This window comes from Ruminococcus flavefaciens (assembly GCF_900116855.1).
Classification (GTDB): Bacteria; Bacillota; Clostridia; order Oscillospirales; family Ruminococcaceae; genus Ruminococcus; species Ruminococcus flavefaciens_R.
Genome location: NZ_UETD01000009.1, coordinates 1 through 57,671, shown reverse-complemented (window position 1 = coordinate 57,671; position 57,671 = coordinate 1). Strand labels below are relative to the sequence as shown.

49 protein-coding genes and 1 other annotated feature (1 of these 50 running past the window's edge) are annotated in these 57,671 nt (G+C 47.4%); of the genes, 27 read left to right on the top strand and 22 right to left on the bottom strand.

Annotated features, from left to right (window positions below):
* On the top strand, nt 1-459 hold the final stretch of the coding sequence (locus DSZ37_RS10415; protein WP_109726848.1) for a valine--tRNA ligase. 2,163 nt of this gene lie to the left of the window's left edge; 459 of the gene's 2,622 nt are visible here — the last part of the coding sequence; its start codon lies off the left edge, out of view; the stop codon is at nt 457-459.
* A gap of 84 nt (nt 460-543) precedes the next feature.
* On the opposite strand, the gene DSZ37_RS10410 is transcribed toward DSZ37_RS10415, so the two are convergent.
* On the bottom strand, nt 544-2,145 hold the full coding sequence (locus DSZ37_RS10410) for a S1C family serine protease (RefSeq protein ID WP_109726847.1): 1,602 nt from the start codon (nt 2,143-2,145) through the stop codon (nt 544-546).
* A 266-nt stretch (nt 2,146-2,411) separates the two neighbouring features.
* On the opposite strand from DSZ37_RS10410, the gene DSZ37_RS10405 reads away from it, so the two are divergent.
* Entirely contained in the window at nt 2,412-3,686 is a 1,275-nt protein-coding gene (locus DSZ37_RS10405) for a hemolysin family protein (protein WP_109726846.1), read from the top strand.
* Nucleotides 3,687-3,953: 267 nt separating this feature from the next.
* On the opposite strand, the gene DSZ37_RS10400 is transcribed toward DSZ37_RS10405, so the two are convergent.
* From DSZ37_RS10400 to yfmF, 8 genes are all read right to left on the bottom strand, one after another.
* On the bottom strand, nt 3,954-5,270 hold the full coding sequence (locus DSZ37_RS10400; RefSeq protein ID WP_109726845.1) for a protein kinase domain-containing protein: 1,317 nt from the start codon (nt 5,268-5,270) through the stop codon (nt 3,954-3,956).
* A 59-nt stretch (nt 5,271-5,329) separates the two neighbouring features.
* Nucleotides 5,330-6,298 carry a GDSL-type esterase/lipase family protein gene (locus tag DSZ37_RS10395; protein WP_109726844.1) on the bottom strand — a complete coding sequence of 323 codons (969 nt, stop codon included), beginning with the start codon at nt 6,296-6,298 and terminating at the stop codon, nt 5,330-5,332.
* 12 nt (nt 6,299-6,310) lie between these two features.
* The gene (locus tag DSZ37_RS10390; RefSeq protein ID WP_242978614.1) at nt 6,311-7,876 is read right to left on the bottom strand and encodes an MBOAT family O-acyltransferase; all 1,566 of its coding nucleotides are present in this window, start codon (nt 7,874-7,876) and stop codon (nt 6,311-6,313) included.
* Between the two features lie 386 nt (nt 7,877-8,262).
* Complete coding sequence (locus tag DSZ37_RS10385) at nt 8,263-9,666, bottom strand: sodium-dependent transporter (RefSeq protein ID WP_109726843.1); 1,404 nt, start codon at nt 9,664-9,666, stop codon at nt 8,263-8,265.
* A 200-nt stretch (nt 9,667-9,866) separates the two neighbouring features.
* Nucleotides 9,867-10,724: a bifunctional methylenetetrahydrofolate dehydrogenase/methenyltetrahydrofolate cyclohydrolase FolD gene (gene folD / locus DSZ37_RS10380; protein WP_109726842.1), complete on the bottom strand. Its 858-nt coding sequence runs from the start codon at nt 10,722-10,724 to the stop codon at nt 9,867-9,869.
* Entirely contained in the window at nt 10,725-11,942 is a 1,218-nt protein-coding gene (lgt, locus tag DSZ37_RS10375) for a prolipoprotein diacylglyceryl transferase (RefSeq protein WP_109726841.1), read from the bottom strand. It lies immediately after the preceding gene.
* Between the two features lie 4 nt (nt 11,943-11,946).
* Nucleotides 11,947-13,224, bottom strand: a complete 1,278-nt coding sequence (gene yfmH / locus DSZ37_RS10370; protein WP_109726840.1) for an EF-P 5-aminopentanol modification-associated protein YfmH — start codon at nt 13,222-13,224, stop codon at nt 11,947-11,949.
* Entirely contained in the window at nt 13,224-14,489 is a 1,266-nt protein-coding gene (gene yfmF / locus DSZ37_RS10365) for an EF-P 5-aminopentanol modification-associated protein YfmF (protein WP_109726839.1), read from the bottom strand. The genes yfmH and yfmF overlap by 1 nt, the downstream gene beginning before the upstream one ends.
* A 447-nt stretch (nt 14,490-14,936) precedes the next feature.
* Here yfmF and DSZ37_RS10360 point away from each other — a divergent pair, with 447 nt between their 5' ends.
* The 3 genes from DSZ37_RS10360 to DSZ37_RS10350 all read left to right on the top strand — a co-directional run bounded on the left by DSZ37_RS10360 (nt 14,937) and on the right by DSZ37_RS10350 (nt 18,024).
* The gene (locus DSZ37_RS10360) at nt 14,937-15,917 is read left to right on the top strand and encodes an RING finger protein (protein ID WP_109726838.1); all 981 of its coding nucleotides are present in this window, start codon (nt 14,937-14,939) and stop codon (nt 15,915-15,917) included.
* A 135-nt stretch (nt 15,918-16,052) separates the two neighbouring features.
* Nucleotides 16,053-17,426, top strand: coding sequence for a GDSL-type esterase/lipase family protein (locus tag DSZ37_RS10355; protein WP_109726837.1), 1,374 nt, complete (start codon nt 16,053-16,055; stop codon nt 17,424-17,426).
* A 61-nt stretch (nt 17,427-17,487) separates the two neighbouring features.
* Nucleotides 17,488-18,024, top strand: coding sequence for a hypothetical protein (locus tag DSZ37_RS10350; RefSeq protein ID WP_109726836.1), 537 nt, complete (start codon nt 17,488-17,490; stop codon nt 18,022-18,024).
* 118 nt (nt 18,025-18,142) lie between these two features.
* Here DSZ37_RS10350 and DSZ37_RS10345 read toward each other — a convergent pair whose 3' ends face one another.
* The 4 genes from DSZ37_RS10345 to DSZ37_RS10330 form a co-directional block, all read right to left on the bottom strand.
* A complete protein-coding gene (locus DSZ37_RS10345; RefSeq protein WP_109726835.1) occupies nt 18,143-18,706 on the bottom strand; it encodes a type IV pilin protein in 564 nt (187 codons plus the stop codon).
* A gap of 140 nt (nt 18,707-18,846) precedes the next feature.
* A complete protein-coding gene (gene tyrS / locus DSZ37_RS10340) occupies nt 18,847-20,064 on the bottom strand; it encodes a tyrosine--tRNA ligase (RefSeq protein WP_109726834.1) in 1,218 nt (405 codons plus the stop codon).
* Between the two features lie 120 nt (nt 20,065-20,184).
* On the bottom strand, nt 20,185-20,646 hold the full coding sequence (locus DSZ37_RS10335; protein ID WP_109726833.1) for a hypothetical protein: 462 nt from the start codon (nt 20,644-20,646) through the stop codon (nt 20,185-20,187).
* Nucleotides 20,647-20,691: 45 nt separating this feature from the next.
* Nucleotides 20,692-20,901, bottom strand: a binding site (T-box leader).
* A gap of 52 nt (nt 20,902-20,953) precedes the next feature.
* The gene (locus DSZ37_RS10330) at nt 20,954-22,081 is read right to left on the bottom strand and encodes a GGDEF domain-containing protein (protein ID WP_109726832.1); all 1,128 of its coding nucleotides are present in this window, start codon (nt 22,079-22,081) and stop codon (nt 20,954-20,956) included.
* A gap of 224 nt (nt 22,082-22,305) precedes the next feature.
* Here DSZ37_RS10330 and DSZ37_RS10325 point away from each other — a divergent pair, with 224 nt between their 5' ends.
* Together DSZ37_RS10325 and DSZ37_RS10320 are read left to right on the top strand one after the other, a co-directional pair.
* Nucleotides 22,306-23,775 (top strand): DUF1846 domain-containing protein, encoded by a 1,470-nt coding sequence (locus tag DSZ37_RS10325; RefSeq protein ID WP_109726831.1) that lies wholly within the window; start codon nt 22,306-22,308, stop codon nt 23,773-23,775.
* A gap of 106 nt (nt 23,776-23,881) precedes the next feature.
* Nucleotides 23,882-24,547, top strand: coding sequence for a CPBP family intramembrane glutamic endopeptidase (locus DSZ37_RS10320; protein WP_109726830.1), 666 nt, complete (start codon nt 23,882-23,884; stop codon nt 24,545-24,547).
* A gap of 63 nt (nt 24,548-24,610) precedes the next feature.
* Here DSZ37_RS10320 and DSZ37_RS10315 read toward each other — a convergent pair whose 3' ends face one another.
* From DSZ37_RS10315 to DSZ37_RS10305, 3 genes are all read right to left on the bottom strand, one after another.
* Nucleotides 24,611-25,360, bottom strand: coding sequence for a phosphotransferase family protein (locus DSZ37_RS10315; RefSeq protein WP_109726829.1), 750 nt, complete (start codon nt 25,358-25,360; stop codon nt 24,611-24,613).
* 3 nt (nt 25,361-25,363) lie between these two features.
* Nucleotides 25,364-28,003 (bottom strand): bifunctional acetaldehyde-CoA/alcohol dehydrogenase, encoded by a 2,640-nt coding sequence (adhE, locus tag DSZ37_RS10310; protein ID WP_109726828.1) that lies wholly within the window; start codon nt 28,001-28,003, stop codon nt 25,364-25,366.
* A 263-nt stretch (nt 28,004-28,266) separates the two neighbouring features.
* Nucleotides 28,267-28,422: a rubredoxin gene (locus DSZ37_RS10305; RefSeq protein ID WP_028521051.1), complete on the bottom strand. Its 156-nt coding sequence runs from the start codon at nt 28,420-28,422 to the stop codon at nt 28,267-28,269.
* A gap of 298 nt (nt 28,423-28,720) precedes the next feature.
* Between DSZ37_RS10305 and uvrA the strand changes: the two genes are divergently transcribed.
* Nucleotides 28,721-31,543 carry an excinuclease ABC subunit UvrA gene (uvrA, locus tag DSZ37_RS10300; protein WP_242978613.1) on the top strand — a complete coding sequence of 941 codons (2,823 nt, stop codon included), beginning with the start codon at nt 28,721-28,723 and terminating at the stop codon, nt 31,541-31,543.
* Between the two features lie 45 nt (nt 31,544-31,588).
* Here uvrA and DSZ37_RS10295 read toward each other — a convergent pair whose 3' ends face one another.
* Nucleotides 31,589-32,131 (bottom strand): stage V sporulation T C-terminal domain-containing protein, encoded by a 543-nt coding sequence (locus DSZ37_RS10295; protein WP_109726827.1) that lies wholly within the window; start codon nt 32,129-32,131, stop codon nt 31,589-31,591.
* 201 nt (nt 32,132-32,332) lie between these two features.
* On the opposite strand from DSZ37_RS10295, the gene DSZ37_RS10290 reads away from it, so the two are divergent.
* Entirely contained in the window at nt 32,333-32,785 is a 453-nt protein-coding gene (locus DSZ37_RS10290) for a hypothetical protein (RefSeq protein WP_109726826.1), read from the top strand.
* Nucleotides 32,786-32,819: 34 nt separating this feature from the next.
* Here DSZ37_RS10290 and DSZ37_RS10285 read toward each other — a convergent pair whose 3' ends face one another.
* The 5 genes from DSZ37_RS10285 to DSZ37_RS10265 all read right to left on the bottom strand — a co-directional run bounded on the left by DSZ37_RS10285 (nt 32,820) and on the right by DSZ37_RS10265 (nt 39,006).
* The gene (locus tag DSZ37_RS10285) at nt 32,820-34,136 is read right to left on the bottom strand and encodes a sensor histidine kinase (protein ID WP_242978612.1); all 1,317 of its coding nucleotides are present in this window, start codon (nt 34,134-34,136) and stop codon (nt 32,820-32,822) included.
* Nucleotides 34,123-34,833 (bottom strand): LytR/AlgR family response regulator transcription factor, encoded by a 711-nt coding sequence (locus tag DSZ37_RS10280; protein ID WP_109726824.1) that lies wholly within the window; start codon nt 34,831-34,833, stop codon nt 34,123-34,125. The genes DSZ37_RS10285 and DSZ37_RS10280 overlap by 14 nt, the downstream gene beginning before the upstream one ends.
* Nucleotides 34,834-35,247: 414 nt before the next feature.
* Nucleotides 35,248-35,811: a dockerin type I domain-containing protein gene (locus DSZ37_RS10275; protein WP_109726823.1), complete on the bottom strand. Its 564-nt coding sequence runs from the start codon at nt 35,809-35,811 to the stop codon at nt 35,248-35,250.
* A 93-nt stretch (nt 35,812-35,904) separates the two neighbouring features.
* On the bottom strand, nt 35,905-37,716 hold the full coding sequence (locus tag DSZ37_RS10270) for a hypothetical protein (RefSeq protein ID WP_109726822.1): 1,812 nt from the start codon (nt 37,714-37,716) through the stop codon (nt 35,905-35,907).
* Nucleotides 37,717-37,875: 159 nt separating this feature from the next.
* On the bottom strand, nt 37,876-39,006 hold the full coding sequence (locus tag DSZ37_RS10265; RefSeq protein WP_109726821.1) for a nucleotidyltransferase domain-containing protein: 1,131 nt from the start codon (nt 39,004-39,006) through the stop codon (nt 37,876-37,878).
* A 440-nt stretch (nt 39,007-39,446) separates the two neighbouring features.
* Here DSZ37_RS10265 and DSZ37_RS10260 point away from each other — a divergent pair, with 440 nt between their 5' ends.
* The 18 genes from DSZ37_RS10260 to galE all read left to right on the top strand — a co-directional run bounded on the left by DSZ37_RS10260 (nt 39,447) and on the right by galE (nt 57,457).
* Entirely contained in the window at nt 39,447-40,733 is a 1,287-nt protein-coding gene (locus DSZ37_RS10260; RefSeq protein ID WP_181380298.1) for a DegT/DnrJ/EryC1/StrS family aminotransferase, read from the top strand.
* Nucleotides 40,733-41,362, top strand: a complete 630-nt coding sequence (locus DSZ37_RS10255) for a sugar transferase (protein ID WP_109726820.1) — start codon at nt 40,733-40,735, stop codon at nt 41,360-41,362. Before DSZ37_RS10260 ends, DSZ37_RS10255 begins: the two co-directional genes overlap by 1 nt.
* Entirely contained in the window at nt 41,359-42,321 is a 963-nt protein-coding gene (locus tag DSZ37_RS10250; protein WP_109726819.1) for an ATP-grasp domain-containing protein, read from the top strand. Before DSZ37_RS10255 ends, DSZ37_RS10250 begins: the two co-directional genes overlap by 4 nt.
* Nucleotides 42,322-42,336: 15 nt before the next feature.
* The gene (locus DSZ37_RS10245; RefSeq protein ID WP_109726818.1) at nt 42,337-43,233 is read left to right on the top strand and encodes a LicD family protein; all 897 of its coding nucleotides are present in this window, start codon (nt 42,337-42,339) and stop codon (nt 43,231-43,233) included.
* Complete coding sequence (locus DSZ37_RS10240) at nt 43,233-43,955, top strand: IspD/TarI family cytidylyltransferase (RefSeq protein ID WP_109726817.1); 723 nt, start codon at nt 43,233-43,235, stop codon at nt 43,953-43,955. The genes DSZ37_RS10245 and DSZ37_RS10240 overlap by 1 nt, the downstream gene beginning before the upstream one ends.
* Before the next feature lie 24 nt (nt 43,956-43,979).
* The gene (locus DSZ37_RS10235) at nt 43,980-45,206 is read left to right on the top strand and encodes a CDP-glycerol glycerophosphotransferase family protein (protein WP_109726816.1); all 1,227 of its coding nucleotides are present in this window, start codon (nt 43,980-43,982) and stop codon (nt 45,204-45,206) included.
* 2 nt (nt 45,207-45,208) lie between these two features.
* Nucleotides 45,209-46,075 (top strand): glycosyltransferase, encoded by an 867-nt coding sequence (locus tag DSZ37_RS10230; protein ID WP_109726815.1) that lies wholly within the window; start codon nt 45,209-45,211, stop codon nt 46,073-46,075.
* 4 nt (nt 46,076-46,079) lie between these two features.
* On the top strand, nt 46,080-47,228 hold the full coding sequence (locus tag DSZ37_RS10225) for an EpsG family protein (RefSeq protein ID WP_109726814.1): 1,149 nt from the start codon (nt 46,080-46,082) through the stop codon (nt 47,226-47,228).
* A 52-nt stretch (nt 47,229-47,280) separates the two neighbouring features.
* Entirely contained in the window at nt 47,281-48,327 is a 1,047-nt protein-coding gene (locus DSZ37_RS10220) for an acyltransferase family protein (RefSeq protein ID WP_109726813.1), read from the top strand.
* A gap of 27 nt (nt 48,328-48,354) precedes the next feature.
* Entirely contained in the window at nt 48,355-49,833 is a 1,479-nt protein-coding gene (locus tag DSZ37_RS10215) for a lipopolysaccharide biosynthesis protein (protein WP_164169491.1), read from the top strand.
* Between the two features lie 13 nt (nt 49,834-49,846).
* On the top strand, nt 49,847-50,899 hold the full coding sequence (locus DSZ37_RS10210; protein WP_109726811.1) for an NAD-dependent epimerase/dehydratase family protein: 1,053 nt from the start codon (nt 49,847-49,849) through the stop codon (nt 50,897-50,899).
* Nucleotides 50,900-50,901: 2 nt separating this feature from the next.
* On the top strand, nt 50,902-51,483 hold the full coding sequence (locus DSZ37_RS10205; RefSeq protein ID WP_109726810.1) for a guanylate kinase: 582 nt from the start codon (nt 50,902-50,904) through the stop codon (nt 51,481-51,483).
* A gap of 24 nt (nt 51,484-51,507) precedes the next feature.
* Entirely contained in the window at nt 51,508-52,395 is an 888-nt protein-coding gene (gene rfbA / locus DSZ37_RS10200) for a glucose-1-phosphate thymidylyltransferase RfbA (RefSeq protein ID WP_109726809.1), read from the top strand.
* A 12-nt stretch (nt 52,396-52,407) separates the two neighbouring features.
* Nucleotides 52,408-53,436: a dTDP-glucose 4,6-dehydratase gene (gene rfbB, locus DSZ37_RS10195; RefSeq protein WP_109726808.1), complete on the top strand. Its 1,029-nt coding sequence runs from the start codon at nt 52,408-52,410 to the stop codon at nt 53,434-53,436.
* Nucleotides 53,433-54,551 (top strand): acyltransferase, encoded by a 1,119-nt coding sequence (locus tag DSZ37_RS10190; protein WP_109726807.1) that lies wholly within the window; start codon nt 53,433-53,435, stop codon nt 54,549-54,551. Before rfbB ends, DSZ37_RS10190 begins: the two co-directional genes overlap by 4 nt.
* 4 nt (nt 54,552-54,555) lie before the next feature.
* On the top strand, nt 54,556-55,443 hold the full coding sequence (gene rfbD / locus DSZ37_RS10185) for a dTDP-4-dehydrorhamnose reductase (RefSeq protein ID WP_109726806.1): 888 nt from the start codon (nt 54,556-54,558) through the stop codon (nt 55,441-55,443).
* Between the two features lies 1 nt (nt 55,444).
* Nucleotides 55,445-56,053, top strand: coding sequence for a dTDP-4-dehydrorhamnose 3,5-epimerase (gene rfbC, locus DSZ37_RS10180; protein WP_109726805.1), 609 nt, complete (start codon nt 55,445-55,447; stop codon nt 56,051-56,053).
* Nucleotides 56,054-56,434: 381 nt separating this feature from the next.
* Complete coding sequence (galE, locus tag DSZ37_RS10175; RefSeq protein ID WP_109726804.1) at nt 56,435-57,457, top strand: UDP-glucose 4-epimerase GalE; 1,023 nt, start codon at nt 56,435-56,437, stop codon at nt 57,455-57,457.
* The last annotated feature ends 214 nt before the right edge of the window (nt 57,458-57,671 follow it).

The window sequence follows — 57,671 nt, the reverse complement described above, 5'->3', positions numbered from 1 at the left end:
AAGGACTTCGAGAAGATAATCTCCGCTATCAAGGCGGTCCGCAACGTCCGCACAGAGATGAACGTACCTCCGTCGGTAAAGGCAAAGCTCTTCATCGAGACTGCCGACAAGGCACTGTTTGATTCCTGCTCGCTGTTCTTCGAGAAGCTTGCTTCCGCTTCCGCAGTTGAGACAGGGGACAAGTTCGATATCCCCGATTCTGCAAATGCAGTAACAGATACCGCCCGTATCTTCATTCCTATGGACGAGCTCGTTGACAAGGAAAAGGAGATCGCACGTCTCGAAAAGGAAAAGGCAAAGGTACAGAAGGACATCGACTTCCTCAGCGGAAAGCTTAATAATCAGGGCTTTATCGCAAAGGCTCCCGCACAGCTCATAGAGGCTGAAAAGGCAAAGCTTGCAAAGGCAGAGGAGAAGATGGCAAAGATAGAGCAGTCTATCTCCGCATTCAGAAAGTAATTGCTTTCAATTGAGATAAAAACAATAAGCTCCCCATTTAGGGGAGCTTATCTTATATTAATATGAAGGAGAGAAATGAAAAACTTATTCAGCGTCGCTGGCTGCGTCATCAGCGGCATCGGGATCGAGGAAATCCGGAACAGGTATCTTCTCTGACTTGTTCTTCTTCTGAGACTTTTCTGTGGTCTCCTCTTCAGCCTCGTCGGCTTCCTCAGCGGGTTCCTCGGACTTTGCGCTCTTCTTTTTCTTAGCCTCGGTGTTCTCTTCCTCGGACTCCTCATCCTTTTCGTCTTCAGCCTTTTCAGCTTCCTCGTATTCCTGCTCGTCAAGAGTTACGGTAATGGTCTTTTCGCTGCCGTTTCTCATGATAGTCAGCTTGAACTCATCGCCTGCGGAGTGCTTGTTCTTCTTGGCAACAAGCTCTGCTGTGGTAGTTACCTTCTCGCCGTCAGCCTCAACGATGATATCGCCTTCTTTGAGACCTGCCTTTTCGGCAGCACTGTCATCGTTGACGCTCTTGACCATTACGCCCACAGGCAGATTGTACATCTCAGCAGCAGCCTCGGATATAGCCTGACAGCTGATGCCGAGCTGGGGCTTGCCTGTAACGTGGCCGTACTTCATGATATCGTCAATGATAGCAGCAGTCTCGTTGGAGGGGATAGCAAATCCGATACCCTCGATAGAAGCCTCCGATGAACCGTATGATGAAGACATCTTGGAGGAGTTGATACCGATTACCTGACCGTACTTGTTGATAAGGGGACCGCCCGAGTTGCCTGAGTTGATGGCGGCATCGGTCTGGATAAGGTTCATAGCCTTGTCGTTGATGGTGATGTCACGGTCAAGACCCGAAATCATACCGCCGGTTACAGTATTCATGAGCTCAAATCCGAGAGGGTTGCCGATAGCGATTACCGACTCACCCAGCTGGAGCTCGTCACTGTTGCCGAATTCAGCAGGTGTAAGACCTGTTTCATCTATTTTCAGGACAGCAAGATCAAGGTCTACATCATAGCCGATGACCTCTGCCTCGTATGTCTCATCGTCACCGAGGAGGACGTTTACTTCCGTGGCAAGGCCTGCACCGTACTCGCTGTCATAGATAACGTGAGCGTTTGTAACTATGTAGCCGTTCTCGCTGACGATAACACCTGTGCCTGTGCCCTTGTATATGTTTGTCTGGGGTTCTGATTCGCCGCCGTAGTCATAACCGCCGAAGCCTCCGAATCCGCCAAATCCAAAATTGAAGAAGTCATCGGGGATAGCTGTCTGGCTCTGCATTGTAACTTCAAATGAGGACTCAACACCTACAACAGAGGGAAGCACTTTCTTAACGATCTCCTCATTTGAAAGGGCTTTGCCGTCCGACTCAACGGGCTCGATGATGCTTACATTCTGAGCGATGATCGAGGAATCTGTTCCCTTTGTGTTCTTGAGGACTGTCTCCTCCTCTTCCTCTGTAACAGCAGCGCGGTTGAAGTTCTCACCTGCGAAGTAGCGGTATGTACCGATGGAGCCTGCCGAAACAACAGCCATTGCCATTACGACAGCGGCAGCCTTGAGACCTGTATGCTTCTTTGGCTTCTTGGGTGAGTTGCCTCCGTCAGTGCTGAAGCCCTGATAGTCGTTTCCGTTTCCCTCGGGGGTATTATTGTTATTGTATGTGTAATTGTACTCATTCATAATGATCACTTTTCCTTTCAGAATATCTCTCTGAGGTTCTCCCTCAGCCTGTGATTATATTATATTGGGGCTATGTGAAATAAGTTTGCGGTAATTGTATCGTTTTAAGGAAGCTTTTGTGTACTTTTTTTCACATTGGAGCCCCTTATGTGAAAACTATGTTAAACCTGCGATAATAATGCCTTGAAATAATGATATTCCCCCTCTTGCATTCTTCATTAATGTATGATATAATAAAAACATTATATATTAAGGAAAGGAATTATATGGACAGTTCAGACATATGGAAGATAGTTCTTGTAATAGCGATGATGGTGTTTTCAGCTGTTTTTTCGGGTACCGAGACAGCCTATTCCAGCGTAAACAAGCTCCGTCTGAAGAACTATGAGGCGCAGGGCAGCAAAAAGGCGAAAAAGGCGCTGAAGCTGGCTAACCGCTTCGACGAGGTGCTGACGGCAGTGCTTATCGGAAACAATATCGTGAATATCGCCACATCATCTGTAAGTACTATCATATTTATAAGTATAATGGGCAGCAAGGGCGCTGCGGTATCAACTATCGTTATCACGGTGCTGGTGCTGGTATTCTGCGAGGTGCTGCCTAAGTCCTACGCCAAAAAGAACGCGGAAAAGCTTGCGCTTGCCTTTGCGGGACCTCTTTCTGTACTGGTGACGGTGTTCAAGCCCTTTGTGTGGCTGCTGAACAAGCTCTCATCGGTGATATCCAAGGGCGATGAGGCTCCCAGCGTTACCGAGGACGAGTTGAAGTACATGATAGACGAGATAGAGGAGCAGGGCGTTATCGAGGAGCAGGAGAGCGAGCTGGTCAAGAGCGCTCTGGAGTTTGACGAGATAAACGTCAACGAGATACTCATTCCCCGTGTAAAGGTGGTGGGAGTGGAGCTGGGCTCAACTATCGACGAGATAAAGGAGCTTTTCAGCACAGAGATGTATTCAAGGCTTCCCGTCTACGAAAAGAGCCTTGACAATATCCGCGGTATCATCACCAATAAGGCGTTTTTTAAAATGCTTGTTGAGGGCGGAAGTGACATAACCTCCATCATTCAGGAGGTGCCCCACATAGCTGATACAAAGCTCATCAGCGAAGCAATGCGTGATATGCAGCGCTCAAAGGTGCATCTTGCGGTTGTCATAGACCAGTACGGCGGCACAAAGGGAATTGTCACCCTTGAAGACATAATCGAGGAGCTTGTAGGCGAGATCTACGACGAGGACGACGAGATTGAGACCAATATCATGATGATAGCACCCGATAAGTACGAAGTCGCAGGCGATATGAGCATAAGCGATATGCTGGAGATGCTTGACCTTGACGAGGACATGATAACCACGGATTATACTTCCGTAGGCGGCTGGGTCACCGATGTTATGGAGCATATCCCCGAGGCAGGAGAGACAGCCGAGAGCGGTATTTTCCGTATCACCGCAGCCGAGGTCAACGAGCAGACCGTAGAAAAGGTCATAATCGAGGTGCTTCCTACTGATGACGATGAGGAAGATGACGAGGACGACGACGAATAGTATAAATCATAATTTTGCGGAGCAAAATTATGATTTAAGCCGTTAGCCCATAGCCATTAGCCGTTAGCCTGATGTAGGGGCGGCGTTCCGCCGCCCGATAATAAAGCGGCGAAGCCGCTTCTTAATGGCTAAAAGCTAAAGGCTAAGGGCTTCGGAATTTAACACCGAAGGTGTTAAATTCCGATTTAGCTTATTAACCGAACAAACACAATGCCCCTGAGCGTTACAAAAGCGCTCAGGGGCAAATTTTTTAGTTTCGGGAGCTTGTTATTCTACCGTGCCCTCGCTTCTGCCGATAGTGAGCACGAATCCCTTATTAATGGGCATAATGCCGTTGGGGTCAACGGTCTTTACCGTATTGTCGGGAAGCTTTACGCTCCATGTGTCCTGAGTCAGATTTCGGAGAGCGTGCTTGCTGGGGTCCTTCTTGTTGCGGACCACCTCGCCGATGACCTTGTGGAAGTCACCTTCGGTGTCGCCCGTCATGCCCTCATAGAGCTTTGCACCGCCGAATGCAGGAAGCTCAAAGCGCTTGAACTTTATGCTCTCCGTGCAGGTCAGCTGACCGCCGCAGTACATACAGTTCACTGAATACTTGGGAGCGATAAAGGTCTCCTTGCCGCAGTGAGGGCAGGGGACAGTCTCGCTTCTCAGCTTCACGAATGCGTCCAGCCATGTGAGCTCGATAACGCGGTCGTAGGGCGGCTTTACGGAGCTCTTGCCGAAGGACTGTATAAACAGGTCGCGGATATAGTCGGGATATATCTTCCAGAAGCGGAGAGTGTTGGTGTTCAGTTGATTATTTGCGGCATTTCTATCGTCCTCGGGATCGAGAACAAAAACAGGGTCGCTGCCGTAGAACTTCTTCTCCAGTTCGGGAGTCATACATGGTGGAGTTGAATACTTGCCCTCGAGAGGGTGCTCGATAAAGAGCATACGGAACAGTATTACCGCCAGTGAGAAACGGTCTGATCGCTTGTCGGGAGCGCCGCCGAGAACTACCTCGGGCGCCATATAACGCTGCTTGCCTGCGATGCCGAAGTTGACTCCACGCTCTGAAACATTGTCATTGTCGCAGATGAGAACATCTCCGTTCTGAGGGTTTATAAAGAAGTTTCCGTTATTCAGGTCCTGATAGCTGTATCCGTCATTGTGGAGAGCGCGGAAGCCCTCGATGATATTGATAGCGGCATTGCATCTTGCTGTGATATTTGCGAAGCTTGCCTTCATGCGGCGAGTCTTGGGGTCCCAGAGGAGAAAGCGTGTCAGCTCCTCAAAGCCCTTGGGACGAAGTGGCATGATATAGCCGAAGCTGCCGTCTATCCAGTCGGAGAGCTCCTCAGGCCAGAGAAAGTTCTTGGTGGGAGCGCCCTTCTTGATGTTAGCCTTGAGATTTTCGTAGAATTCCTGTGGGTTCTTCATTTTGTCGATTGTGGACTTATGGTACCATTTCAGCGCCATTTCCTTTCCGCCGCATTCAACTCTGTAGACATTTCCCTGTCCGCCTCCGCCGAGGAATTCGAGTATAGTGAATGTGGAATTATAGACAGTCCTGCCCTTGTAGCCCGGTTTTAATTCTGCCATAAATGTACTCCTTTCATAGTCCCTATATGAGCACAGGCGGAAATTTCCGCCTGATACTGTCACTGATTTGAGAATTCTTCATTCTGCGGACGTCCCTGAGTTGCAGCCTCGGTCTCCGCAGGCTCTGATGTAAATGTTTCAGGTTCTGCTGCCTGAGCATTTTCAGCGGGTGCAGTCTCGGCAGGCTGTCCCTGAGAAACCGTGTTAGCGCAGAGCCATTCGCACCATGTTGTGTAATACTTACCCAGAACGTGGATACCGTCGTTGGTGTAGTCCGGGGTAAGCGCGCCTGTTTCGTCGTCGAAAACGCTGTTGATGTCGATATAGAAGATATGTACTCCGTCTGCCATGTCACGCATATGGGCGTTGAGCATATCTATCCTCTCGTTTGAGATGAGGGAGGTCTGTGCAGCGGTGGTCACATGGAGGTTAGCCTCGATATAAACGATAGCATTTGGCTGTACCTCGCGGATGCCGTCGATGAGCTTTCTGTAAGCAGAAGCGGTATACTCGATATCGTTGCCGACCTCGTTGATGCCCAGCATAACGTATATCTTTCCGTACTGCTTGGCGTTGAGGGCACCCCATACGGTGCTGCCGCCGATGGTGGTCTCGTTTATCTTGTAAGCCGAAAGACCGATATCGCAGTAGTAATCTGCGTTCTTGAGTGTACCGTAGTCTCTGAGACCTACTGTACGGGAGTCGCCGATAAACAGGGCGTCGTCAAAGTATTCGGGACCGCTCTGTGCGAAGTTTCCATTTGAGGACTCAGGAGCGGAGGTGGCTGCCTCTGTTGCGTCGGCAGGAGCAGTCTCACCCTCGGAAGTGGGCTGAGTCTCACCGGCTGCTTCGGTAGAATCGGGCTTGTCCGTATCAGCTGTCTGAGTGTTGACAACAGGAGCCTTTACAGCAGCCTTTTGCTGCTTGATATCGCTGTTTTTCCATATCTGTTTGAATATTATCGGTGAAGCGACACAGCAGGTAAGCAGCAGTATCAACGTATATATGCCTTTTTGAAAATTATTCACGCTTTTCTCTCCTTAGAATCTGAAATACATGAAGGGGTCGTCCATTCCTCTGTACATACAGTAAACGGAAGCCCAGAATACCAGCAGAAGCACAGCTGCGGTCAGGATGGAGTTTTTCATCTTTTTGTAGATCGCTTCGGGTATCCTTGTGGAGAAGATCAGTCCTGCCACAAAGTACTTCCAGTACTTGTGCCAGTAATGAACGTAGTCATTGTCCATTACATATGCTGCCTTTTTGTGCAGGAATGGGATAAGAGTTCTGAAGTATACTCCCAGTTCGTGGAAGTCGGTAACTGCAAAGAGGAGCCATGTCAGCGGGATTATTAATATCATATAGGCGTGACCGACTATCTTGTGCTTGTTGAAGAACTTGCCTGTCCAGTACTTTTCCGACATGATTATGGCGAACAGCACCAGTCCCCAGAGGACGAAGTTCCAGCTTGCGCCGTGCCAGAGACCTGTGAACAGCCATACCACAAGGGTATTGAAGAACAGTCTCTGCGGACCCTTTCTGTTGCCGCCCAGAGGGATATACACATAGTCCTTGAACCATGTACCCAGTGTCATATGCCAGCGTCGCCAGAATTCTGTCATGGTGACTGACATATAGGGGTGATCGAAGTTCCTCGGGAGGTCAAATCCCATTATCTTGCCGAGGCCGATCGCCATAAGGGAGTAGCCGCAGAAGTCGAAGTAGAGCTGGAAGGAATAAGCGATTATGCCAAGCCATGCCAGCGGAGACGATATGCTGTCGAAGCCTACCATGGAAATATCGCTCCACAGTCCGCCCACCTGATTGGCGATGAGCACCTTATATCCAAGACCGATAGTAAAGGTCTTGAGACCGTCCTCAACTTTTGCGAGGGTGTGCTTACGGTTTTTGAGTTCCTTTGCAACGTGATCGAAGGTAACGATAGGACCTGCGATGAGCTGCGGGAACATACTGATGTATGCGCCGTAGTTTATGAAGTTCTTTTCAGCCTGCGCCTTCCCTCTGTAAACATCGGCTATGTAGGAGACATTCTGGAAGGTGTAGAAGCTGATACCGATGGGGAGTATGATATTCTTTACGGTAAGGCTCTGGTGGAAGATGGCGTTGATGTTCTCGGCACCGAAGGTCCAGTACTTGAAGAAAATGAGCCACCAGAAGTTAAAGGCAACGCCGAAAAAGAGCCAGAGCTTCTTGGCGTGTCTGCTGTTTTCGATGAACTGACCCACTATGAAGTTGAGCAGATTTGTCAGCAGGAAAAGTGCAACGTAAACGGGCTTTCCCACGCCGAAGCTGTAGAATATGGTGCTTCCCGTAAAGATAACGAGGTTCTGATATTGCAGACGTGAGGATGAATACGAGATCATCAGCAGTATACCCGCGGTAACAATGAATATCAGAACGGGGATGGGCTTTACATAGTGGAGTATGTGGAACAGGTAATAACCTGCGGCTGCGGCAGCGATGACGACAACTACGCAGCGGAACCGCTTTTCATTGGCTGTGTTGGATTCGTACAGCACCCATATCACAGTGGCTAAATATATCAGTATGGGGAGCGGTCTCAGGAGCCCCATAACGTAAAACATGACTATACCGACGATAAGGCTGGATACTAATAATACAGCGTTTCGGTATTTTTTTTCAGATGCCGAATAGGCTAACAAAAAAACAGGCAGGAAAATGAAAATAAATTTCAAGCTGCTGAAAACCAATTATACCACCCTTTAGTTATATCTTTTGTTCTTTTATATGTGATTTGATAAATAAGTATAATCTGCGGAAAATAGCATTATTTAAACTCATACATTATTATTTTACACGTTTGTTTTTTAATTGTCAATAGGTTTGGAATAATGTAGCAATTTGCAGTAAAACGTAATAAACCGAGTTGAATTTTCTGCATTTTCCGACAAAGGGGAATAGCAGTTCAATGACAAAAAATCCCCCGAACAGAATGCTCGGGGGACAGGTATCATATCTTGGTAACAAAGGGTGTTATGAGTATCATTATCATGCAAACGGGGCAGATGAACTTTATCATAACATTGTAGAGGAGCTTTGAGCGGAACGTCTTCTCGCCCAGCATTACCTCCTCCTCTACATACTTGGTCTTTACGGCATAGCCGATGAGTATGCAGGTGAGGAATGCCAGTATAGGCATCATTATGTTGTTGGTGGTGAAGTCAAAGAGGTCCAGTATCTGCATACCGAACAGCTTGAACTCGGACCATACGCTGAATCCCAGAACTGACAGCATACCCAGAATGAGGGTCATTATGATGACAGCGATACAGCTCTTTGATCTGCTGAGCCCGAATTTCTCCATTACTACCGCGACAACTGTCTCCATAAGGGAGATGGACGAGGTAAGTGCGGCAAGGGAAACCAGAATGAAGAATGCGGTACCGATGATCTGACCCGCAGGCATAGCTGCGAAGACCTTGGGGAGAGTGATGAACATGAGTCCGGGACCTGCGTTCAGCGCGTCCTTATCTCCGCCGGAGAATGCGAATACCGCAGGGACGATTATCATTCCTGCAAGGAATGCCACCAGAGTGTCGAATACCTCTATCTGACGGACAGAGCTCTCAAGAGAGTCCTCCTTTCGCATATATGAGCCGTAGGTTACCATGATCCCCATTGCCAGCGACATTGAGTAGAACAGCTGTCCGCAGGCAGCGGCTATGGTGCGAAGGAACTTGGATACGGTAAAGCCTTTCAGGTCGGGGAGCAGATAGTACTTCAGACCTTCACCTGCACCGTCAAGGGTGAGGGTGTAGACTGCAATGCCGATTATGAGCACCAGCAGTACGGGCATAAGGAACTTGCTTACCTTTTCGATGCCCTTTTCAACTCCGAAGAAAACGACCAGAGCAGTCAGGAGCACATATATAACGAAGAACGTGGTGGGCTCACCGAGAAGTCCGATGAAGTGCTCGAAGAAGGTGAGATTTGTCTCGGGGTCTGATGTGGCGTATGAAGCTACGGAAGCCTCCTTGCCGCCGCCTGTCATAAAGACGGTCATGTATTTAAGTACCCAGCCGCCGATAACGCAGTAATAGGGGAGTATCAGTGCAGGTATGGCAGCAGCCAGAACACCCAGCAGCGAGAAGCGCTTATCCACTGCTTTATAGGCGCCGATAACGCTCTTGCCTGTTCTTCTGCCTATTGCAATTTCGGTGAGCATAAGTGCAAATCCGAAGGTTATGGCGAATATAAGGTAGACCAGCAGGAATACTCCTCCGCCGTATTTAGCGGCAAGGTATGGGAAACGCCAGATGTTGCCCAGTCCTACCGCGGAGCCTGCCGCAGCAAGTACAAATCCGATCTTTGAACCGAAGCCTCCTCTTGATGAGGCGGTCTTTTCTTTTTCCATTGTTAATACAGTCCTTTCGAGTGTCTTTTCATGATGCAATACATAAACATTATATCACTGTGCGGAAAAATAATCAATATGTATTTTTGTGCTGAAAAAGCATTTAAATACATACTTTTCATGATCAGCGGTCAGCGTTTTCTATAAAAAAGGAACGACGCTCCGCCGTTCCTTTTTGATCAATATTCATCATGCACTGATCACTCAATGCCTGCCTGCTGCTTTGCAGCTGTGAGAGTGTTCTTCATAAGCATTGCGATAGTCATGGGACCTACGCCGCCGGGAACAGGAGTGATGAATGAAGCCTTCTTCTCAGCGGACTCAAACTCAACGTCGCCGCAGAGCTTGCCGTTTTCAAGACGGTTCATGCCAACGTCGATGACAACAGCGCCCTCCTTTATCATGTCGCCTGTCACGAAGTTAGCGCGACCGATAGCTACAACGAGGATATCAGCGCCGAGACAGATCTCCTTGAGGTTCTTTGTCTTTGAGTGGCAGATGGTAACTGTTCCGTTCTTCTGGAGCAGGAGCATTGCCTGAGGCTTGCCCACGATGTTGCTTCTTCCGATAACAACGCACTGCTTGCCTGTTATGTCTGTGCCTGTGCTCTCGATAAGGCGCATAACGCCTGCGGGTGTGCAGGGGAGGAAGGAATATTCGCCGATCATGATCTTGCCAACGTTGATAGGGTGAAATGCATCAACGTCCTTGTCGGGGGAGATAGCGTTGATAACTGCCTTCTCGTCGATATGCTTGGGCAGAGGAAGCTGTACAAGGATGCCGTTTACCCTGTCGTCGCGGTTGAGAACGTTTACCAGATCGAGAAGCTGCTCCTGAGTTGTGGACTCGTCAAGAGCGTACTCAAATGACTGGAAGCCTACTGCTTCGCAAGCCTTTTTCTTGTTGTTAACATAAACTCTTGAAGCAGGATCGCTGCCTACGATAACTACCGCAAGTCCTACCTTGAGACCCTTTTCGTCCCTGAGTTTAGCTGTTTCCTCTGCGACCTCAGCCTTTACTGCTGCTGAGACTGCCTTTCCATCGATTAACTGTGCCATTTATTTATCCTCCTTATCATCATCGGACTCATCGTCCTCTGTATCATCGTCTTCTTCATCATCGTCGTCCGAGTCGTCATCATCTTCGTCATCTTCGTCTTTGACGAGTACGGGCTCGTCGTCATCATCATCATCGTCGTCATCATCGTCTCCGAGGATAGAGCTTTCAAGCTCGTCCTCATCGAAGTCATCGTCATCGTCGTTGAAGATGTCGAGATCATCGTCGTCCTCACTGTCTCCGCCTGCCTTGGCGTCCTCCTTGGAGAGACCCATGCGCTTTCTGCGGCTCTCCTCGATAAGTCTGTGGGACTCCTCTGTATTTGCATAGAGCACGAAGCTCTCGGGATCGCGCTTTCTTCTGATGAAGAATACTATCTGGAGTATCACGGAAGCTACGAAGATCACAGCTGCAAGTGCCTGTGATATGCGGATATTTCCAAGCATAAGGCTGTCTGTGCGGATACCCTCAACGAGGAAGCGCTCAGCGCCGTACCATGTGAGATACATGAGGAATATCTGTCCGTCGTACTTTCTGCGCTTTGACCAGAATGCCAGTATTACAAATCCCAGCAGACACCAGATCGACTCATAGAGGAAGCAGGGGTGAACAGGCTTTTCCCACAGCATTTCAAGACCGTTCTTGTACATATCTCCGTCCATGCTCATACCGTCAGCGATAGTGCGCTGGATAGTGCCGCCTGTCATGCCGAGGAATGAGTCGGTATTAGTGCCGAAAGCCTCCTGATTTACGAAATTGCCCCAGCGTCCGATGCCCTGACCGATAAGGAAGCCCAGCGAGACAACATCAAGCATTGGCAGGGCTTTGACCTTGCGTATGCGGGCTATGATGTAGCCGATAAGTATTCCGCCTATTATTCCGCCGAAAATGGCGAGTCCGCCGTTTCGGGTGTTGATTATGGCTTTCCAGTCCCATTTGTATTCGTCCCAGCGCATGAGCACATAGTATATCCTCGCGCCGACGATACCGCCGATGACGCCGCCTATGATAACATCTATGGCTCTGTCGGCGTCAAGTCCGAAGCGTTTCATTCTGGGGAGCACATAAATAAGTGCGAGTATCAGTCCTATGGTGATTATGATGCCGTACCACTGTATCTGGAAGCCGAATACGGTGAATGCGGTGGGATCAATGTGGAATTTCCACCCCAGTTCGGGAAATTGTATTTCGTGTGTTTCTAAGAATGTGGTTTCGTTCATGGGGTTATGCCTCCTTTTCTATTATCGACAGTACGGACCTGTCGGGGCGCATTTCTCTGCGCATATAATCTATCACATCGGCGCAGGTAAGGTCTGAGAGGACCTCTATCGCGTCGTAGGGACCTGTTCCGTCCATGTGGGCACTGAGCATAAGATTGGATACGGCTTCAACATTGTTGAGCCCGCGTATCATGGCGCCGTAGGCGGTCTTTTTTATCCTCTGGAAGTCCTTCTCCCTGATGCCTTCGGTGATGAGTCTGTCTATCTCGGCGATGAGGGCTTCTCTGACCTCATGGGGACGGTCTGACTCTCCCGAGAAGAACACAGTGAAGTAGTCGCTTCCGTAGAAGACCTCGCCGTCAAAGGTGGAGTTGATGGTCTCCTCATTCAGCAGTCTCTCGCACATGGGGAGAGCAGGGTCTGTGAGCAGAGCCGCGGCAGTTGAAGCGGCGGCTACGTCCTTCAGTCTCTGTGCGCCCTCACTGGGAGTGCATTTGTAGCCCAGCTGGAAGATGGAAGCACCGATGGGAAGCTTCTCAGTCACTTCCGAGGTGACTATTTCGGCAGGCTCCTCGGGAAACACGGTCTCAAGACCCTTGTCCGCACTGGGCTTCAGGCATTGGTCGCATATCTCCAGCACCTTGTCGGCACTGATGTTGCCTGCGATGGATAGCACCATGTTGTTGAGATTGTAGAATGCGTCATAGCACTTGTAGAGCAGGTCGGCGTCTATCTGTGCAATGCTTTCGACTGTGCCTGCAATGTCGATCTTTATGGGGTGAGCGTGATACATCCCCCTGAGCATATTGAAGAATACGCGCCATTCGGGGTTATCGTTGGTCATTTTTATCTCCTGACCGATTATGCCCATCTCCTTGTCCACGTTCTCCTTGGTGAAGTAGGGCTTCTGGACGAAATCAAGGAGTATTTTCAGGTTCTCCTCATAGTTCTTGGAGCAGCTGAAAAGGTAGCAGGTCTTGTCGAAAGAGGTAAAGGCGTTGCATGATGCGCCTGTTCTTGCGTAGAGCTCAAAGACTCCGCAGTCCTCGTTCTCAAAGAGCTTGTGCTCGAGGAAATGTGCTATGCCCTCGGGGACTGTGGTGTAGTCACTGTCGGCGGCATTCTTGAATATATTGTTCACAGAGCCGTACTTGGTGCCGATGAGAGCTTCTATGCTGCTGAAGCCGTTCATCTCGCAGATGTAGACGTCAAGACCGCTGCTGTGCTTGACGTGGATACAGCTGTCGCCTGTACGGGAGCTGGTGAGAATTTCCTTCTCCATTATCCCTGCACCTCCTTGTTGAGCATAAGGTAAATGCTGTCGGGCTTCAGTGAATTTGCAGCCTCAACTATGCGCTCACGGGTGACCTCGGTAAATCTTCGGAAATGCTCCTCGGGAGAAATGATATCACCGTCGCAGAAGCAGTCGAAGTACCAGCTGATATAGGACGAGGGAGTGTCGCCTATCTGGAGCACTGCATTGTCCAGCGCCATGAGGGAGCCCTCCATTTCCATATCCGTGATATTGCCCTGTCTTATCTCATTCAGCTGAGCCTTTATCTCAGCCTCAGCCTTTTCGATATTGCTTCGCTCCACGCCGCAGTCCACAAAGAACGCGCCCTTGACCGATACGGAATGACTTGCACAGTAGTAGCACAGGCTCATCTTCTCGCGGACGTTGAGAAAGAGCTTTGAGAACGGCATCTCGCCGTAGATAAGGCTCAGCATTTTCAAAGCGTAGATGTCATCCGAGTCGGTCTTGAATGCCATGACCGCCTTGCACTGATTGACGTCGAATTCCTCCGAAACAGTCTCCACCTCAGCCTTGAGAGGGCTGTGGTTCCGCATATTCACGGACTTTGGCTGGCGGTCTGAGCTGCCGAAGCTTGAGCGGAACATTTCCGCAAATGAGTCGTCCTCACGGGGAGTGACGTAATATATCTCTATCTGAGCTGTTTTCATAAGCTGACAGTATGCGCGGAAGGCGTCCCCGGGAGTTGCTGCAAGGGCGGCTTCTCTGCTGCCGTAGCCCGTACACTCCGCAGGCTCGCCTCTGTATGCAAGCTTTGCCGCCTGAGCAAGGGCATAGCTGCGCTTCTGATTGAGCTCACCGTCTATACGGTCGAGCAGGTCTTTCTTTGCTATGGCGAAGGAAGCCTCGTCAAAGGCGCCGTTTTCGGCATTGGGGCTGAAAAGGCAGTCCCTTATGAGCTCGCGCATCTCGCTGCCGATATCCTCTCCGTCAATAGCGTATCTGCTGTCCAGCCACGATGCCCTGATACTGAGTATCTGTGCATCGCCTTTTTTCCTTGCCGAAGAGCCAAGTCCTGCACCGTAGAGCTCCGAGAGCTTTTCGCTGAGAGCAGCGTAGCTTCTGTATCTGCTGCTGGAAGTGGTGAGTATACTTGTGGCAAGGGTGTTGACAGCGGCGGTATCATTACTGAGCTCCGTCAGAAAGAATACCGCGAGGGAACAGGTCTTGAATTTTTCGTCGATGATAGTGGAGAAACCGATATTATCGCCCAGTTCAGACCTTTTATATATCATCAGGATAACACTCCAATCATTTAAAGCTATACACCATATTAATGTCTGCTCAGCAACTAAAAATCGGCTTTATAAAGCTTTTTAAAGCCGATTTTTAGTTGTCAAAGTGCAAGAAAGAATGATGATATTGATAATTCTTTCTGCACTTTGTTTTGCCCTTCGGGGCAAAATGAGCTTGACATAAAGAAATGTGACGCGCAAATCCCTCATATCATAAAGGATTTGCGCTCCCCGAAGGTCGTTCGGGGCAATAACCGCCGGGCGGCGGTTATTGAGGATACATTATATTATAACACACTTGAAAATAAATTACCATAGTATTTTGAATTTTTTTCAAAAAAATACCCCCGTAAAAGGGTTATTGTGCCAAAATACTTGATTTTTTTACCGTGAAAGTGGTATAATGTAAAATAGGTAATTGTAAATAGTTGTCAAGGAGGCAAAAGAATGGATTATCTGGGAGAAAAATGCCCCATTTGCAATAAGGTCTTTACGGAAGATGATGATATAGTTGTTTGCCCCGATTGCGGTACGCCTCACCACAGAGAGTGCTATTTCGCTAACGGTAAATGTGCTCATGAGGAGTATCACTTCATAGGAAGAAAATGGGAGAAAAAGACGGCTGAGAAGCCAAAATACAAGATATGCCCTGTTTGCCGCTTCCCCAACGGCAGCAATGATATGAGCTGTCAGAGGTGCGGTACAGACCTCAGGAGCGTGGGGGCTGCGTCCGAGCAGGAACATATGAGAAATGAGAGCAGCGGAGAGCAGTGGAAGGACCCCTTTGCAGCTGCGGATAACGAGGAGCTCATCGACCCTATCAAATATCTGGGCTATGACCCCGATGACAGGATAGGTGATGCGACCGTCCGCGAGGCAAGCGATTTTGTGGGACCGAATACTATCTACTATCTGCCGAAGTTCAAGCGGCTCAGCGAGGACGGTGTGCGCCCCAGCTTCAACCTGCTGGGATTTATCTTCCCGTCGCTGTATTTCGCCAACAGAAGGATGTGGCTGTGGGCTGCGATAACTGTCGCCATAGGAGCCCTGCTCGAATTTCCCTCGGACCTGATGGTGATACTGAATGACGCTCCCTCGGACCTGCCTGCGGAGATGCTCTCTTTCCTTTCAAACCATGCGCGCAAGATAGAGCTGCTGGCGGACATATCGGTGGCACTGAACATCAGTGCGCGAGCGCTCTGCTGTTTCTTCTCGAACTGGCTGTATTACAGGTTCACAATGCGTTCCATAAAAAAGATAAAATCTCAGCACCGACCTGCGTCACATATAAAACAGGCAGGCGGTATCAGACCTCTCAATGCACTTCTCATAATGCTCATAAAGTACGGCGCAGGACTTATGCTTCTGGCTGCACTGTTCTTCTGCGTTGAGTTCGCGTTCACTTTTAATGAGGTCTACAATGTATAAACTGCCTCGGGCAGCAGAGTTCAGCTTTAAATGATCAAGGGATCATAGGGATATTAAAATTTTATCTGCCGCGCGTATAGGTGCGTATCGGCAGACAGCAGACGGAGAACGTCTGCCGGAAAAGGAGTTTTTATTATGAAAAGGCTGATGAAAAACACTGTGTCGGCTATCGCTTCTTGTGCTCTCGCCCTCTCGGCTGTCGGGAGCCTTGCAGCCTTCGCCGATGTAACGCCAAATCCCGTCATAAGCAGGGGCTGCCCTGCCTATTCGGGGGCAAATCCCGCAACGGCTTCTGCCGCCAACGATGAGCATTATTTCTCCTTCTGGACGGGTACTGCTCCCGATTACCTTGCCTATGACCTTTCGGGAGTTCCCGAAAAACAGAGAGAAAAGGTCATTGCCGTGTGGTACAATACCAGCGCCTATGACAAGATAGGTCCCTACGCCAATCAGAATATGGAGCCCACAGATTACACCATCGAGGTCAATGCCGCCGAGGGCGGAAAGTACCCCGAGGACGGCTGGAAGGTAGTTGAGACCGTAACGGATAACCTTCACGGCTCGCGTCAGCACGTTGTTGATATGAAGGGCTATAACTGGATAAGGCTCAACGTATCAAAGGCTGACGGAAAGACAGGGAGCAATGCACAGGTAAACTTCGATATACATAATGTCTCGGAGGGGATATCCGACAGCTGGATATTCTTTGGCGACTCCATCACCGCAGGCGGTATGAACAACTGCTACGGTACGGGCTTTGCCACATTCGTGAACCGTCTTGATAACAGGTTTTTCCCTGTTCAGGAGAACGGCGGAATAGGCGGCATAAAAAGCGAGGACGGCAGAAAGAATATCGACAGGTGGCTGGAGATCTGCCCTGCAAAATATGTCAGCATTGCCTATGGCACCAACGACGCATGGGGCAGTAATACTCCCTTTGAGACCTATTACGAGAACACAAAATACATGGTGGACGCCATCATTGCCAAGGGCAAGGTGCCCGTTCTGCCGACAATACCATTTTCCACAAATGCAGATGTTGCCAAGGACCTGAAAAAGTATAACGCTCAGATAGAGCGGCTTTACGAGGAGTACGGCGACAAGATAGTCAAGGGTCCGGACTTCTATGAGTATTTCAGCAAGCATACGGATCACCTTGCGGACGGAGTTCATCCCGATTCCGAGGGCTATGAGTCCATGAGAGAGCTCTGGGCAAAGACCATGTATGACAGGGTCTACTCGGTATCTGAGCCCGAGACCACCACCGCTCCCGTTCCCGAGGTAATGACCGTTGCGGGAGACGCAAATCTGGACGGTACAGTGGAGCTTGCAGATGCTATATTCGTCATGCAGTCGCTGGCTCAGCCCAATAAGTATGAGCTGAAGATACAGGGCAGGATAAATGCAGACGTTGACGGACAGAAGGACGGTGTGACAGCAAATGATGCGCTGACTATACAGCTGTATCTGCTTCACCGCATATCCGAGCTCCCATACAGACCGCAATAACACATCGGGCTGCCGTCAGGGGGAATTTGGGGCAGCTTCGGTAAAAAAACAGGGGGATAATATGAAGATCAGAGGCTATTGCTTATTTTTCGTGGCAGCTCTCTGCCTGCTGCTTTCAGGCTGCGGGCTGAAGGACTACCCTACATATACCTATCAGCTCAGCAATAAGTTGGGGGAGAGGTATCTCATCAATTACTGCGAACAGACAGGCTATCCAGACAACAGCACCAGAGTCAAGATATTCAAGGAGAAGGAGAAGATAGGGGACTACGACGGCGGAGCCTATACGGGCTGCGACTCCTATATCCCGTCTCAGATCATGCTCATCGCGTCAAAGGACAAGGTAGACTACTATTACATGAAGTCGCAGTTCGGCGAGTATATAATCGCAGACGGAGTCCTTGACGTGAAAATGAACTTCAACATGATAAGGATAGGAGTTCAGCCGAATGAGCTAAATGATATGGATAAGCGCTCCTATTCAAAGCTGGCAGCTGCCGTAAGGAACGCAGTGACCGCCGATGAAGCGAAGAAGCGTTTTTCCGCCTGCGGCTACAGCAGTGACAGCTTCATTACATTCTATAATTATAAGGACTGAAAAAAGCCCCGAGGCATTGCCCCGGGGCTTTATTGTTTTTATTATGAATTCCGACATTTTGCTTGATTATCCCTATATATGCTATCCCCGTACACAAAAGCATACGGGGACTGTGAGTTTAGTTGAAATCAGGATCCGTGTACGGCCAGAGCCTGTACATAGGAGTGTTGGTGGTGCCGTCGCCTACCCAGATCTCTACATCGATAGGATCGGGATCGCGGTAGCAGATGAACCAGCGGTTAAGCTTCTTGCCTGACTTTGATTTCTGGAACTTGATAGGTGTCTTGTCATGCCCCATAAAATCGTTCAAAGCATCCTGAAAAGCCTTTGCTTCGTTGTTGCCGCCGCTCCAAGTGGAACGATTGCCGCCGTTATTGTTGGCGCCGTCCTTTGAGCAGACTACAACAAGAGTGTATGTTTCATTCTGTCCTTCCGACTTAACTGTCACATTGTGTTTTGTGGTGTTGTGAGCACCGAAGGATTCCGCAGGTTCTTCACCGTCTGCAAGTATCTGCATTACACTGTCATGGATGCTTTTTGCACTGGATATATCAGCAGTTCTCTTGGAACGCTTTACATACCCCAGCATTGACGGAACGAGTATTGCTGCCAGAACGCCGATGATGGCGATGACAACGATGAGTTCTACCAGAGTGAAACCCTTTTTGAATGATTTTGCCATATAAATCCCCCCATAGTTTTATAGTGCAAAATGCGGATATTCTTTTCTTAATTATACGTCCCTTTACAGTTTTTGTCAATAGCAAATTCAAAAAAATTTCATACGCCTGTATAGTTATTTGCCTATATTACGTTCAGTAATTACTTGACCACTACCTTCTTGAACGCCTTCTTGCCCTTGCGGACTATTACATCGCCCTCAAGCTTTATCATTTCCTTGGGGTCGGTCTTTTTTACGTCGTTGACAGTTATACCGCCCTGCTGAACAAGTCTTCTTGCCTCTGAGATAGAGGGAGCAAGCTCTGCCTTTACCAGAAGTGTGAGGAGTCCCACAGCACCGTCTGTAAGGTCTGCGTAGTCGATCTCGGCTACGGGCATATTCTCATTTGAGCCGCTGCCGCCGAAGAGTGCCTTTGCAGCTGCCTTTGCCTTTTCTGCTTCTTCCTCGCCGTGTACCAGCTTTGTGAGCTCGTACGCGAGAAGCTCCTTGGCAGCGTTGAACTGAGCGCCCTCCATGGTCTTCTCCATTTCCTCGATCTGCTCAACGGGAACGAATGTGAGCATCTTCAGACACTTGATAACATCAGCGTCGTCCACGTTCCTCCAGTACTGGAAGAACTCGTAGGGAGTGGTCTTTTCGGGATCGAGCCATACTGCGCCTTTTTCGGTCTTGCCCATCTTCTTGCCCTCTGAGTTGAGGAGGAGAGTGATGGTCATAGCATATGCGTCCTTGCCCAGCTTGCGGCGGATAAGCTCTGTGCCGCCCAGCATATTTGCCCACTGGTCATCGCCGCCGAACTGCATATTGCAGCCGTACTTCTGGAAGAGCTCGAGGAAGTCGTAGCTCTGCATTATCATGTAGTTGAATTCGAGGAATGTGAGACCGCGCTCCATACGCTGCTTGTAGCACTCGTGAGAGAGCATACGGTTTACACTGAAGTGAGCTCCGACGTCGCGGAGAAGCTCAATGTAGTTCAGCTTCATGAGCCAGTCAGCGTTGTTGACGATGATAGCCTTGTCCTCGGAGAAGTCGATGAAGCGGCTCATCTGCTTCTTGAAGCAGTCAACGTTGTGCTGGATAGTTTCGGGAGTCATCATCTTTCTCATGTCGGTCTTGCCCGAGGGGTCACCGATCATGGCTGTACCGCCGCCGATGAGCACGATGGGCTTGTTGCCTGCCATCTGGAGACGCTTCATAAGGCAGAGTGCCATGAAGTGTCCGACATGGAGCGAGTCGGCAGTGGGGTCAAAGCCGATGTAGAAAGTAGCCTTGCCTGCGTTGACAAGCTCCTCTATCTCCTTTTCGTCTGTGAGCTGCGCGAGGAGACCTCTGCGCTTGAGTTCTTCAAAAGTAGTCATGGTTTATTTCTCCTTTATATTAATTGTTAAGATCAAACTTATATTAAAGTATTGAGAATGCTATAAGAAATGAAAACGTCGGGCGTTTTCATGTTTATCACGACCTTTCAGTGGTATGCTTCAGTCCGCGTGTTTCATTATAGCTTTCAGCAGACCGAGAAAAGCGGAATGTAGGAAGGTACGCAGTGCGATGATCAGCTGCGATATCATGAAAACATATCTGACATAGATATAGAAGTATTCTCCGATGCCCCCTGAGTTCTTCTGTGAGAGTCCTTCAATGTAGGGCTCAAGGGTACTGCCGCCGAAGGAGACGAACTCCGTGAACACGGCAAGGAGCAGGGCTACGGTGAAGCCGAGATTGAGCTTTGCGCTGTCCAGTCCCGCAAGTCCCGAGTAGGGATGTATGAACCTTGTGAACAGCGAAGTCGTCAGGAAGCCGAGAACGGTGCACACCGTCATTCGTATGAAAGGGGACTCAGCGCCCGCATTTGCAGGGCTTATGAAACCGATATACAGAAACAGCAGCGGCAGCAGAAACGCCACAGCCGACAGACTGAGATAACCGATAGTCCTTTTCACAGTATCCCTCCTTCAAATACAAAAGCCCCCGTGCAGCAATAACTGCACGGGGGCGAAGCTACTCGCGGTACCACCCCGATTTTTCCGCGTTTGCGGAACTCGAGAAGCTGTAACGGGCATACCCGACCGCACCTACTGTAAGGTTCAGCGCGGCAACTCCCGAATGTAGGTCTCTGTACGCCGTCATTCCCTCACACCACACGGGAACTCTCTGTATCGGGCTATGCACAGGTTTTATTCGTTCACTGTTTTTGCCCTTATATCATATCATAACTTTAACGGCTTGTCAAGAGGAGACAGCGACTTTTTACGCAGTGGAGCGGCAGTGCTTGCTCTTTTTTTCCTTGTACATATTGTCGTCCATCTCGTTGAGGAAGCTGTCGATGGTTTTCTTGCCGCTGAAGATGGCAGTTCCGATGGAAAATGACAGCTTATATGGAGTTCTGTCGGAGCTGTTGAACTTGTCCAGCTGATTTCTCAGACTGTTCTCCATGTTAATGAGGTCGAATTCGCTGTCAACTCGGGCGATTATGATGAACTCGTCACCTGCGAACCTTACGGAAAGGCTCTTTGAGGGCTTTGCCGCGTTGATTATCTCTGCGGCGGAGATAAGAGCCTCATCGCCCACGGAGTGACCGTACATATCGTTGATGCTCTTGAAAAAGTCGATATCTATCATGACACCGCCCATGGTCGTGCCCTTGCGGCTGACCTCAGCCAGCACATGGTCGAGGTAGTTGCGGTTGCAGAGCTTGGTAAGCGGGTCTATATATGACAGCTCATTCTGAAGGCTCATATGAGTTCCCACAAGTCCGAGAGCTACGGAGCACCATGCAAGGGATATGCCATAGAATACCATCTGTGCGGAGGTCCCGATTATTATGGGCAGCAGGAACATCCATATGGGGAAAAATCTGGTCTTTGGCGAGCCCTTGTAGTATCGGTACCTTACGCAGACGCTGAAGCCCAGATAAAGGAACACAGAGATATAATATATGTAGCCTATGGGCTGGCGGTGGTATACGTTGGCGGAATCAACAGTGAATAAGTATCCCCATTTGATATTGGGTATCAGTGCGAGGATAAGGAGTATGGTGGGGAGCCCCAGCCATGAATAGTATTTTTTCAGGCGGCTCTCCTGCTTGTAAAGTCTCAGGTCAACATAAATGCACCATAGATAGGAGACGGTGACGTTTATGGCGTATGCGAGTGAATTGGTGATGAAAGCGGCGGCGCGGGCTCCGAAGAAGCTTTTGCCGTCCACCATGAAAGATAGTGTTTCGGTTGCACAGGCAGCTGCGGTAAGAAAGATCATTGCAGTGAAGATCCTGTCGCTGGGAAGCTTTCTCTGTCTGACAAGATAGCTGCTGATCTGCAATACCACCAGCATGGCTATTCCGATGCAGTTGGTTACTATGATGGATTGTAGGTTCATGTTGTCCTCCTTCCCCCTATCAGAAGATCATATACTATTATAACATATTATATATATTCATTCAAGAGATTAACTGAAAATTTACAAATTATGCCTAATTATCAGACTTCTGTCACATTGACGCCTCTTTGGAGCGGAAATAAAGTTTTTTTTATCGGGTACTTGAAATTTGACGAGGATTGATATATAATAGTTAATGATATTATTACGGGAGGAACGTGTAAATGAGTACTAAAATCGGATTTGACAACGAAAAATACCTGAAAATGCAGTCTGAGCACATCAGACAGCGTATCGCTCAGTTCGGTGATAAGCTTTATCTTGAGTTCGGAGGAAAGCTCTTTGACGATTATCACGCTTCGAGAGTACTGCCCGGCTTCAAGCCCGACAGTAAGCTCCAGATGCTCCTTCAGCTGAAGGACGATGCGGAGATAGTAATCGTCATCAACTCCGACGACATTGAGAAGAACAAGGTCAGAGGCGACCTTGGCATTACATACGACATCGACGTTATCCGCCTCTTTAACGTATTCACCAAGATAGGGCTCTATGTAAGCAGCGTTGTTCTCACAAGATACGACGGTCAGCCTACTGCGGACGCCTTTCAGAAGCGTCTCGAGGCTCTCGGCATCAAGGTGTATCATCATTACAGCATCAAGGGTTATCCGTCAAATCTCCAGTACATAATCAGCGAAGAAGGCTACGGCAGGAACGATTATATCGAGACTACCCGCAAGCTCGTTGTCATTACAGCTCCCGGTCCCGGAAGCGGCAAAATGGCTACCTGTCTCTCTCAGCTCTATCACGAGCACAAGAGGGGAGTAGACGCAGGCTATGCCAAGTTCGAGACCTTCCCCATCTGGAACCTTCCTCTCCGTCACCCTGTGAATATCGCCTATGAGGCGGCTACTGCCGACCTCAACGACGTTAATATGATAGACCCCTTCCACCTCGAGGCTTACGGTGAAACTACTGTAAACTACAACCGCGATGTGGAGATATTCCCCGTGCTCAATGCGATGTTTGAGAACATTCTCGGCGAGTCTCCCTATAAATCGCCTACGGATATGGGCGTAAATATGGCAGGCAACTGCATCGTTGACGACGAGGCGGTATGCGAGGCTGCTAAGCAGGAGATAATCCGCAGATACTACACAGGTATGTGCGAAAACAGAAAGGGAGCTATCTCCCTTGAGGAGGTAATGAAGCTGGAGCTTCTCATGAAGCAGGCAAATGTTACTCCCGAGGACAGAAAGGTAGTTGCTCCCGCACTTGAAAAGGAAAAGGAGACAGGAGGTCCCGCAGCAGCAATGGAGCTTCCCGACGGTACTATCCTCACAGGACGCACCTCGAACCTCCTCGGAGCAGTTTCCGCGCTTCTCCTCAATGCACTCAAGCATTTCGCTAAGATAGATGACGATATACTTCTTATGTCGCCCCACGTTATCGAGCCCATCATGGAGCTGAAGGTCAACCACCTCGGCAACAACAATCCCAGAATGCACACCGATGAGACACTTCTTGCACTGTCCATCTGTGCGAATACAGACGAGAACGCCAAGAAGGCTATGGAGCAGATATCCAAGCTCCGCGGCTGCGAGGTACACTCAACAGTTATCCTCTCGGCAGTTGACGAGCGTATCTTCAAGCGCCTCGGCATCAATCTCACCTGTGAGCCCAAATACGAGGCATGATCATCGAGCCGTAATGCTTTGTAAGCGCTACGGCTTTTACTTTTAACATTGACAAAACGTAAGATATGGTTTAAAATAATCGGTAAATATTAAACGGAGGCAACAAATGACAGATAAAAATAAAAAAAATACAGCACTTATCATCTACATAATTCTTTTCTATGCGGTATGGACTTTGTATACGTTCTATGCAGACGGGCCTGTTGGCGATAGCATTAAAAATGCAGCGGTGGAACAGATAGTAAAAGAGGGTATCATAAAAAATCTTGTCTGGACTCTGCCTGCAATGCTGCTGGTACATCATTTTTCTTCCGATGTGTACATAAAGCTGAAAGAGATGTTCTGTACCAAAGTCAAATGGCTGAGATATCTGCCCGTATTCATTCTGTTTACAGCCTATGTGCTGGGAAGTGAATACCTCAGCACGGGAAAGATCGAAATAAACAAGGATTTCGGAGCGGCAAGCATAGTCATCGTACTATTTGTCGGCATTACGGAGGAGATGGTTTTTCGCGGCTGGCTCCTCAATGCAACAGTGAAGAAAGAGAAGCAATGGCTGCCCATAGCTGTTAACGCAGTGCTGTTTACGCTGATTCATTTCCCGATATGGATAGTCGAGGGCACTTTAACTGCCAATATAACATCATTTGGTTTCTTGTTTATTGCTATGCTCAGTGTTATTTTCAGTATAACATTTTTAAAGAGCAGGAGCATAGTTGTTCCTGTTCTGCTCCATATGTACTGGGATCTGCTGGCATTTATGTTCATTTGATAAAAAAGCCCCGAGATGATTCTCGGGGCTTTACTTATAACCAAGGAAAAATGTATTGAGGATTTATTCGTAGTCCACTACGTTTACCCAGCGGAGAAGTATCTCCTTCTCCTTGCAGTTCTTTTTCACCGACTGCGAAGCGGCTACAATGGGCATCCACGACTGGACGTACTTCTTGGCAGTGCCGCTCTTCTGGCAGAACAGGTCAAGGTACTTGTCTGCGCCTGCGATATTTCCGCTGAGGCAGAACAGGAGATAGGTCCTTGCGGCGTCTGCGGAGGCGTTGCCCTGTGTGGCGTGTGCCCAGTCAAGAACGTAGGGCGTGCCGTCGGGAGTGATTATGATGTTGGAGGTGTTGTAGTCTCCGTGGCAGAGCTTGCTGTGGTCGGGAGCGCTGGTGAGACGGGTGTGGAGGTCGTACTTTGTGGTTTCGTCAAGGTCTGTAAGGTCTATCTTGCGGTTCATCTTGTCCTTGAGCTGACTGAGCAGTGGAGAGCGCTTTGACTGTATCTCCAGCTGCAGGTCCACGAACATATTCAGGTACTCGTCGTACTTTGCAGGGTCGGCAGCAATAAGGTCGGCGAGGTTCTCGCCCTCGATGAACTGTGAGACTATCGCCCACTTGCCGTTTATCCTTGTGACCTCGGAGAGCTCGGGGATATTCAGTCCCGTCTCCTCAACTCTTGCGTGGTTGAGGGCTTCGTTGAGAACGTCCGCCTTGGAGTAGCTCTCGTCAAATACCTTTATGCACTTGTTTCCGTCGCGGTAAATGGTCTTGTTTATCCTCTCGGCGATAATATTGTCCAGCTTCATATTTTAAACCTCCTTCGGGTATTCTTTTTCGGTAAAGGTCTTACCGTAGTAAGCGTTGAGATATATCTGTTTCAGCTCACTCATCAGCGGATAACGGGGATTTGCACCCGTACACTGGTCGTCGAAGGCGTTCTCGGTCATCTCGTCCAGAGTTGCGAGGAAGTCCTTCTCGGAGATGCCGTAGTCTGCGATTGTGTCCTTTATGCCTATCTTGTGGCGGAGCTCACGGATAGCCTTGATGAGGTTCTCAAGCTTCTGCTTGTCTGTCTTGCCGCCAAGTCCCAGATAGTCAGCCACCTCTGCGTAACGTGCGAGAGTGTGGGGGTGAGCATACTGGGGGAAGGTCCCCATCTTCGCAGGCACCTCTGCGGCGTTGAAGCGCAGTACGTCCTCGATAACGAGAGCGTTGGCGATACCGTGGGGGATGTGGTGATATGCACCCAGCTTGTGGGCGAGAGAGTGTGAGACTCCGAGGAATGCATTTGCAAATGCCATACCTGCCATTGTGGCGGCGTTAGCCATTTTCTCACGGGCTTCGGGGTCCTTTTCGCCGTTGTCGTATGCACGGGGAAGATACTCGAATATTATTTTCAGTGCGCGGAGAGCCAGACCGTCGGTGTAGTCCGTAGCCATCATGGATGCGTAGGCTTCAAGAGCGTGTGTGACTGCATCGATACCCGAGGCGGAGGTCAGTCCTTTGGGAGCTGTCATCTGGAGATCGGGGTCAACTATTGCCATGTTTGGCAGCAGCTCGTAGTCCGCAAGGGGATACTTTACGCCGCTCTTTTCATCGGTGATAACGGCAAAGGGCGTGACCTCGGAGCCTGTACCTGCCGACGTGGGGATGGCGATGAAGTATGCCTTTTCACCCATTTTCGGGAATGTGTATACTCTCTTTCTGATATCCATGAATCGCATAGCCATATCCATGAAGTCGGCGTCGGGATGTTCGTAGAGCACCCACATTATCTTGGCAGCGTCCATTGCGGAGCCGCCGCCCAGTGCGATAATGGTATCGGGCTTGAATGCTCTCATCTGCTCGGCACCTGCCTTGGCGCAGGCGAGTGTGGGGTCGGGAGCTACATCGAAGAAGGCAGCAGAAGCAATGCCCATTTCGTCCAGCTTGTCGATGATAGGCTTTGCAAAGCCGTTTTCATAAAGGAACTGGTCTGTGACAACGAAGGCGCGCTTCTTGTCCATAACGGTTTTCAGCTCGTCAAGGGCAACGGGCAGGCAGCCGCGCTTCAGGTAAACTTTCTGTGGTGCTCTGAACCAAAGCATATTTTCTCTCCTCTCGGCAACAGTCTTGATATTGAGCAGGTGCTTGACTCCCACGTTCTCGCTGACGGAGTTTCCGCCCCATGAGCCGCAGCCCAGTGTCAGTGAGGGAGTAAGCCTGAAGTTATAGATATCACCGATACCGCCCTGAGACGAGGGAGTATTCACCAGTATACGGCAGGTCTTCATTCTGCTCTGGAACTCCTCCAGCTTGTCCTGCTGAGTCTTTACATCGAGGTAGATAGATGATGTATGACCGTAGCCGCCGTCGGCGATGAGCTGCTCAGCCTTGGAGAATGCGTCCTGAATGTCCTTTGCCTTGTACATGGCGAGAACAGGGGAGAGCTTTTCGTGTGCGAATTCCTCTGAGAGGTCGGTGCTGTCGGTCTCACCGATGAGTATCTTCGTACCCTCGGGCACCTTTACGCCTGCCAGCTCAGCTATTTTGCAGGCTGACTGACCGACTATCTTGGCGTTGAGAGCGCCGTTGATGAGAATGGTCTTTCCAACCTTTTCCTTTTCCTCAGCGGTGAGGAAGTGGCAGCCCCTTGCGGCAAATTCATGCTTGACCTTGTCGTAGATGTTCTTGTGTACTATGGTGGACTGCTCGGAGGCGCAGATCATGCCGTTGTCAAAGGTCTTGGAGTGGATGATGGAGTTCACGGCAAGGACAACGTCGGCAGTCTCGTCAATGATGGCGGGTGTATTTCCTGCGCCTACGCCAAGTGCGGGCTTTCCGCTGGAGTAGGCTGCCTTTACCATTCCGGGACCGCCTGTGGCGAGTATGATATCAGCCTCAGCCATGACAAGGTTGGTCATTTCAAGGCTGGGAACGTCAATCCACGCGATTATGTCCTCGGGAGCACCTGCGGCTACGGCAGCTTCAAGCACTACCTTTGCTGCGGCAATTGTGGACTGCTTTGCTCTCGGATGAGGGCTGATGATAATGCCGTTGCGTGTCTTCAGTGCGATAAGAGCCTTGAATATAGCCGTAGATGTGGGGTTTGTTGTAGGTATGACAGCTGCGATGACACCGATGGGCTCGGCTATCTTCTTTGTGCCGTAAGCCTTGTCCTCGGCGATGACACCGCAGGTCTTTGTATCGCGGTAGGTGTTGTATATATACTCGGAAGCGTAGTGGTTCTTGATGACCTTGTCCTCCACTATGCCCATGCCTGTTTCCTCAACGGCAAGCTTTGCCAGAGGGATACGGGCTTTGTTGGCGGCTGTAGCGGCGGCAAGGAATATCCTGTCCACCTGTTCCTGTGAGAACTGCGAGAAACGGCGCTGGGCTTCCTTCACACGGCTTATAGCCTTTTCGAGCTGCTTTACGCTGTCAACGATCTCGTAAGCTTTCTTTTTCATATTTTTCCTCCTCGGATGAACTATTGATGTACAATAATGACAAATATTTCACAAAGGCTGTTAAACATTTGTCAATCAGAGCCTTTTATTTTGCGGCTGTCTGCACAGACTGCCGCATTGCTCCGCAATATATATTATACCTCATATCCGGAAGAATATTCGATTTGTTAGCCTTGCCTATCAAGATTTTTTGACATAATAAAAGAAACGCCACAGCGTCTCCGTCTGCGTGCCCGAAGATACTGTGGCTGTATGCTGCTTTTTTACTGCTCGGAGAAGGAATCCTTGCCAACTCCGCAGAGAGGACATTCAAAGTCATCGGGAAGGTCCTCGAACTTTGTGCCGGGTGCAATGCCGTGCTCGGGATCGCCGAGCTCCTCGTCGTACTCCCATCCGCAAACGTCGCAAACGTATTTCATATATTCACCTCCTTATTGTTTTTCATTATTATAAATGAAAAGACTGCGTCTGTCAATAGAAAAGTGAAAATTTTAATGTTAAAAGAAGAAAATATGTTCTGCCTATTTATTTTTGAAAAAATATATGGTATAATGAATGCATAGCATTCATTATACCATATTTAAAAGCCCTTGCAGATACGCTGATCGGAGATCAGCTCCCTGCATATCGGGCAATTATATCATAACGCTTCGCTTTTATGATATAATATACTTTGTTCGTTACTCGTTATATGTTTTGTACTTTCAGGAGATAATCATGACCGATAAAATAATAATCAAAGGCGCAAGAGCCAATAATCTCAAAAATATAGATCTGGAGCTTCCGCGCGACAAGCTCATCGTAATGACGGGACTTTCGGGCTCGGGAAAGTCATCCCTTGCCTTCGACACCATTTACGCTGACGGTCAGCGCCGCTATGTGGAGAGTCTTTCCTCCTACGCGAGAATGTTCCTCGGACAGATGGAAAAGCCCGACGTTGACAGCATTGAGGGTCTTTCTCCCGCTATTTCCATAGACCAGAAGACCACCTCCAAGAACCCTCGCTCCACCGTGGGAACTGTTACGGAGATATACGACTACCTTCGACTCCTCTACGCCCGTATAGGCGTTCCCCACTGTCCTGTCTGCGGCAGAGTGATCTCACAGCAGACCATCGACCAGATGGTGGATACCCTTATGGAGCTTCCTCAGGGCACTAAGCTCCAGCTTCTGGCTCCCATTGTAAGGAACCGCAAGGGACAGTATAACAAGGAGCTGGAAAGCGCAAGAAAGTCGGGCTTTGTCCGTGCGCGTGTGGACGGCATAATGTATGAGCTTTCCGAGGAGATAAAGCTGGACAAGAACAAAAAGCATAATATCGAGATAATCGTTGACCGTATCGTTATAAAGGAGGGTGTGGAGTCCCGTATCACCGACAGCCTTGAAACTGTTTTCAACCTGACGGGCGGACTTGCCATAGCCGACGTCATCGGCGGCGAGGAGATACTGTTCTCCCAGAATTACGCCTGTCCCGAGCATAATATCAGCATCGGAGAGCTGGAGCCTGTTATGTTCTCATTCAACAATCCCGTGGGAGCCTGCCCTAAGTGTACGGGTCTGGGAGTTTTCAGACATATCGACCCCGACCTCATTATCCCCAACAAGGAGCTCTCCATCGAGGAGGGCGCTATAAACGCCACGGGCTGGAACAGTCTCGATGAGACCTCCATCTCAACCATGTATTACCGTGCAATTTCCAAGAAGTACGGTGTTCCGCTGGATGTTCCCGTTAAGAAGCTGAAAAAGGAACAGCTTGACCTTTTCCTCTACGGAACAGGTGATGAGACTCTGGAGCTGAAACGACCTGCTTCATTGGGCGGCGGCACATACCGCTCTCCCTTTGAGGGCGTTGTGAACAATCTTGAACGCCGTTACAGAGAGACCTCCAGCGAGAATTCCAAAAACGAGATAGACGAGTACATGAGCGAGGTGAAGTGCCCTGTGTGCAAGGGAAAAAGGCTTCGTGACGAGTACCTTGCCGTCAAGATAGGGGACAAGAATATCAGCGAGCTCACGGACTTTTCTGTCAAGGACGGTCTGCGCTTCTTCAACGAGCTGAAGCTGTCGGAGCATGACAACTTCGTGGGCGAGCGAATCATAAAGGAGATAAAGGAGCGCCTCGGCTTCCTCGTAAGCGTAGGTCTGGAGTACCTTACACTTTCCCGTTCATCGGGTACCCTTTCGGGCGGCGAGAGCCAGCGTATACGCCTTGCCACGCAGATAGGCTCCTCACTGGTGGGAGTCCTCTATATTCTGGACGAGCCCAGTATCGGTCTGCATCAGCGCGACAACGACAAGCTCATAGCCACACTGAAAAGGCTCCGCGACCTTGGAAATACACTTATAGTCGTTGAGCATGACGACGATACCATGCTGGCAGCGGATTATATCGTGGATATCGGTCCCGGAGCAGGAATCCACGGCGGAGAAGTGGTCTTTGCGGGTACGGTGGACAAGCTGCTGAAGTGCAAGACCTCCATTACGGGACAGTATCTCAGCGGCAAAAAGAAGATAGAGATACCCAAAAAGCGCAGGAGCGGCAGCGGAAAGTTCCTGACCGTAAAGGGTGCCACTGAGCATAATCTCCGTAATATCGACGTAAAGATACCTCTCGGCGAACTCATATGCGTTACGGGAGTTTCGGGCTCGGGCAAGTCCTCTCTCGTCAACGAGATAATCTACAAGCACCTTGCCGCAAAGCTGAACCGTGCCAAGATAAAGAGCGGTGCCTTTGCGGAGATGGAGGGCATTGAAAATCTGGACAAGGTCATCTGTATCGACCAGTCTCCCATAGGCAGGACGCCCCGTTCAAACCCTGCCACATATACGGGCGTTTTCAGCGATATCCGCGACCTCTTTGCAAAGACTCCTGACGCCAAGGCTCACGGCTACGGCAGCGGAAGGTTCTCATTCAATGTAAAGGGCGGACGCTGTGAAGCCTGCGAGGGCGACGGTATCATCAAGATAGAGATGCACTTTCTGCCCGATATATACGTTCCCTGCGAGGTCTGCAAGGGAAAGAGGTATAACCGCGAGACACTGGACGTTCACTACAAGGGCAAGTCCATATATGACGTTCTGGAAATGACTGTGGACGAGGGTGTGGAGTTCTTTGAGCACCTGCCCAAGATAGCAAGGAAGCTGAAGACCTTACAGGAGGTAGGATTGGGCTATATCAAGATAGGTCAGCCTGCAACTACTCTTTCGGGCGGCGAGGCTCAGCGTGTAAAGCTGTCCACGGAGCTGTCAAAGCGCTCTACGGGCAATACCATATACATCCTTGACGAGCCAACAACGGGACTTCACACAGCGGACGTCCACAAGCTCATAGATGTGCTCCAGAGGCTTACGGATCAGGGTAATACCGTTCTGGTCATTGAGCACAACCTCAACGTCATCAAGGTTGCCGATCATATTATTGATCTGGGACCCGAGGGCGGCGACGGCGGCGGAACTATCGTTGCACAGGGCACTCCCGAGGAGGTGGCAGCCTGCGAAAAGTCCTATACGGGACAGTATCTCAGGAGCTATCTTGAATAACAGCAAAAAAGAGTATTCTCTCATACAGAGGGAATACTCTTTCTTTTATCCTTCTATCTGCCGTGCAAGGAACTGTGCAGAGGCGTTGATAAGGCTCTTTTGCAGGTCGGTGACCTCGCGGCATTTTTCACTTGTCATGAACGCCACTGCTCCCGAAACATCTCCTGCGGTAATGATGGGCAGCGCGGCAATGGCTGTTCGCTCAACGCCCTCGGCAGGGTAGAAGCTGTTGGTGTTTCCGTCGTGGCAGAAGAACTGTCCGCGGCTTTCCATAAGCTCCTCAAGCTGACCCGTGACGCGGCGCTCGGCAAATTCCTTTCTCGGCACTCCCGCAGACGCAACAACATGGTCCTTGTCAAATATGAGCACGGGACAGCCTGCTATCTTGTGCATGATATCCGCCACATAGCCTGCGTTTTCGCTCATTTCGCTGACGGCGGAGTACTTCTTGAAAATGACCTCGCCCTCACTGTTTGTGTATATCTCAAGGGGATCGCCCTCGCGGATACGCATGGTCCTGCGTATCTCCTTGGGAATGACCACCCGTCCGAGGTCGTCTATACGTCTTACTATTCCTGTTGCTTTCATGTTATTCCCTCCGTTTGGTAAAAGCTTTGTGGGAATAGTTTACGCAGAAAAATGTCGGATTATTCATTATGCTGCAAAAGGTCACATTTTCGTGTGTCTGTTCACTCCGTTTTTGTGCCCGTTCACTCCGCGTGAATTGTTTTCCTGTAAAAGGGGAGTATAATATTGGTGTGACAAGCTAAAGCGGAAGGAGGGTTCACTTTGCAGATACTGAAAAATCAGATGCTGTCACGGAACAATCTTGTGATATGCAGGAAAAACGTTGAAAACGCAGACATATTCAAATTTATCAGGTACGCCTCTGACAATATCCACGCTCTGGATCTGGAGGTAAACGACAATATCATCTTTACAAGACACTCGTTGGAAAACCAACAGATCACAGAGATGATGATACCTGTGAGGGGGGAGATAAGCCACTTCGGAGGATTTGAATACAAGCCCTGCTTCAAGCTGATCAATGCTGTCACCATCAGACATGAGGGCGGGATCGGTAAGATCGGCTCTACGGAGAAGAAGCTGACCGATTATATCAGCGAATGTCACCTTGAGCCTGTGACAGCTCCCTATTATGTTGTCGTGCGCGGTGACGAGAAAAGTGCGGAGGACTGCATAATCGACATATATATAGGCATAAACTACAACATTTTATAATGAAAAAAGACTTCCGCGGAAGTCTTTTTTATATTTATGCTTCTATGCTGCTGTCGAGGAGCAGCTGGACGTCAAGGGTAAATACGCCGTCATCTGCGGATATTTCCGCTGAGCCGTTGTATTTATTGGCAACTCTCACGATGTTGGAGACTCCGAAGCCGTGGCGGCTCTTGTCCTCCTTTGAGGTGACTACCTTGTTCTTGTCGTTTATCTTTACTTTTTCAAACATGGGATTGCTGATCCTGAAGAAGAAATAACCTCTTTTGAAGTCGGCATTGGCGGTTATGACCTTTTCTTCATTGCTGCTGTCCTTGGCGCAGGCTTCTATGGCGTTGTCAACGGCGTTGGCGATGATTATGCAAAGATCTGCGTTGCTTATGCCTGATGTGGGAACAAATCCCTTGAAATCAAGGCGTGTATTCGAGGCAAGAGCCTTTTCGCTCTTGTCGCTGAGCAGGGCGTCAACGATGATGTTGCCCGTGTCGAATTTTTTCTTCTCAACAGAGGAGAGCACCTCTATCTCGTTCATATACTCGATGGCTCTTTCTGTCTCTCCTGCGGAGATAAGACTTCTCAGGCAGAGGATATGGTTTTTGAAGTCGTGCCTGAAGCATCTGAATTCGTCGTATATGCTGTTGATCTTATTGTAGTATTCGATCTGGTTCTCGATCTGCTTTGAGAGTATATTCACACTGAGCGTTTTTTCGGTCTCGGATATACTTGTCCTGATTATGGAGAAAAGTACGATCATAAGTCCGATCATTGACGGGATGAGCAGCACCCGTACATAGAGATCGTGATTGGGTCTGGTAGAGCCCATTACGAATATGGAAGCAATATAAGTGAGTCCCAGCACGAGGATATACAGCTTTTTGGGGAGAGCCTCCACAAGATGCTGAACAAAGACCTCATACTTTTTCCGCTTGATGTAGATGAGTATACTGCCCAGAACCAGCGCTTCGAGAAGGAATGCCAGCAGGTCTGAGTACCTGTTTTCAGAGAATATCTGCTTTGTGATGTTGGCATATATCTGCGGAGTGTTTATGGTGAGCAGGTATATGTACAGTATCTTCAGGTTTATCTTTCTGTATATTGCCGTATAAAGGAAGAAACACCCGATATAGTAGGCTATGATTATTGCCAGCTTTACTGCCACTGAGGTGATGTTATGTGCATACAGCATCAGTACGTTGGGCAGCACTATCAGTGCTATGAGCCCTATGTCAACGACACGGGGATTTTTCTCCTTGTATCCGAGAAAAATGCAGGTGAGCTGAACTATCAGCGAGCGGAGCAGAAAGCATACAGCAAATGTCAGTACCGAGATCACCATGGCGTCACCACTTTTCAAAGTTATAGCGCTTGATGTAATCGGTAAAAGCCTTTTTGAATGGTGTCAGCTTCAGCTTGCTTATCAGAGCGCGTTCCTTGTTGTCGAACAGGATATCTGTGGACGTATGGGAAACTATATGCCTGAATCCCACAAGATAGGTGCGGTGGCTCCTGAAGAACCTGTCATCGGGCACCAGCTTTTCTATCTCGGAAAGCGTTCTCTTATAATTGATATTATCGTCGGTGGTACGGATATAGCAGTACTTATTATCCGCCTCGATATAAACGATATCGTCGATATTGATGCGCCTGTTCACCTCATCGCTTTTGATGAGGATGAAGTTGCTGTCGTCATGGGCGGCAAGAAAATCGTCCAGTGCCGCTGACAGTTTTTCGTAGTTTATGGGCTTTACGAGGAAGCGGTATGCGTTTACCTCAAAGGTATCAAAAACGATATTTGGATAGCTGGTAAGGAAAATGATGGTGGTATCGATTTTGTTTTTTCTTATCTGCCTTGAGGTCTCAAGTCCGTCGATGCCTTCCATCTGGTAGTCCATGAAGATTATATCGTATTCGATATTGCTTTTCAGCAGGTCAAAACCGTTGGTGTAGTCATCACAGTTGATGATCACGTTTCTGTTGACAGAATACTGATCGAGATACTTTTTGAGTTCTTCGTGGAGTATCATTTTGTCGTCACAAATTGCAATTCTCATAATAATTCGATATACAGCCGTTAAGGCGGCAGATCGTTCCCCTTTCTGAATATAGTATTACTTAGATTACAAAGTTTATCATGTTCGTTCACTCCTGAAAAAGTGCTGTTTACTCCGATCCTGTATCCGATCTTGCAAAAATGGGATATACTATGATCACAGCAGGGGGAGAGTTCCCCGAAACGCGCAGGAGGTAACAAAAATGACTTGGTCAACAATTATAGATTTTTTGTTTGGATGATAATAATTATAACAGATTAACACAAAAAAGTCAATGAATCAGCATTGTTTTGTGCATATTATAAATATATGTATCAATATCAGGTTTATATCTTAGACGTCTGATAAGGCAGCTTTGCTGACATTATCGCTCAATAGAAAGCCACTCCCTCGGGAGTGGCTTTCTGTATTCTGTCAGTTGGAAGTCATGTAGGTCTCCATGTTCATGGGTTCTTCCTTTACAGTAGAGAGATAAGCGTAGTATGCGAGGATATTGGATGCGTCTATGGCGTCGATAACACTGTTGCGGTCAACATCTGCTGCCTTCCGCTGTCTGTCGTCAAAGCCGCCCTCCTTATCGGTGGATATTTTTGCGTAGTATGAAAGAACAGCCGAAGCGTCAACTGAATCCACTGCCCCGTCATCGTTGATATCGCCCATAGTATAAGCAGGCTCCAGCTCTATGACGATATCCTTATGTTCGCCGTATCCATTAAAGCTGAATGCCTCGGTATATGGCTTTTTATACTCGTCGGGGACGTTATAAAGTGTAATGCCGTATTTTTTATTGATATAAATAAGATTGTCGAATGTCATTACGGGAGTATCTGAGGTATTCCATTTGAGCAGATCATTTGTATCGATGCTGCCTCCTATAAGCTCGCCTGTTATGCCCTTGACGGTTTCACCTGTTTTCGCGTCTACGACAGAGATGCTGGCTGAGGAGGCTGTTTCCGCAGTTGGCTTTGCCTCGACCATCAGATGTATGGGACCATCCGTGATACCGTTCTCGACCTTGAAGCGAAAACCGTTTTCGCCGTTAGCTGCGTTATTTGCAATGTAATCGATGGGCTATTTTTTCGTTATCATGCGTATTGCCAGACACTGACTGCTGTTTGGGATAAATCTGTAGTTTTCTGCGGGAACACATTTAAGAGTGTATTCTCCGTCGGGAAGGTTGCCTGCACCGATATTGTCAGTGAAAAACCTTTGTGTAAAGCTGTATCTGTAGCCCTTATCGTCATAAACTCCCGAGCTTTCAAGAATGTCTTCGTTTGAATTGAAGGAATCTATTGAGTATGACACATCATGACCTGTTGTTGATTCATAGAAAATGCAGGATGCGTCCAGGTTATCAGCGTTTCCTTGATTATACATTGGAACTGCTATCTTATCGGTATCTCCGCCTTTTCTGAAATAGAGGATCTTTCTGCCCTCGTTGACATAGTTGCCGGAGAACAGATCATCATTATTGAATGTGATGTAGTATTTTGATCCTTCATGGTATTCGATATCGGTTATAGTCTTGACAGGCTCCTCGCTTGCCTCCCAGCTTGCCAGCTCCTGCCGGTTGGCTCTGTCACCGTCTATATACTCAACAAGATGTACCGTAGTGGGCAGGACAGTGCCTTTTGTTCTCTGGTCAAAGACTCCCACGGTGACTGCACAGTGTTCGCTGTCTGTGGGGACGGGGTCCTCATCGGGAAGGACTACCTGTTCTATGGCGGCAGCTTCCTCATCGGTCATGATGCGCTTCAGCTTTATCACAGCGTCTGCGTGCTCACCGTAGGCTTCAAATCTGAATGAGGTCTCTCCCGAGGGTTCATAGCACATGGGAGAGTTGATGATCCTGAAATTATAGGTCTCATTCAAATTATAGAGGGCGTCAAGCTTCATGGGCTTATCGTCCGCAGTTACCCACCTCATTTTTCCGAATAATGGCGGAGCGTGCATGTCAAGCTCAACAGTACAGCCGTTTATAGGTTCTCCTGTCTCTGCGTCGACTACGGAAATATCGGCGGAGCAGCTGTTTTCTTCGGTGGGCTCGCTCTCTATGAAGAAATCCAGCGCCTTGTCGGGATATCCGTGTTCTACGTTAAATGAAATGCCTTCGGAAAGGTCGGAGGAAAAATAATCCAGAGGTATATTCTTCTGCTTATTTATGGTTCTTGCAGAGTCACTGTATTTCTTTAAAAATCTGTAACCATCTGCGAGTTCGACTTTTGCTGTGTAGTGACCGTCGGGGACAATGAATTCATCTTCGGTATAGGTAGAAAATAATTCATCTGACTTGTCGGGCAGTGAGTTCAGGTATCTGAATCCGTTGTCGTCAACTATGCAGTAGTCCTTTATTATATCCGTATCTCTGGCGTCCGTGATAGTAGAATAGGAGCTTTTTGAAAGGACATAGGAAATGTTGAAATGGAGCTCTTTGCCTGTGTCATAACGGATAAGGAAGCCGGGATAATCAGTGATGGCGTATCCGCAGAGAACTATCTTGTCGGTATAGCCTTTTTCCTTGAGGACAATATCCGTTTCCGCAGGGAGACAGTAATCCTCGGGAAGCCCCTCGGTGGTCAGCTTGTAGCTGACGTCGTCGCTGTACTCGAGACCCTTGATCTCTTTTACGGAGACCGTTTTAGGGTCCCATTCCTCAAGGACAGTGCGCTCCTCACCCCTGACTTCCACGATTTTGGCGGTAATGCCATCGGGAAGTGTGTAATTGGGAGCTACGATAGAGACCATTACCCCACAGGTCTCCGACTGCTCGGGTGACTGCTCTGCCGCAAAGGCATCGGGAATTCTGTACGCGCCGCTGCTGTAAGCGGCACAGGAACACATAATTGCTGCAGCTGACATTGCTGCTATCATTTTTTTGATCATAAATTGATCCCTCCATATATCATGATGATAGCATTATATAATATTTAAATGAAAAAATCAAGAGACCAAAACTAAAATTTACAATTTATTAAACAGCAGATATACGGTAGTTTGCAATATAAAAAGGGAGACCTTTCCCGAGAATGGTCTCCCTTGATATCATTTCTTTTTATCGATCTTTTTCAGTGCTTTCATCTCCGCTCTGAATTTGTCGCGGTTTACTGACAGACCTTTTATCCAGCGCCATACATAGCCCACAGGAAGCAGTACCTTTGTCTTGTAGAAAAAAGGATAGTGGTGCTTCATGAACTCCATGCTGGGGAAAAGCCTTGACATTATGAAGCCTGCTTTGGAGTGGCTGCCTGACTTTTCGACGTATCTTTTTATGCTGCTTTCACCCACGTTGTTAATAGTGCCGTAGGTGCCGAACCGCAGGTAATGTTTCAGCTCTTCCTCCTCGCTCTCTGTAAGAGACAGGGTATCTGCTGAGGAGAAAAGCTTCATCGCCAGCGAAAGACGCTTCTGAGCGTAATCCTCTATGCCGAGCTGTCTGAACTGCTCTGCGATATAGCTTTTGTCGATGGTTCCTTCCTTGGCTTTCATGAATACATAGCAGTCCACAAGTGAGCGTATCCCCGTGCCGCCGCCGATGTGATGGCGGTACTCATGGGCGGTCATATATACATAGAAGTCCTCATCGGAGAAGTGATAGCCGTATTGCTTGTCATCATCTCTTTTCATGAGCCTGCTCATGTCTTCGTAGTATCTGAAAAGCTTTTCGTCATGACCGAAAAGGAATAGCGCTCTGTGCATTTCCATATTAAGCACGGGGGGCTTCTTATAGACGTCGGTGTAGCTATCTCCCACGCTTTCGGCGGTATATCCGCGTGAAAGCATGATATTCTTCAGGTCGTTCTGCCTTGAGGAGTCATATAGTATGTCGTTGTCAGACATCTCGCGCATTCCTATCTGCGGATAGAGCTCCTTCAGTATGGCGCCTTTCAGCGGGAGATACCAGATGCCCTGTTTTTCCATTTCCGAGGTGATAGCTTCTCGCTCCGAATCAAAGAGGATATTTTTCCTGACAGCCTTGTTGTATGCCTGAAAGAAATCGCTGTGCTCTGTTCCTGCACTTTTCAGTGCGGTGAATACGGTGGCTCTGAGAGTATGCCACTTGCAGGCTTTGTACAGTGAATCGAGGTCCATGGCGGAAACTCTGTCCTTGTCGGGGACCTGTGAATTGACAGCACAGGCAACCAGATATATCATATCATTGTATTCGGTATTCATATCATTATCACTCCTTCGGCTGATAATGTGATTATATCACATTCTTTGTGGAAAAGCAATATAAAAGGTTTATTCGTTCCTGACAGAGGTCATCGGGCAGGGGAGCATATTTATGAAAATTACGTCTGTTGCGGATGTAAAGCACTATTGCTAATATACAGAATGTATATTCCAAATGATGCAGTGAGTTCTTTAATAGTACATCTGTTGCCATCTGTAATGAAATAATACAATACTTGTCTATTTTGACGAATTTTTTTAAAAAAGAGGTAAGCCCCACATTTTGGGTATTGATTTTTCGGCGGATAGATAGTATAATATATTTGTGACTGTATAACTATTAGTAAAATAATTAGTTAAAATGATGACTGATCACTCCGCCTCAACGGCAGGATGTACCTGCCGCGGCGAATAAAAAATACATATAAGAAGGTAATCCGATGTTTGTAAACAAGAACGATATCAGACCTTTTGACAAAAAGGTCTGGCTCTCATCTCCTACCATGCACGGAGATGAACAGAAATGGGTCAATGATGCATTCGAGAAAAACTGGATAACTACAGCGGGAGAGAATATCAACGAGGTAGAAAAGCTCGTTGCACAGTACGCAGGCATGAAATATGCCGTTGCTCTTTCCTGCGGAACAGCTTCACTTCATCTTGCTACAAAGCTTGCAGGCGAAAAGCTCTACGGACAGGCTAAGCCGAATTGCGGTACGCTTCAGGGTCATAAAGTATTCTGTGCTGATATGACTTTTGATGCTACTATCAATCCCGTTGCATATGAAGATGGTGAAGCCGTTTTTATTGATACGGAGCGTGACACATGGAATATGAGCCCCGAGGCTCTGGAAAAGGCTTTTGAGCTCTATCCCGATGTAAAGCTCGTCGTTCTTGTTCACCTTTACGGCGTTCCCGCTAAGATAGATGAGATACGCGCTGTCTGTGACAAGCACGGTGCTCTCATCATAGAGGATGCTGCCGAGTCATTCGGAGCTACATACAAGGGCAGGGAAACAGGCTGCTTCGGTGATTACAGCGCCATCAGCTTCAACGGAAACAAGATAATCACAGGTTCATCGGGCGGTATGTTCCTGACAGACAGCAAGGACGACGCCGACAAGGTACGCAAGTGGTCTACTCAGTCAAGAGAGGCGGCTCCGTGGTATCAGCATGAGGAGATCGGCTATAACTACCGTATGTCCAATATCATCGCAGGCGTTATCCGCGGTCAGATGAACTTTCTCGACGAGCATATCGCTCAGAAAAAGGCTATATATGAACGTTATAAGGAGGGACTGAAGGGTCTCCCCGTTACTATGAACCCTTTCGACGAGAAGAACAGCTCTCCCAATTTCTGGCTCAGCTGTCTCCTCATCGACAAGGATGCGATGTGCAGACAGGTCAGAGGAGAGAACGAGGCTCTCTACATCCCCGAAAAGGGCAAGAGCTGCCCCACGGAGATACTTGAGACTCTGGCAAGCTTCAATGCTGAGGGACGTCCTATCTGGAAGCCTATGCATATGCAGCCTATCTACCGTATGAACGGCTTTGTTACCGTAAGCGGAAACGGCAGAGGTCAGTCCAATGCCTATATCGACCGCGGCGAGGCTACGGATATCGGTGCTGACATTTTTGAGAGGGGACTGTGTCTCCCCAGTGACAATAAGATGACCCCCGAACAGCAGGATATCATAATAGAACTTATCAGGAGTTGTTTTGAATAATGTATGCTAAGTGTTTCAAGAGAGTGTTCGACTTCATTCTCTCTCTCGGTGCCATAATCGTTCTTTCACCCATACTCATACTGCTTACGGCAGTAGGTGCGGTAGCCATGGGCGGCAATCCCTTCTTTACTCAGGAGCGTCCCGGCAAGCGTGAAAAGATATTCAGACTTATCAAGTTCAGGACCATGAACAACAAAAAGGATAAGCACGGCAAGCTCCTCCCCGATGAGAAGCGCCTTACACGTTACGGCAAGTGGCTCAGAAGCACGAGCCTTGATGAGCTCCCCGAGCTGTTCAATATCCTCAGAGGCGATATGGCTATCGTCGGTCCGAGACCTCTGCTGGTAGAGTATCTTCCGTATTATAAAAAGAACGAGCGCCACAGACATGATGTGAGACCTGGTCTGACAGGCTGGGCTCAGGTGCATGGACGCAATTTCGTCAACTGGGATGATCGCTTGAGCTATGATTGCTATTATGTCAGACATATAAGCTTTATGTTAGATGTGAAAATAGTATTAATGACGATTAAAACCGTGCTGGGCAGAAGCAATGTTGCCAGCGATACTGCAAAGGCAGAGGGCAACTTGGCAGACATCAGACGAAAAGGGAGAGTTGATAACAAATGAATATTTTGATCCTGAGCGCAGGTACAAGAAATAAAGTTGTACAATATTTCAAAAAGACATTAAACGGCGAAGGCACAGTTGTTGCAACTGATTGCAGTGAACTTGCTCCTGCGATTTACGATGCTGATAAGCATTATATTGTTCCTCGTATGACTGACGACGGATATCTGGATGAGATCATAAAAATATGCAAGGCTGAAAAAATAGACGGAGTTTTGAGTCTCATTGATCCTGAGCTTAGTTTATTATCTGAAAATGAAGAAATGTTTTCGCAAGTCGGAGTAAAAGTAATAGGTTCGTCTTATGATCTTTGCGAAAGGGCATTGGATAAATATGAGATGTATAAGTGGCTCAAAAAGAACGGATACAATACTGCCAGAAGCTACATGGATAAGAATGAGTTCTATCGGGATCTTGAAGCAGGAACGATTTCTTTCCCTGTTTTTGTTAAGCCTGCAAGAGGCTCGGCAAGTATAGCTATTTCAAAAGTTTACGATAAAGAAACCGTAGAGCTTCTGTTTGACCATGATGATGGATTAATGATTCAGGAATTCATGAATGGACAGGAAATCGGAGCAGATGTGTATATAGATATGATATCTCATGAAGTGGTATCTATTTTTACAAAGAAGAAGATCAAGATGAGAGCTGGCGAAACAGATAAGGCGGTGTCATTTAAAGATGAAAGGCTTTTTGCTCTTATTGAGGAGTTTGTCAAAAAGTCTGGATTTAATGGTCAGATCGATATCGATATTTTTGATATTGACGGAGAGTATTATATTTCTGAGGTAAATCCCCGCTTTGGCGGAGGTTACCCGCATGCGTATGAAAGCGGAGCAGATCATATGAAATTAATCATCAATAATCTGAAGGGTATTTCAAATACAAGGAATATTGGTAATTATTCTGAAGGAATTTATATGATGAAGTATAATGAAATAATGATTAAATCTTTTTGAGAATGGTGGTTTATTATGAGTGAAGATTACAGAATCAGCGATGAAGAGTTAAAAAAAGGTCAGCAAAAAATGCTTGATATGCTTTTGTACTTTCAAGAGTTTTGCGATAAGCATGGATTGATGTTTTATCTTCATGGTGGAGCAGCGATCGGAGCTGTAAGAGAACATGGCTTTGTTCCGTGGGATGATGATGTGGATGTTTTAATGCCGCGTCCCGACTATGAGAAATTTGAAAAGCTATGGGAAAAGTATGGTGATAAGGACAGATATGTTTTTTGCAAAACAAATGAAAAAGTAAATTATCACCATCCTTGCGCAAGTTTAAGAGACCCCAGTACTACTTTTATCAGCAGTTATAATCAGAATCTTGATATATGTCACGGTATCGCATTTGAATTGGGACCGGTGGATGCTTGTCCTGATTCTGCTGTAAAGCGCTTTTTTCAGCTGTTTTATGCTTTTGTATTTGTTCTTTTTAATACTCAGAGATTGCCTAATAATAAAGGTAAGCTCTTCAGAGGCGCTTCTTATATAATGTATAAACTCGTTCCTTCCAAAAAAGTCAGATATAAGATATGGAAGTTTGCTGAAAGAAAGATCTCACAGTATTCATGGGAGAATGCAACTCATGTATGTGAGCTGCGCGGCAGTATAAAATTCATGTTCAAGAAGTATCCTAAGGAATGGTTCGATTCAGTTGTCTATTTTGACTTCTGCGGACATAAGGTTCCGCTTATGAAGGGCTATGATCAGTATTTAAGCGGTATATTTGGCAATTATAAAAAGAGACCGCCTAAGTCAGCTCAGATCCCGAAACATGATCTGGCTTTTTCTGATATGGACAGACCTTACACTTATTACAAGGGTATTAAGTATTTTCCGGGCACAAAAGATGTTGGAGGAGCAATGTAATGTCAAATGTTGCTGTGATTTTTGCAGGCGGTACAGGCCAGAGAATGAATTCAAAGACTAAACCCAAGCAGTTCCTTGAGCTCCACGGCAAGCCCATACTTGTCTATACGATAGAGCATTTCCAGAGGCACAAGGACATTGACGGCATTGTTCTCGTTATCCTTGAGAGCTGGATAGACTACTGCAATGAGTTGGTGGAGAAGTTCCGCCTTACAAAGGTCAGGGCTGTTATCGCAGGCGGCGATACGGGACAGGCTTCCATCTGCAACGGTATAAAGAAGGCTGCCGAGCTTTTCGGCGAGGACAGCATTGTCCTCATACATGACGGCGTAAGACCTCTCATCGACGAGGCTACCATCTCGGCAGATATTGAGTGTGCAAAGAAGAACGGAAATGCTATTACGGTAACTTCCGCTATCGAAACAGTATCCCTTACCGACGACGACGGAAAGATATGCGATATTTTTGAGAGATCAAAGTGCTGTATGGCAAGAGCTCCTCAGTGCTTCGTGCTGAAGGATATCATTGCCGCGCACGAAAAGGCTGCTGCCGAGGGAAACAAGCAGTTCATCGACTCGGCAAGCATGATGCGTTATTACGGCCATGAACTCTATACTGTTCCGGGAGCTATTGAGAATATCAAGATAACTACTCCGTCGGATTACTATATTTTCCGCGCCATTGTTGACGCAAGAGAAGATTCTCAGATTTTCGGTCTTTGATTTTGACGAAGGGATGAATAAGAAATGTCTGCAGTGAATAAGATTACGGATCAGATCAAAAAAATGAAAGCCGAGGACTGGAAGTCTATCATCAAGCTCGGCCTTTCGTTTATCCCGGGAAAGATATGGAAACTGGCATCGCCTAAGATGTGGGTGGTCTCGGAGTATGAGTCGCTTGCAAGAGATAACGGCTACTGGTTTTTCAAGTATCTGCGCGAGAAGCATAAGGACCGTAAGGTGTATTACCCTATAGATTTCAGCTCAGCTGATTATAAGCTCATTAAAAAGCTGGGAAATGTGATCCCATTCGGCGGCTGGAAGCACTACCTCCTGTTCTGGGCTGCGGACGTATATATCGGTACTACTAAATGCTACGGCTTCCCGTACAGAAGGATCTGTGAGGACCTTGTTCAGTGGAAGCTGACAGGCTTTAAGTACGTCTTCCTCAATCACGGATTTACAAGAGGATACTCCTCTATCGTTGACGCCAAGGAGACAAATTATCAGCTTCTGTTTACCTGTTCTGAGAAGGATGCAGATATCATCAGGAAGGATAACGGTCAGTCGCCCAAGATCATGCGCTGTCCGGGATATCCCAGACATGATACCCTCAATGATGATATCCTCAACAAGAAGCAGATCCTCATTATGCCCACATGGAGAAAATGGATCGATTACAGACTCCTTACGACCGATGAGCAGAAAAAGGAGAATATGCAGAAGTTCTTTGCTTCAAAGTATTATAACTGCCTGAAGGGGCTTGTCAATAACAAGGAGTTCATAAGCTTTCTGGATAAGAATGACCTCAATGTGGTCTTCTACTTCCATGAGTACGCTCAGAAGTATTCAAAATATATAAAGTCATCCTCGCCGAGGATAAAGGTAGGCATGACATCTGACTACTCCATTCAGGACCTCCTGAGAGAATCTGCTCTCCTTATCACTGACTATTCAAGTGTTGTATATGACTTCGCCTATATGTATAAGCCCGTTATGTACTACCAGTTCGATGTTGAGGAATTTGAAAAGTATCAGTATGCTCCCGGTGAGAGCTTCTCATATGACGAGGACGGCTTCGGAGAGGTCTTCTTTGATGAGGACAAGCTCGTCGAAGCAGTAAAGACCTCCTATGATGGCGGCTTTACCATGGACGAAAAGTACAGAAAGAGAGTCGATGAGTTCTTCGCTCATCACGATAACGGTAACTGTGACCGTGTTTACAAGGAAATCATTAAGATCGCAAGGAAGTAATTATGCAGAGTAAATATGCTGTTGTCATTGTCACATTTCAGCCTGATATCGAGCGCGTTGTCGGAAACGTCAGGGAGCTCCGGAGACAGGGCTTCTATGTGGTCATCGTTGATAACTTTTCGGATAGTATTGCGGAAATAAGGGAGAGATCAGGCTGCGACAAGCTTGTGGAGCTCCCCGAAAATAAAGGTATAGCCGCTGCCCTCAACGCGGGAATGAGAGCGGCTGTGGAGAACGGCGCACAGTGGACTCTTTCCCTCGATCAGGATACCATGGTCGCCGAGAACCTCCTTGAGGAGTATAAGAAGTACCTCGGACTCCCCGAAGCAGGCGCACTGTGTCCTGCGGTTGAAAAAAGGGGAGAGGGCATTGTGGGCAGCCTCAGCAAAAAGGTGGAGGTCGTGAAAAAATGCCCCACAGCAGGCTTCTTCATCAGCACAGAGGCATGGAATAAGGTAGGGGAGTACGATGAATGGATGTTCATCGACTATGTTGACTATGATATAGAGACCCGCCTGAGAAAAGCAGGCTATAAGATATACAGGATCAATACCACAAGAATAATACAGGAGCTGGGCAAGCTCAGCGTTAACAAATTCTTCTACGGTATCGGCAAGCTGCTCCATGTGAAAAAGCTCTGCAACTTTGCAACGACATATAACCACTCTCCGTTCAGAAATTACTATTTCGTAAGAAATGGTCTGTACTACATCAACAAGCACAGGGACTTCCTGAACGTCAGGGGAGAATATAACTTTCTCATAAAATGGGAGACAAAAAAGCTTCTTCTCGAGAAGCACAGAATAGCAAATCTCCGCGCCCTTATCAGAGGCGTGAGGGATTATAAACGTAAGAAAAAGGGCAGGTAATGCGATGTTATATGCGGCAGCCGCTATTCTAATAGTTCTTGGGTTCGTTTTTCCTAAAAACAAAGTTGTTAATATTGTTATACTTCTATATTTATGGGTATTATTCGCGTTTAATACATGGAATGCGGATTATATGAATTATTATTGGATATATGAAAAGATAGGAATGGGTGACCTTTGGGGCACGACTGTCAGTGAAGAAGGATTTGTATATCTATGCTATTTCTTCAGGCATGATCTCGGATGGACTTACGCTGAATTTCTTGTTTTTGTTGCAACTGTCTGCACGATATTGTTGAAGATAGTCGTTGATCTCTTTTCAAAACGTCCAAACACAGTTCTGGCGTTATCGATTCTTTACCCATATTGGATAATGGTGTGCCAATATAGATCGTATATTGCTACTCTATTTTCCTTGATAGGTATATATTTCTTATTCTATGATCCTAAAAAGGACTCAATTAATTTCTTTAAAAGGAAAAATAAAATTCAAAGAATAATTCAAAGCGATGCTTTTAGAAGTGCATTGTTTTTTGTTTTCATCTTTATCGGAGTTCTTTTTCATAGGACCGCGGTATTCTTTGCAATATTCTACATTGCCAAGAAGTTTGATACCAAGAGACTTGTGATCATTACAAGCGTTCTGTTTGTACTGTTATTTGCATTGCATCTGCCTTTCATGGCAAATTTGCTTTCACATTTCATGTCACGCAGCAAGATCAATACATGGCTTCTGTCTGATGGTACAAGAACGATCGTTGGTTTATTCTTCCTCGTTGTTGTGAGGATAGGTACAGTGATCGTTGAATACTTTATGCTTGACAGTTACCGTAAAAGTGGTTCTGTCTCAAAAGAATACTTACATTTTGTAGAGATGGTGTTTAAAACAACGCTTATCAGCCTTTCCTTTTTATCAATGGAGCTTTATGTAAAGGATTACGAAAGACTGGCTCGTGTTACACTATTGTTATCATACTGCATTTTTGCGGATTTTCTAATGCAGAAAAAAGTTAAAGCTGAAAAAGTGCCTTTGACATATTTCTTATTTATCGGTTTTTATTTTTTACATACATTATATTATCTTTACGCGTTTGGTGGATATTTGGATATAGCTTTCTTCCCTCTGTTTGACAGCAATTCACTGATAAAATAATTGTCCCAAAAGAGTTCAATAACCTAAAGTATCTCATGAAAGGAAAAAGAGAATGTTTGATATAGATCTTTTCACTAAATACCGCAAGCAGCTTATGGGCTTTGCAATAGTCTGGGTCATGATACTGCACTGCTATTCCAAGTATCTGAGAAGTCTTGGAGTACCTGTGCTGTCATTTTTATCAGAGCAGGGAAATCTTGGCGTTGAGATATTTCTCTTCCTGTCAGGTATAGGCTTGTATTTCTCAATGAACAAGAACAGCGAAATCATACCGTTTTACTGGAGGCGAATAAAGCGCGTCATCATTCCGTGGCTAATAATCTCATGCCCCTACTGGATACTGAAAAGCATTATCGTAGACCATGACGGAGCCATGGTATTCCTTGAGAACTGGAGCGGTATCTCTCTCTGGACAAAGGGGATAACCACGGTATGGTATGTATCGTTTATCATCGTTCTTTACTTATTATATCCGTTTTTGTACAGGCTTCAGAAGAAGAGCCCTTTGCTTATCATGCTGCTCATGGCAGCTGTGATCGCAGCAAATGTGGTCATGGTGAAGTGCTGTTCTGATTTTTATGAGGCAAGGGAAAAGGCATTCAGTCGTATCCCGATATTCCTTGTGGGAAGCCTTATAGGAGAAAGAATAAAAAACAAGGATATGGATCGCAGAAAACAGTTCTTTTTCCTTGGATATGCAGCACTTATGCTGGCTGCATATATACCGGGTGTGCTCAGATGTAATTACGATATCGATATTATGCCGCTGTCAGTCGGCAAGATGCTGGCACGTTTCGGCGGACAGGGTGCGGCATTATTTGTCATCATTCTTCTGTGTCTGCTCTTTGATAAGGTGAAGATGACAGGCGTCAAAAAGGGGCTTGCTTTCCTTGGCGGTATAACCCTTGAGATATATCTTATCCATGTTTTCCTGTCAAATATTATCAGCAGGACTAATTTCGTGGATAACAAGGGTTATCCCTTTAAGTTTGCAATAATGACAGCGGTCGTGGTCATGTCGGTTATAGTAGCGTGGATCTTCTCGAAGATCTATAACAGCATCGTGGACAGACTTGAAAACAAAAAGACCGCTGCATGATCAAAAAATGAAAAGGTCGGTAGTATAGTGGTAAAGATAGCAGAAAGGATAATTCCCCGTAAAATTCTTGATAAATATCGCTCATTCCCCGTAACTCTCAGGGCAGCGTTCTGGTTCACGGTATGTAATTTCGTACTGAAGGGCATAAGCTTCATATGTATGCCTATCTATGCGACATTTCTCTCCGAGGAAGAATACGGCACCATGAGCCTTATTACATCCTATGAGCTCATATTCAATATATTCGCTACATTTGAGCTGTATCTCGGCGCTTATCAGAGGGGACTGCTCAAATACAAGGATGATACCAAGAATTTCGAGCAGACGATAGTCTTTATCTCCAATATCCTGACTGTTATCTGCTTCTTCATATTCATGCTCCTGAGCAAGCCCATATCGGGCTTTACGGGAGTCACCACTGCTCTTTACTCAATATTCTCGGTGTATTTCTTAGTCTATACGCCTTATAACTGCTGGCTCAACAAAAAGAGGTTCGAGTATGATTACAAGGCAGCCGTAATAGTTACCATTCTTATGGCGCTGGTATCAAATCTTGCACCGATGATAACTATACAGATCTTTGGCGCAACTGCCTATGTCAAGGTAATAAGCACCCTCATTATACAGATAATATTCTGTCTGCCTTTCTGGATAAAGCATATTAATTTTGCAAATGTGTTCAGAAACAAGGCAAGGACGATCAACTACATCAAGTATGCACTGAGATTTCAGGGACCGCTTGTGTTCCACTCACTGTCATACTATGTGCTGAACCAGTCAGACAGGATCATGATAGAAAAGTTTTCAGGCAGCAAGGCAGATGTAGCCTTCTACTCGGTGGCATACTCATTTGCCAGCGTTATCATCATCTTCCAGAACTCCCTCAATCAGGTGCTGAAGCCGTGGCGCTTCCAGAAGCTTGACAAGAAGGGCTATAAGGATGTAAGGGATATCTCAAATGTTCTGGTAATTCTGGTAGGTGCAGTCATCGTCATGTTCATGCTGCTGCTTCCCGAGGTATTCCTCATATTCCCCGACAGCTATCAGGAGGGTCTGAAGGTAGCACCGCCTGTTACTATCGGCGTGTATTTTCTGTTTCTGTATACCCTCTTTGTTGACGTTGAGTCATACTACGGAAAGACCGAATACATCGCATATGTATCAACATTCTGCGCGCTGCTGAATATCGGACTCAACTACATCGGAATAAAGATGTTCGGCTATATTGCCTGTGCATATACAACACTTATATGCTATGCCATCATGTCTTTCATGCACTTCGTATTCATGCAGATAACCTGCAAGAAAGCACACGTTGAGGAGAGTCCTGTTGATGCCAAGTCGATATGGGGATTCAGTCTCATCATGCTTGCTGTTTTCGGTATCACCAATGTCTTTTATGACAGCATCATTGTCAGATACCTGATGGTAGCCGGCATTATCACAGCTGTAATAATATTCAGAAAGAAGATAATTTCATCGTGGAAGATGATAAGGTCTAAATAAGGAGGATAGGAAAATGCCCCATAAGATAATTCAGGAAGATATGGAATATATCTGCAAGGCAGATAATATCCAATGGGATAAGCTCAGAAACAAGACCCTGCTCATAACGGGAGGAACAGGTCTTATCGGCTCTACGCTCATAAGAGGTCTGCTCCTTGCAAATAAAGAAAGGCAGCTTGGTCTGAAGATAAAGCTTATCGTGAGATCACTTGACAGAGTCAGGGAGGTCTTTGAGGAAGCTGAAGCCTCGGACGAGTGCATGAGCTTCATCTGCAAGGATCTGGACACGCCGTTTGATATCGAAGGCGATGTGGACTATATCATCCACGGGGCAAGCCCCACAGCCAGTGCCTACTTTGCTTCACATCCCGTTGAGACTATCAAGGCTGGCATCATGGGCACAATGAACCTTCTTGAGCTTGCTGTGCAGAAGAAGTCGGACGCATTCCTCTTCCTCTCCAGTATGGAGATCTACGGCAAGGTAACTACCGAGGAGATCCTCACCGAGGACAAGCTGGGATATGTTGATCCTCTTACCATAAGAAGCTGCTACCCCGAGACAAAGAGAATGAGCGAAGCTCTCACAGCTTCATATGCCCATGAGTACGGCATAAGAGCAATGAATATCCGACTGGCACAGACCTTCGGTCCGGGAGTGCTCTATGACGATCAGAGAGTATTCGCCATGATGGCAAGATGTGCCATGAACGGCGAGAACATACAGCTCCTCACAAAGGGAAAGAGCAAGCATCCCTATCTGTATACCGCTCAGGCTGCAACTGCAATACTGACAGTGCTGCTCAGCGGACAGGCAGGAAAGAGCTACAACGCCGCAAATCCCGATACATACTGCTCCATCGCAGAGATGGGCGAGATGGTAGCGGAGAAGCTTGGCGGCGGAAAGATAGCCGTTACCTTTGCCGAGAACGGAGATACCTCAAAGTATCCCGATACCACCTTCCTCAACCTCTCCATCGATGCCATAACCGCTCTGGGCTGGAAGCCCGAGGGTGACCTTGCAGACATTTACAGACGCATGATGGAAGTCATGGAAGCGGGGAGATAAAAATGAACCATATTTTTTATATAATGGGTAAAAGCTCATCGGGCAAGGATACCATATATAAGAAGCTGCTGGAAAGCGATGCTTTGCTGCCCCTTGTCCTCTATACCACCCGTCCCATGCGCGAGAACGAGCAGGAGGGCAGGGAGTACCACTTCACCGACAGGAAGGGCTTTGAGGAAAAGCTCGCCTCGGGAACTGTCATAGAGGAAAGGACCTATGATACGGTCTACGGTGACTGGACGTACTTTACCTGCAGCGACAATATCGACCTCGAAAAAGGAAACTATCTTGGCATAGGAACTCTTGAGTCCTTTGTGAAGATAAATGCATTCTTCGGAAGCGAAAGAGTGATCCCCGTTTATATCGAGGTGGACGACGGTATCAGGCTCATCAGAGCTGTTGAGCGCGAGATGCGCGAGGAAAAGCCCAAGTACACCGAGCTCTGCCGCAGATTTATTGCCGACAGCGAGGATTTCTCGGAGGAGAAGCTGAAGGAGGCAGGCATCGAACGCAGGTTCAGCAACAGCGGCACCTTTGAGGAATGCTTCTCTCAGGTGGAAGAATATATAAGATCAATATTATAATAATACAATATACGAGGTGAAATAATGAAAGGTATAATTCTTGCAGGCGGCTCAGGCACAAGACTGTATCCGCTTACGATGGTAACGTCGAAGCAGCTGCTTCCCGTTTATGACAAGCCCATGGTATATTATCCTCTGTCAACACTTATGCTGGCAGGCATCAGGGAGATACTGATAATCTCAACTCCCACAGACCTTCCCAATTTTGAGAGACTTCTCGGAGACGGCTCACAGTACGGCATTGAGCTCAGCTATAAGGTGCAGCCCAGTCCCGACGGACTTGCACAGGCATTCATCCTCGGCAAGGAGTTCATAGGCGATGACTCCTGTGCGATGGTGCTTGGCGACAATATATTCTACGGCAACGGCTTCGGAACTATCCTGAGAGCCGCAAAGGAGAATGCGGAGAAGAGCTCACGCGCTACTGTTTTCGGATACTATGTTCCCGATCCCGAGAGATTCGGTGTAGTCGATTTCGACGAGAACGGCAGAGCACTCTCAATCGAGGAGAAGCCCGCTCAGCCCAAGAGCAATTACGCTGTAACTGGTCTTTACTTCTATCCCGCAGGCGTGAGCGAAAGAGCAGAACAGGTAAAGCCCTCTGCAAGAGGAGAGCTTGAGATAACCACCCTCAACGAAATGTACCTTCATGACGCGCTTCTTGATGTACAGCTTCTTGGACGGGGCTTTGCATGGCTCGATACGGGTACGATGGACAGCCTTGCAGAGGCTACCAACTTCGTACAGATGGTACAGAACCGTCAGGGCATTGAGATATCGGCACCCGAGGAGATAGCCTTTATAAATGGCTGGATAGACAGAGACGGACTGCTCAGGTCCGCAGAAAAATACGGTAAATCACCTTACGGAGCTCATCTTAGAAGAGTTGCCGAAGGAAAAGTTATGTATTAAGGAGAACTGAAAATGACAGTATTTGTAACAGGCGGCGCAGGCTTTATCGGCGCAAATTTCGTATTCCATATGCTTGACACTTACCCGGACTACCGTATAGTATGTCTGGACAAACTGACCTATGCAGGCAACCTTTCAACACTTGAGCCTGTGATGAAGAACCCCAACTTCCGCTTCGTGAAGATAGATATCTGCGACAGAGAGGCTATCTACAAGCTTTTCGAGGAGGAGAAGCCCGACATCGTTGTAAACTTTGCGGCTGAGTCACACGTTGACCGCTCCATCGAGAACCCCGAGATATTCCTCCAGACAAACATCCTCGGCACACAGGTACTCATGGACGCCTGCCGCAAGTACGGAATACAGAGATACCATCAGGTATCCACAGACGAGGTTTACGGCGACCTTCCCCTTGACCGTCCCGACCTTTTCTTCACAGAGGAAACTCCTATCCACACAAGCAGCCCCTACAGCTCATCAAAGGCAGGTGCAGACCTTCTGGTAATGGCTTACCACAGAACTTACGGATTGCCTGTGACAATATCAAGATGCTCAAACAACTATGGTCCCTATCACTTCCCCGAGAAGCTGATACCCCTTATGATAGCAAATGCGCTTGCTGACAAGCCTCTCCCCGTATACGGCGAGGGTCTGAATGTCCGCGACTGGCTCTATGTTGAGGATCACTGCCGCGCTATCGACCTTATCATCCATAAGGGCAGAGTAGGCGAGGTCTACAACGTAGGCGGCCACAACGAGATGAAGAACATCGACATCGTAAAGCTCATCTGCAAGGAGCTGGGCAAGCCCGAGAGCCTTATCACACACGTTGAGGACAGAAAGGGTCACGATATGCGCTATGCTATCGACCCCACAAAGATCCACAACGAGCTTGGCTGGCTGCCCGAGACAAAGTTCGAGGACGGCATCAAGAAGACCATCAAGTGGTATCTTGAGAACCGCGAGTGGTGGGAGACCATCATCTCAGGCGAGTACCAGAACTACTATGAGAAGATGTACGGCAACCGTAGCCAGATATGAGTAATGCAATAACTCCCCCAAAAAAGCAACGCTCATCTAATATTGAACTCCTTCGGATTTTGACAATGTTAGGAGTCATTATACTGCATTATAATAATGCAGATATCGGTGGGGGATTAAAGTATGTTCAAAATGGAAGCCTGAATTTTCATTTTCTTAATATTTTAGAAAGTGTGTTTATCTGTGCGGTTGATTTGTTTGTGCTTATCACCGGCTACTTTATGATTAACACACAGAAAAGAAGTTTGATAAAACCATTTAAACTATTGGTACAAGTTATTGCTTTTAATTTGATGATATTCTTTCTTTTGATCATCATTGGGAAAAAGGCATTTACTTTACATGGGTTATTAGGGACTTTATTACCGGCTAACTACTTCGTGATATTGTACACGGCTTTGTATTTTATTTCTCCCTATATTAATATTGCTATGAAAGCACTCAATAAGAAACAACTTAAATACATGATAATTACTCTGTTTCTTATTTTTTCTGTTTATGCAGTTGCAGTGGATCTTTTAGGAGAAATAAAAGGCGATACCATATTAGGATTAAGTAGTATTGGAATGTATGGCAGCCAAAATGGATATACAATTGTTAATTTTGCATTTATGTATACTTTAGGAGCTTATATCAATATCTGTGAATCAGACTATATCCATATTAGCAGGATAAAGTTAATATCGTACTTGGCAATATTAGTTGGTGTTGACTCGGCATGGTATTTACTGTTTGAGTATCTTCATTTTTGTAAGGGTACAGCTCACTCCTATCTAAATCCGGTAGTAATACTTATGGCGGTTGCTGTGTTCTTTCTATTTAAAAAAATCGACCTCGGACAAAACAAGGTGATTAATACCCTTGCCAAAGGTAGTTTTACAGTGTTCTTGCTTCATAAAGAATTCTTATCCCGAATCAGAATTGAGAGTTTTGTAAATAAGCCACTCCCCATATTAGCTGCTCATATTCTTATAGCAGTAATTGGAATATATTTGATTTGTTGGATAGTTTATTTTATTTATGAAAGTATTACAGCTCCTATTTATAACCTGATTGAAAAAAAATTCCCAAGAGTTACATATATAGTTGATAGCTCGATTACAGAAAAAAGGTGATAAGATGAAAGCATTTGTAACAGGTGTAGGCGGACAGCTCGGTCATGATGTAATGGACGAGCTGGCAAAGCGCGGATATGAGGGCGTAGGCTCCGATATACTGGAGTCTGTACCCACAGACTATCCCTATGTTCAGCTTGATATAACCGACGCTGAGGCAGTTGAAAAGGCAATATCCGAGGTCAACCCCGATGTTGTTGTACACTGTGCAGCATGGACAGCAGTTGACGCCGCCGAGGACGAGGAGAACAAGCCCAAGGTAAAGGCTATCAATGTTGACGGTACTCAGAATATCGCCAATGTCTGCAAGAAGCTGGACTGTAAGATGATATACATTTCCACCGATTACGTTTTCAACGGACAGGGCACAGAGCCGTGGCAGCCCGACTGCAAGGACTATGCTCCCCAGAACGTATACGGACAGTCAAAGCTGGACGGTGAGCTTGCAGTTGCAAATACGCTGGATAAGTACTTCATCGTGCGTATCGCATGGGTATTCGGCGTAAACGGCAAGAACTTCATAAAGACTATGATAAACGTGGGCAAGACCCACGACGAGGTAAGGGTGGTTTCCGACCAGATAGGAACTCCCACATATACTCTCGACCTTTCAAGGCTGCTGGTGGATATGGCTGAGACCGAGAAGTACGGCTACTATCATGCCACAAACGAGGGCGGCTATATCTCATGGTATGATTTCACAGTGGAGATATATAAGCAGGCAGGGATGTCCACAAAGGTAACACCTGTTACCACCGCAGAATACGGACTTTCCAAGGCTGCAAGACCCTTCAACAGCAGACTGGATAAGTCAAAGCTTGCCGAGAACGGCTTCACACCGCTCCCCACATGGCAGGACGCACTTTCACGCTATTTAAAGGAGATTCAGTAATATGGGACAGATAACAGTTGAAAAGAATGTAGGCGGCATAGAGGGACTCTGTGTTATAACTCCTGCCGTTCACGGCGACAACAGAGGCTACTTCATGGAGACCTATTCACAGCGCGACATGGAGGAAGCAGGCATAGATATCGTATTTGTTCAGGACAACCAGTCCTGCTCAACAAAGGGAGTTCTCCGCGGACTCCACTTCCAGAAGCAGTTTCCTCAGACCAAGCTGGTAAGAGCTATCAAGGGCAGCGTTTTTGACGTTGCTGTTGACCTGAGAAGCGGAAGTGCCACCTACGGAAAGTGGTACGGCGTTCTTCTTACAGAGGAGAACAAGAAGCAGTTCCTCATTCCCAAGGGTTTTGCACACGGCTTCCTCGTACTGACTGACGTTGCGGAGTTCTGCTACAAGTGCGACGATTTCTGGCATCCGAACGATGAGGGCGGTCTTGCATGGAATGACCCTGCTATCGGTATCGAGTGGCCCGAGCTTGTAGGCGAGTACAAGGGCAGCGCTGACAGCGAGGGATATACCCTCAGTGACGGCACAGCTCTCAATCTTTCCGACAAGGACAAGAAATGGGATACTCTCGAGAACACATTCAAATTCTGATAATGAAGCTGCTTCGGTAACGGAGCGGCTTTTTCGTATTCAAGGGAGCCCCCGCAGGCATTTTCGCGGCTAAGCTTTGCAGATAGCAGCTTTTTCTCCGCGCGGCTTGCAATTTTAATAATTCTATGATATAAGCGGGGAGCCCCCGCAGGCATTTTCGCGGCAGAGTTTTGCAGATAGCAGCTTTTTCTCCGCGTGTCTTGCAATTTTATAATTGCATGATATAAGCGGGGAGCCCCCGCAGGCATTTTCGCGGCAGAGCTTTACAGATAGCAGCTTTTTCTCCGCGTGTCTTGCTATTTCAATAATTCTATGATATAATTATTGAAATAACATTTTTCCGCACCGAGCGCGGATAATAAACATGAAAGGACTAAGAAAATGGCTACGATACTACTTGCAGGAGGAGCAGGATATATTGGCTCACACACAGCAGTTGAACTTCTCGAGGCAGGCTATGATGTTGTGGTTGCGGACAATTTCGCAAACAGCTCTCCCGAGGCGATACGCAGAGTTGAAAAGATAACAGGAAAAAATGTAAAGCTCTATGAGCTGGACATCAAGGATAACGAAAAACTGGCAGAGGTGTTCAGAGAGAACAGCATCGATGCAGTTATACATTTTGCAGGGCTGAAGGCTGTTGGCGAGTCCGTGGCAAAGCCTGTTATGTACTACCGTAACAATATCGACACCACTCTATCGCTTCTGGAGAATATGAATGAGTTCGGCGTGAAGTGCATACTCTTCTCGTCAAGCGCTACCGTATACGGCGAGGAAAACCCTGTTCCCTATACAGAGGAGATGAAGCGCGGAGTCTGCACCAATCCCTACGGCTGGACAAAAGCTATGATGGAGCAGATATTCGAGGACGCTGCATATGCCGACAAGGATATGTCCGTGGTACTGCTGAGATACTTCAATCCAATCGGCGCACACGAGTCGGGAATGATAGGCGAGGACCCTCAGGGTATCCCAAACAACCTCATGCCCTATGTGTCACAGGTGGCTGTGGGCAAGAGAGAGTGCCTGACCATCTTCGGAAACGATTATCCAACTCCCGACGGCACCTGCACAAGAGACTATATCCATGTTGTAGACCTTGCAAAGGGTCATGTCAAGGCTATCGACTATATCCTTAAACACAAGGGCGTTGAGATATTCAATCTCGGAACAGGCAAGCCATACAGTGTTACCGAGATAGTGAACACATTTGAGCGCGTCAACGGTATCAAGGTGAACCATGTTTACGGTGCAAGACGTCCCGGAGACCTTGCAGAGTGCTATGCAAATGCGGATAAGGCGCTTAAAATTCTTGGTTGGAAGACCGAAAAGACCCTTGAAGATATGTGCCGCGACTCATGGAACTGGCAGAAGAATAACCCCGACGGCTACAATAAAAAATAAGAGCAGGTACACCTGCAAACAATCCCCGAAGCGTTATGGCTTCGGGGCATTTTTTATGCAGCTAAGATAAATCATAATTTAGCGCATACGCGAAAAATTGGAAATGTAGGGGACGGCGCAGCTAACAGCTGCACGTACCCTCTGTCAGCTTGGCTGACATCTCCCTACACTGTAGGGAGTCACTCGACGTCCCACGAAATTTGTATTGTAGGGG

Bases quoted from the DNA above. Each gene is read 5' to 3' on its own strand.
- DSZ37_RS10410 (WP_109726847.1), bottom strand. From the start codon at position 2,145: ATGAATGAGTACAATTACACATACAATAACAATAATACCCCCGAGGGA.
- DSZ37_RS10405 (WP_109726846.1), top strand. From the start codon at position 2,412: ATGGACAGTTCAGACATATGGAAGATAGTTCTTGTAATAGCGATGATG.
- DSZ37_RS10400 (WP_109726845.1), bottom strand. From the start codon at position 5,270: ATGGCAGAATTAAAACCGGGCTACAAGGGCAGGACTGTCTATAATTCC.
- DSZ37_RS10390 (WP_242978614.1), bottom strand. From the start codon at position 7,876: ATGTTTTACGTTATGGGGCTCCTGAGACCGCTCCCCATACTGATATAT.
- DSZ37_RS10385 (WP_109726843.1), bottom strand. From the start codon at position 9,666: ATGGAAAAAGAAAAGACCGCCTCATCAAGAGGAGGCTTCGGTTCAAAG.
- folD (WP_109726842.1), bottom strand. From the start codon at position 10,724: ATGGCACAGTTAATCGATGGAAAGGCAGTCTCAGCAGCAGTAAAGGCT.
- lgt (WP_109726841.1), bottom strand. From the start codon at position 11,942: ATGAACGAAACCACATTCTTAGAAACACACGAAATACAATTTCCCGAA.
- yfmH (WP_109726840.1), bottom strand. From the start codon at position 13,224: ATGGAGAAGGAAATTCTCACCAGCTCCCGTACAGGCGACAGCTGTATC.
- yfmF (WP_109726839.1), bottom strand. From the start codon at position 14,489: ATGATATATAAAAGGTCTGAACTGGGCGATAATATCGGTTTCTCCACT.
- DSZ37_RS10360 (WP_109726838.1), top strand. From the start codon at position 14,937: ATGGATTATCTGGGAGAAAAATGCCCCATTTGCAATAAGGTCTTTACG.
- DSZ37_RS10355 (WP_109726837.1), top strand. From the start codon at position 16,053: ATGAAAAGGCTGATGAAAAACACTGTGTCGGCTATCGCTTCTTGTGCT.
- DSZ37_RS10350 (WP_109726836.1), top strand. From the start codon at position 17,488: ATGAAGATCAGAGGCTATTGCTTATTTTTCGTGGCAGCTCTCTGCCTG.
- DSZ37_RS10345 (WP_109726835.1), bottom strand. From the start codon at position 18,706: ATGGCAAAATCATTCAAAAAGGGTTTCACTCTGGTAGAACTCATCGTT.
- tyrS (WP_109726834.1), bottom strand. From the start codon at position 20,064: ATGACTACTTTTGAAGAACTCAAGCGCAGAGGTCTCCTCGCGCAGCTC.
- DSZ37_RS10330 (WP_109726832.1), bottom strand. From the start codon at position 22,081: ATGAACCTACAATCCATCATAGTAACCAACTGCATCGGAATAGCCATG.
- DSZ37_RS10325 (WP_109726831.1), top strand. From the start codon at position 22,306: ATGAGTACTAAAATCGGATTTGACAACGAAAAATACCTGAAAATGCAG.
- DSZ37_RS10320 (WP_109726830.1), top strand. From the start codon at position 23,882: ATGACAGATAAAAATAAAAAAAATACAGCACTTATCATCTACATAATT.
- DSZ37_RS10315 (WP_109726829.1), bottom strand. From the start codon at position 25,360: ATGAAGCTGGACAATATTATCGCCGAGAGGATAAACAAGACCATTTAC.
- adhE (WP_109726828.1), bottom strand. From the start codon at position 28,003: ATGAAAAAGAAAGCTTACGAGATCGTTGACAGCGTAAAGCAGCTCGAA.
- DSZ37_RS10305 (WP_028521051.1), bottom strand. From the start codon at position 28,422: ATGAAATACGTTTGCGACGTTTGCGGATGGGAGTACGACGAGGAGCTC.
- uvrA (WP_242978613.1), top strand. From the start codon at position 28,721: ATGACCGATAAAATAATAATCAAAGGCGCAAGAGCCAATAATCTCAAA.
- DSZ37_RS10295 (WP_109726827.1), bottom strand. From the start codon at position 32,131: ATGAAAGCAACAGGAATAGTAAGACGTATAGACGACCTCGGACGGGTG.
- DSZ37_RS10280 (WP_109726824.1), bottom strand. From the start codon at position 34,833: ATGAGAATTGCAATTTGTGACGACAAAATGATACTCCACGAAGAACTC.
- DSZ37_RS10275 (WP_109726823.1), bottom strand. From the start codon at position 35,811: ATGGTCGAGGCAAAGCCAACTGCGGAAACAGCCTCCTCAGCCAGCATC.
- DSZ37_RS10270 (WP_109726822.1), bottom strand. From the start codon at position 37,716: ATGATCAAAAAAATGATAGCAGCAATGTCAGCTGCAGCAATTATGTGT.
- DSZ37_RS10265 (WP_109726821.1), bottom strand. From the start codon at position 39,006: ATGAATACCGAATACAATGATATGATATATCTGGTTGCCTGTGCTGTC.
- DSZ37_RS10260 (WP_181380298.1), top strand. From the start codon at position 39,447: ATGTTTGTAAACAAGAACGATATCAGACCTTTTGACAAAAAGGTCTGG.
- DSZ37_RS10255 (WP_109726820.1), top strand. From the start codon at position 40,733: ATGTATGCTAAGTGTTTCAAGAGAGTGTTCGACTTCATTCTCTCTCTC.
- DSZ37_RS10250 (WP_109726819.1), top strand. From the start codon at position 41,359: ATGAATATTTTGATCCTGAGCGCAGGTACAAGAAATAAAGTTGTACAA.
- DSZ37_RS10245 (WP_109726818.1), top strand. From the start codon at position 42,337: ATGAGTGAAGATTACAGAATCAGCGATGAAGAGTTAAAAAAAGGTCAG.
- DSZ37_RS10240 (WP_109726817.1), top strand. From the start codon at position 43,233: ATGTCAAATGTTGCTGTGATTTTTGCAGGCGGTACAGGCCAGAGAATG.
- DSZ37_RS10235 (WP_109726816.1), top strand. From the start codon at position 43,980: ATGTCTGCAGTGAATAAGATTACGGATCAGATCAAAAAAATGAAAGCC.
- DSZ37_RS10230 (WP_109726815.1), top strand. From the start codon at position 45,209: ATGCAGAGTAAATATGCTGTTGTCATTGTCACATTTCAGCCTGATATC.
- DSZ37_RS10225 (WP_109726814.1), top strand. From the start codon at position 46,080: ATGTTATATGCGGCAGCCGCTATTCTAATAGTTCTTGGGTTCGTTTTT.
- DSZ37_RS10220 (WP_109726813.1), top strand. From the start codon at position 47,281: ATGTTTGATATAGATCTTTTCACTAAATACCGCAAGCAGCTTATGGGC.
- DSZ37_RS10210 (WP_109726811.1), top strand. From the start codon at position 49,847: ATGCCCCATAAGATAATTCAGGAAGATATGGAATATATCTGCAAGGCA.
- DSZ37_RS10205 (WP_109726810.1), top strand. From the start codon at position 50,902: ATGAACCATATTTTTTATATAATGGGTAAAAGCTCATCGGGCAAGGAT.
- rfbA (WP_109726809.1), top strand. From the start codon at position 51,508: ATGAAAGGTATAATTCTTGCAGGCGGCTCAGGCACAAGACTGTATCCG.
- rfbB (WP_109726808.1), top strand. From the start codon at position 52,408: ATGACAGTATTTGTAACAGGCGGCGCAGGCTTTATCGGCGCAAATTTC.
- DSZ37_RS10190 (WP_109726807.1), top strand. From the start codon at position 53,433: ATGAGTAATGCAATAACTCCCCCAAAAAAGCAACGCTCATCTAATATT.
- rfbD (WP_109726806.1), top strand. From the start codon at position 54,556: ATGAAAGCATTTGTAACAGGTGTAGGCGGACAGCTCGGTCATGATGTA.
- rfbC (WP_109726805.1), top strand. From the start codon at position 55,445: ATGGGACAGATAACAGTTGAAAAGAATGTAGGCGGCATAGAGGGACTC.
- galE (WP_109726804.1), top strand. From the start codon at position 56,435: ATGGCTACGATACTACTTGCAGGAGGAGCAGGATATATTGGCTCACAC.